This window comes from Paenibacillus sedimenti, from assembly GCF_014534655.1.
Taxonomy (GTDB): domain Bacteria; phylum Bacillota; class Bacilli; order Paenibacillales; family NBRC-103111; genus Paenibacillus_E; species Paenibacillus_E sedimenti.
The window spans coordinates 57672-115342 of sequence record NZ_JACVVD010000015.1 but is presented as its reverse complement, the minus strand read 5'-3'; the positions used below and the strand labels follow the sequence as shown (position 1 = coordinate 115342).

40 protein-coding genes and 2 pseudogenes (2 of these 42 cut by a window edge) are annotated in these 57671 nt (G+C 47.4%); 11 read left to right on the top strand and 31 right to left on the bottom strand.

The features are described from left to right. The 21 genes and pseudogenes from ICC18_RS28880 to ICC18_RS35015 form a co-directional block, all read right to left on the bottom strand. Positions 1–789, bottom strand: partial view of a family 43 glycosylhydrolase gene (locus ICC18_RS28880; protein WP_188177880.1) — the 5' portion only. The gene continues 144 nt to the left of window position 1, outside the view; only the first 789 of its 933 coding nucleotides appear in the window; the start codon lies at positions 787–789; its stop codon lies off the left edge, out of view. Between the two features lie 160 nt (positions 790–949). Further along, on the bottom strand, positions 950–2581 hold the full coding sequence (locus tag ICC18_RS28875) for an extracellular solute-binding protein (protein WP_188177879.1): 1632 nt from the start codon (positions 2579–2581) through the stop codon (positions 950–952). A 51-nt stretch (positions 2582–2632) separates the two neighbouring features. Further along, the gene (locus ICC18_RS28870; RefSeq protein ID WP_188177878.1) at positions 2633–3508 is read right to left on the bottom strand and encodes a carbohydrate ABC transporter permease; all 876 of its coding nucleotides are present in this window, start codon (positions 3506–3508) and stop codon (positions 2633–2635) included. Beyond that, positions 3509–4468, bottom strand: a complete 960-nt coding sequence (locus ICC18_RS28865; RefSeq protein WP_223192964.1) for an ABC transporter permease — start codon at positions 4466–4468, stop codon at positions 3509–3511. A gap of 207 nt (positions 4469–4675) precedes the next feature. After that, positions 4676–6100 carry a response regulator transcription factor gene (locus ICC18_RS28860; RefSeq protein WP_188177877.1) on the bottom strand — a complete coding sequence of 475 codons (1425 nt, stop codon included), beginning with the start codon at positions 6098–6100 and terminating at the stop codon, positions 4676–4678. After that, entirely contained in the window at positions 6093–7853 is a 1761-nt protein-coding gene (locus tag ICC18_RS28855) for a sensor histidine kinase (RefSeq protein ID WP_188177876.1), read from the bottom strand. Before ICC18_RS28855 ends, ICC18_RS28860 begins: the two co-directional genes overlap by 8 nt. A gap of 292 nt (positions 7854–8145) precedes the next feature. Then, positions 8146–8961 carry an AraC family transcriptional regulator gene (locus tag ICC18_RS28850; protein ID WP_188177875.1) on the bottom strand — a complete coding sequence of 272 codons (816 nt, stop codon included), beginning with the start codon at positions 8959–8961 and terminating at the stop codon, positions 8146–8148. 197 nt (positions 8962–9158) lie between these two features. Then, a complete protein-coding gene (locus ICC18_RS28845; protein WP_188177874.1) occupies positions 9159–15086 on the bottom strand; it encodes a LamG-like jellyroll fold domain-containing protein in 5928 nt (1975 codons plus the stop codon). Positions 15087–15381: 295 nt separating this feature from the next. Beyond that, the gene (locus ICC18_RS28840; protein ID WP_188177873.1) at positions 15382–15816 is read right to left on the bottom strand and encodes a glycoside hydrolase family protein; all 435 of its coding nucleotides are present in this window, start codon (positions 15814–15816) and stop codon (positions 15382–15384) included. Beyond that, the gene (locus ICC18_RS28835) at positions 15752–17515 is read right to left on the bottom strand and encodes a glycoside hydrolase family 35 protein (RefSeq protein ID WP_312029619.1); all 1764 of its coding nucleotides are present in this window, start codon (positions 17513–17515) and stop codon (positions 15752–15754) included. Before ICC18_RS28835 ends, ICC18_RS28840 begins: the two co-directional genes overlap by 65 nt. Positions 17516–17750: 235 nt before the next feature. Next, positions 17751–17942, bottom strand: a pseudogene (locus ICC18_RS34885) (family 43 glycosylhydrolase); the annotation flags it as partial. Between the two features lie 313 nt (positions 17943–18255). After that, complete coding sequence (locus ICC18_RS28825; RefSeq protein WP_188177871.1) at positions 18256–24705, bottom strand: LamG-like jellyroll fold domain-containing protein; 6450 nt, start codon at positions 24703–24705, stop codon at positions 18256–18258. A 199-nt stretch (positions 24706–24904) separates the two neighbouring features. Continuing rightward, the gene (locus ICC18_RS28820) at positions 24905–25051 is read right to left on the bottom strand and encodes a hypothetical protein (protein ID WP_188177870.1); all 147 of its coding nucleotides are present in this window, start codon (positions 25049–25051) and stop codon (positions 24905–24907) included. 117 nt (positions 25052–25168) lie between these two features. Further along, positions 25169–27049, bottom strand: coding sequence for a hypothetical protein (locus ICC18_RS28815; protein WP_188177869.1), 1881 nt, complete (start codon positions 27047–27049; stop codon positions 25169–25171). Between the two features lie 83 nt (positions 27050–27132). Further along, complete coding sequence (locus ICC18_RS28810) at positions 27133–28056, bottom strand: carbohydrate ABC transporter permease (RefSeq protein ID WP_188177868.1); 924 nt, start codon at positions 28054–28056, stop codon at positions 27133–27135. Positions 28057–28089: 33 nt separating this feature from the next. Further along, positions 28090–29073 carry an ABC transporter permease gene (locus ICC18_RS28805; protein WP_223192962.1) on the bottom strand — a complete coding sequence of 328 codons (984 nt, stop codon included), beginning with the start codon at positions 29071–29073 and terminating at the stop codon, positions 28090–28092. 87 nt (positions 29074–29160) lie between these two features. Then, on the bottom strand, positions 29161–30855 hold the full coding sequence (locus ICC18_RS28800) for a type 2 periplasmic-binding domain-containing protein (RefSeq protein WP_188177867.1): 1695 nt from the start codon (positions 30853–30855) through the stop codon (positions 29161–29163). Positions 30856–30971: 116 nt separating this feature from the next. After that, positions 30972–32426 (bottom strand): response regulator transcription factor, encoded by a 1455-nt coding sequence (locus ICC18_RS28795; protein WP_188177866.1) that lies wholly within the window; start codon positions 32424–32426, stop codon positions 30972–30974. A gap of 4 nt (positions 32427–32430) precedes the next feature. Next, entirely contained in the window at positions 32431–34173 is a 1743-nt protein-coding gene (locus ICC18_RS28790; RefSeq protein WP_188177865.1) for a sensor histidine kinase, read from the bottom strand. 184 nt (positions 34174–34357) lie between these two features. Next, the gene (locus tag ICC18_RS28785; protein WP_188177864.1) at positions 34358–34558 is read right to left on the bottom strand and encodes a hypothetical protein; all 201 of its coding nucleotides are present in this window, start codon (positions 34556–34558) and stop codon (positions 34358–34360) included. 654 nt (positions 34559–35212) lie between these two features. After that, positions 35213–35446, bottom strand: coding sequence for a hypothetical protein (locus tag ICC18_RS35015; RefSeq protein WP_312029623.1), 234 nt, complete (start codon positions 35444–35446; stop codon positions 35213–35215). Between ICC18_RS35015 and ICC18_RS28780 the strand changes: the two genes are divergently transcribed. From ICC18_RS28780 to ICC18_RS28760, 5 genes are all read left to right on the top strand, one after another. Next, on the top strand, positions 35334–35753 hold the full coding sequence (locus ICC18_RS28780; RefSeq protein ID WP_312029621.1) for an SDR family oxidoreductase: 420 nt from the start codon (positions 35334–35336) through the stop codon (positions 35751–35753). The genes ICC18_RS35015 and ICC18_RS28780 overlap by 113 nt on opposite strands. 33 nt (positions 35754–35786) lie before the next feature. Further along, positions 35787–36938, top strand: coding sequence for an alpha-hydroxy-acid oxidizing protein (locus ICC18_RS28775; RefSeq protein WP_188177863.1), 1152 nt, complete (start codon positions 35787–35789; stop codon positions 36936–36938). A gap of 44 nt (positions 36939–36982) precedes the next feature. Then, positions 36983–37204 (top strand): spore germination protein, encoded by a 222-nt coding sequence (locus ICC18_RS28770; RefSeq protein ID WP_188177862.1) that lies wholly within the window; start codon positions 36983–36985, stop codon positions 37202–37204. Between the two features lie 242 nt (positions 37205–37446). Continuing rightward, positions 37447–37806, top strand: coding sequence for a spore germination protein GerPC (gene gerPC, locus ICC18_RS28765; RefSeq protein WP_188177861.1), 360 nt, complete (start codon positions 37447–37449; stop codon positions 37804–37806). Between the two features lie 25 nt (positions 37807–37831). Beyond that, on the top strand, positions 37832–38047 hold the full coding sequence (locus ICC18_RS28760; RefSeq protein WP_188177860.1) for a hypothetical protein: 216 nt from the start codon (positions 37832–37834) through the stop codon (positions 38045–38047). Positions 38048–38288: 241 nt separating this feature from the next. Here the strand turns inward: ICC18_RS28760 and ICC18_RS28755 are convergent, their stop codons facing one another. The 3 genes from ICC18_RS28755 to ICC18_RS28745 are packed head-to-tail and all read right to left on the bottom strand — an operon-like array spanning position 38289 to position 42032. Then, entirely contained in the window at positions 38289–39410 is a 1122-nt protein-coding gene (locus ICC18_RS28755; protein ID WP_188177859.1) for a GerAB/ArcD/ProY family transporter, read from the bottom strand. A gap of 5 nt (positions 39411–39415) precedes the next feature. Further along, positions 39416–40573: a Ger(x)C family spore germination protein gene (locus ICC18_RS28750; protein WP_188177858.1), complete on the bottom strand. Its 1158-nt coding sequence runs from the start codon at positions 40571–40573 to the stop codon at positions 39416–39418. 1 nt (position 40574) lies between these two features. Continuing rightward, positions 40575–42032 carry a spore germination protein gene (locus ICC18_RS28745; RefSeq protein WP_188177857.1) on the bottom strand — a complete coding sequence of 486 codons (1458 nt, stop codon included), beginning with the start codon at positions 42030–42032 and terminating at the stop codon, positions 40575–40577. A 396-nt stretch (positions 42033–42428) separates the two neighbouring features. On the opposite strand from ICC18_RS28745, the gene ICC18_RS28740 reads away from it, so the two are divergent. Next, positions 42429–42644: a hypothetical protein gene (locus ICC18_RS28740; RefSeq protein WP_188177856.1), complete on the top strand. Its 216-nt coding sequence runs from the start codon at positions 42429–42431 to the stop codon at positions 42642–42644. A gap of 74 nt (positions 42645–42718) precedes the next feature. Next, positions 42719–42874 (top strand): annotated as a pseudogene (locus ICC18_RS34060) (transcriptional regulator); the annotation flags it as partial. Positions 42875–43316: 442 nt separating this feature from the next. Here the strand turns inward: ICC18_RS34060 and hpaB are convergent. Further along, positions 43317–44771 carry a 4-hydroxyphenylacetate 3-monooxygenase, oxygenase component gene (hpaB, locus tag ICC18_RS28735; protein WP_188177855.1) on the bottom strand — a complete coding sequence of 485 codons (1455 nt, stop codon included), beginning with the start codon at positions 44769–44771 and terminating at the stop codon, positions 43317–43319. A gap of 519 nt (positions 44772–45290) precedes the next feature. Here hpaB and ICC18_RS28730 point away from each other — a divergent pair. The 3 genes from ICC18_RS28730 (at position 45291) to ICC18_RS28720 (ending at position 49856) form a co-directional block, all read left to right on the top strand. Continuing rightward, positions 45291–46181: an SDR family oxidoreductase gene (locus ICC18_RS28730; protein WP_188177854.1), complete on the top strand. Its 891-nt coding sequence runs from the start codon at positions 45291–45293 to the stop codon at positions 46179–46181. Positions 46182–46469: 288 nt separating this feature from the next. Continuing rightward, positions 46470–48158 (top strand): GMC oxidoreductase, encoded by a 1689-nt coding sequence (locus ICC18_RS28725; RefSeq protein WP_188177853.1) that lies wholly within the window; start codon positions 46470–46472, stop codon positions 48156–48158. A gap of 75 nt (positions 48159–48233) precedes the next feature. Continuing rightward, complete coding sequence (locus ICC18_RS28720; protein ID WP_188177852.1) at positions 48234–49856, top strand: GMC oxidoreductase; 1623 nt, start codon at positions 48234–48236, stop codon at positions 49854–49856. Between the two features lie 249 nt (positions 49857–50105). On the opposite strand, the gene ICC18_RS28715 is transcribed toward ICC18_RS28720, so the two are convergent. From ICC18_RS28715 to ICC18_RS28695, 5 genes are all read right to left on the bottom strand, one after another. Next, positions 50106–50597 (bottom strand): hypothetical protein, encoded by a 492-nt coding sequence (locus ICC18_RS28715; protein ID WP_188177851.1) that lies wholly within the window; start codon positions 50595–50597, stop codon positions 50106–50108. A 60-nt stretch (positions 50598–50657) separates the two neighbouring features. Continuing rightward, on the bottom strand, positions 50658–51554 hold the full coding sequence (locus ICC18_RS28710; RefSeq protein ID WP_188177850.1) for a carbohydrate ABC transporter permease: 897 nt from the start codon (positions 51552–51554) through the stop codon (positions 50658–50660). Positions 51555–51557: 3 nt separating this feature from the next. Further along, complete coding sequence (locus ICC18_RS28705; protein WP_188177849.1) at positions 51558–52451, bottom strand: ABC transporter permease; 894 nt, start codon at positions 52449–52451, stop codon at positions 51558–51560. 232 nt (positions 52452–52683) lie between these two features. Continuing rightward, entirely contained in the window at positions 52684–53538 is an 855-nt protein-coding gene (locus ICC18_RS28700; protein ID WP_188177848.1) for an AraC family transcriptional regulator, read from the bottom strand. 162 nt (positions 53539–53700) lie between these two features. Further along, complete coding sequence (locus tag ICC18_RS28695; RefSeq protein WP_188177847.1) at positions 53701–53910, bottom strand: hypothetical protein; 210 nt, start codon at positions 53908–53910, stop codon at positions 53701–53703. 393 nt (positions 53911–54303) lie between these two features. On the opposite strand from ICC18_RS28695, the gene ICC18_RS28690 reads away from it, so the two are divergent. After that, a complete protein-coding gene (locus ICC18_RS28690) occupies positions 54304–55743 on the top strand; it encodes a glycosyl hydrolase family 28 protein (protein WP_188177846.1) in 1440 nt (479 codons plus the stop codon). Between the two features lie 834 nt (positions 55744–56577). Here the strand turns inward: ICC18_RS28690 and ICC18_RS28685 are convergent. After that, positions 56578–57671 carry the 3' portion of an RICIN domain-containing protein gene (locus ICC18_RS28685; RefSeq protein ID WP_188177845.1) on the bottom strand. It continues 1042 nt past the right edge of the window, so 1094 of the gene's 2136 nt are visible here — the last part of the coding sequence; its start codon lies beyond the right edge, outside the window — the gene reads right to left on this strand; its stop codon occupies positions 56578–56580.

Genomic DNA, 57671 nt, shown 5'->3' with positions numbered 1-57671 from the left:
GTGCTTCGGATGTGTAAAATAAAAGATATAAGCTTGCTCATCCTGAACGACAACATCCGCATGATATCCGAACGAATCATCGTCTTGCCTGCTGCCGGGCTGATCCAGAATCAGACCGTTACGCTCCCACGCCTCCAAATCGTCCGAACGGTATACTGCCTGCCCTTTCCATTCATCAATGATCATCCAATAGTAACCCTTGTACCGAAAAACATTGGGTCCTTCGTGCGCTTGATGAGTCAGGATCGGCCCGACGACCTTCCAATCCGACAGGTTCATACTATCTGCCGCATATGTCACGGAACCATTAGCTTCATCCTTATACCACATCCGGAAACGTCCGTCCGGCATCCTGTAGATGCATGCGTCTATGACCCGGTTAGAGCTGAGCTGTATGGGCGAACGGAAAGTCCATGTCAGCAGGTCCGGACTCGTATAATACATCATATGGCGCGGATTCCCCGCCCAACGGTCCGGTACGCCTTGAATGTAGCTGACATACATATGGTACAGGCCATCGTGCCAAATGATTTCCGGTGCCCAGAACGTATTCCGGCCCCATTCAATATCAAGCCCGGGCAATGTTCCCCGGTAAACCCAATTTTGACCGCCATCCTTCGAGGAAGCGACGCCAAGGTCACTTCCGTGCACCCAGGCAACATTCGAGCCTTCAGCGGTCGCACGTCGGCTCGTATAGATCATCCACCATTCCTTCAATTGTCTGTTCCATACAAGAACGGGATCCGTAGCTCCGTCATAGATCGGATCGCGGTACAGCGGTCCTTTCATCTCATCATTCCTCCTATTCAAAAAAGCAAGTTGAATAAATTTCAGCAGTAAAACATCCAATCTATGAACAACCGCTAGTTCACAAAGGAAACTAGCGGTCATCAGAATGAAAGTAATATGAGGCAGTGATCATTCTGCTAACGGTAAATATCTAGTAAAATTATTTAATACCCAACTCCTTAGCCTTCGCATTCACTTCGGCAATGGCCTCTTGCAGACCCTTGGCATCATAGCTTTTAATAGCTTCTTGCCACATCTTTACAGGATCGTCTTTCCCGAGAATGACTTTGATGAGATCGTCCTGAGCGCCTGAGTAAAATGCTCCGAGTTTGTCTTTCGCCGGTGTGGTCATTAACATAACATCGAAGTTGATTGGCGCTGGTTTGTTTTCTTTCTTCAATTTCACAAAAGTATCATGATCATAGGACTCCCAGGCAGCCACGTCCGGATTGGAATTGACGACCACTTTACCGGCTTTATAGAATCCGCCGCGCCATGATGCCAGCGCACCCATTGCGTCTGTGATCGGGTATTTCTTTTTGAGTGAATCGTCGGCATTTAGCAGTGATAAAGCTTTACCTCCCTCAATCTTGTAATCTACACCTTGAATACCGTTTCTCGTTAATGCGTCATACTCCTCGGAGGCCATATAATCAATCAATTGAAGCGCTCTGTCGAATTTGGCGTCATCCAGCTTGTTGCTGAAGAAAATCTCGGACCAGTATGGTGTTTCGACAAATGAATATCGGTTTCCGTCCGCTGCAGGCCAAATATTCATAAATCCAACCGCATCCGCAACCTTTACACCGGGATTCGCTTTTTTAAATGTATCGACGTTAGCGGCAGTGCCAAAAAACGATGAGCCAAAAGAGATGAAAGCTTGGCCGTTCATAAACTTCGTGAAGCCGTCCCCTTCCTTCTGGATCCCGAAATCCTTATCCAGCAGACCCTCTGAATAAAGCTGTCTTAACTGTTTGATTCCGTCCACTGTTTTGGATGAGGCATAGGAAGGCATCCATTTTCCGCCTTCATTCGTCCAAGACTTGCTATTTGACATTTCAGGGAAGCTTGAAAGAAAGATCGTATTCAAAAAAGACTTGTTTTGAAGCGCAATTCCAACAGTACCGGGATGCTGCTTCTGGACGGCCTTGATCATAGCGACAAATTCATCAAAGCTTTTCGGTTCGGATGTGAAACCTGCTTGCGCCGCCCAATCCTTACGATAAACAATTGCTCTGTCCATAACCCAATCGCTTGAATCGTTATATGTCATTCTTGGAACCATATAGAATTTGCCATCCACCTTCAGCGGCTGAACGGAAGGCAGCTTCATGATTTTGGCAATATTCGGATATTTGCTTAAATCGTCCGGAAGCGCTTTAATAACACCTTGTTTAGCCCACGAAGCATACAAGCTGGGATTTTCTACCGCAATAACGTTAGGGAAAATGTCAGGCAGTTGACTGGAAGCCGCCCACACCTTCGCCTTGTCCTGCCAGTCGTTCCAGGTGACCTGTACCGGATTAACCGTAATGTTGAATTTTTTTTGCAAATCATTGAATATGGCGTCATCCTTGGCGCCGGAAGCGTCGAATCCATCTTTAATCCCCATCCAAGAAACGTTGAGCGTAAGTTGCTTCGTGTTTGCTTTGGTCGCAGATTCGGAAGCGCTCGGCGTGGTTGAAGAGGAAGATGCCTGCTCTTTCTTTTCATTACTGCCGCAACCGGCGAAGACCATAGCCAGAGCAATAAATGTTACGGCCGACACAACCGTTTTTTTTCTTTTTTTCATACAAACTCTCCCTTTAATTTTTTTTTATAATAATAGCTTTTGCTAGTATTATTAACCTTTAATTGATCCGATCATGATTCCTTTGGCAAAATACTTCTGGATAAACGGATAAACCATTATAATGGGGACTGCGGAAATCACAATCATGGCGGATCTGACCGAATCTCCGTAAATATTCTGAGTTCCCTTTGCCAATTGAGCGCCCGCTGCGTTATTAATAATTGAGGTTATGTTCGTCAAGGCATTTCGCAATACTAATTGAAGCGGATACAATTTCGTGTCGTTAATAAAAAGCGTAGGCAACCACCATTCATTCCAACGGTCTACGGCATAAAACAATATCATCGTCGCAATGATCGGCATGGATACAGGTACTATAATCCGTACCAGAATCGTAATATCATGGGCGCCATCGATTTTGGCCGATTCTTCCAACGATGGCTCGATCGTATTGAAAAAATTTTTCATCAGAATAAGATAAAAGGTATTGACGGCAAGAGGCACGATCATCACAAGCAGACTATTTTGCAAATGAAGCTTTTGCAAGGTAAGAAAGTATGGGATCAACCCTCCGGAAAAGAACATCGTAAAAATAATGCAATTAAAGATAAGGTTTCTACCAGGCAATGACTTTTTGGACAAGGCATAGGCTCCGGCGGTAGTTACGATCAGACTGAAAACGGTTCCTGTTATGGTTACGATTACGGATATGAATAACCCTCGAGTGACCTTCCCATCAATAAATAAATACGTATAGGATGACAAATCAAACGTTGACGGATACAAGAACAATCTGCTCGAACCGACATCGGTTACGGTCGAGAACGACAACATCAACGTCTGATAAAATGGAAACAAAGCAAGAAGAGCAAAGATAGCCAGGAAAAGAGTAATGATAAGATTGGTTAGATTAATTCTGTTTTTCACTTACAAGCCCTCCTCCTTACCAATGGTTTTGACGAGGTAGTTGGCTCCGAATAACAAAGCAAAATTGATTATAGACTTCAAAAGGCCAACAGTCGTAGCAAAACCGAATCCGGTCGAATCCGTAAATGCGCTGCGATATACGTAAGTGTCCAGAATATCCGTATATTTATAGACAGCGGGGTTGTACATGTTAAAGATCTGATCGAAACCGCCGTTCATAGTTTGACCTACGGCCAATATCAAGAGAATAGCCGCGGCTGATCTCACGACCGGCCAAGTAATCGCCTTCATTTGTTGGAAACGATTGGCGCCATCGACGGCTGCCGCTTCGTACAGCTCCGGATTTATTCCTGCGATAGCTGCCAAATAAAGAATGCACGACCAACCTGCCTCTTTCCATATATTCGACAGGAACAAAACGGCGGTAAAACTGGGACCGTCCGTCAATACAGACTTTTTTTCAAGTCCAATAACCGTAAGGATTTGATTGTACATGCCTTGATCGCTAAATATCCCAACAATAATTCCACTTAGAACGACCCAGCTGATAAAATGTGGAAAGGTGAAAACGGTTTGAAAAATGCGGGTCATTCGGCCTTTCGAAATTTCATTCAGCAGCAAGGCCAGAAAGATCGGAATCGGAAACTCAATGATTAGTCTGCCCAAACTGATCAGAATCGTGTTGCGAAAGGCGACCACAAAATCCGGATTTCCGAAAACGTCTCTAAAGTTTTGAAAATGATTCCATGGACTTTCCAGTATTCCTTTGGAATAGTCGAATTCTTTGAAAGCGAGTACAATTCCGTACATGGGAATGTAGGAGAAAATAATGTAAAAAATAACGATCGGCGCTACAAGAACATAAAGGTACTTATGCTTTGCGATTTCTTTCCACAATTGTTTGATTGACGGCCGCAAGGTTATGCTGCTTTGTAGTTCAAGTGACTCCTGCTTCTCCAATCCGTTTCACCTCTGTCATTTTCTTTATAAGTCCATCATAAAGGTTTTTTGTCGACAGAAACATTCACGCATCTTAGTTAAAGTTGCATTATTTGAATCGGTTGTAAGCGATTTATCTTTGAAGATGCTAAAATCAATCCATGTACTTCTAAGCAGCGTCCATACATGAAAAAAAAATTCCGACCTGGTCCCGGCCGGAATTTCCTTTTATCGACCAGCCCGATAGGAGCTTGGCGTATTCCCCATCATTCTTTTAAAAATTCGACTAAAGTAAAAGTAATCATTATACCCCGCTTTTTCGGCTATCTCATTCATCGGAAGATCTGTGGTCGTCAGCAATTGGCAAGCGTAATCGATCCGTAACTTTGCCATATATTCTGTAAACGTCGTCCCGAGTTCCTTCTTAAACAACTGGCTTATATAATTAGCATTCACATTAAATCGTTTGGAAATGTCTGGAATTGATATGTCGTTGCAATAATTTTCATTGACATATTTATAAATGGCGTTGAATGTTCGATTTCTTACATGAAGCGGTTTCCATTCATTTTTCGTTTTGAGCTTTTCCGTTAACAGCCCTTTCAGGAACAGCAGCATGTCCTGAACGGTACTGAACAAGCTTGTCAGTTGGTCATAGGAATAAATGTAATCTTCGTATAGTTCTTCTTCGCTGTTATGGGCGAATGACAGGATTTGATTGTACGCAATCAGAGCATGTTTCATATGCAATTGCCCGTTTGCAAATAAAGCTCCCATCTCATCAAGCGAATCGTAAATGACAACCATATCGCTATTGCGGGTGGCTTCAACCAATTTTTTTATGGAATAATCTTTCTCCGGTAGGTCGGCTGCTTCGTCTGAAAGCCTGCATTCTTTACCTGTTGTAAAATAGCAATAAGCGTTTATCTCAGCCGCATGAATGGCTTCTTTGATCTGATCAACTTTATATATAACGCTGCTGGTCCCGATCCCCTTGGTACCGTTTGCTTCAGCTTCTCGCGTATTGAAGAACAAACTGTTCTCCGGGCTATTCTGAACAAGGTATGCATACTTGCCGAACCCTATTCTCAAGGCGATGCAGCCTCGTAATCCGTAAAGCTTCAGCTTATCTTTTCCAATCGAAACGACTGCCTTCATTCCATTCGCCGATTCCATATCGATTCCCGATAAGATCAGTGCCTTACGTAAACCTTCCCTTGCTTGTTCATTATTTTCCTCAATGAAATCCAAAATATCTGTTGCAATGGAAGTTTCGCGGTCTTCCAGAATCACCTTGGCTTTTTTTAAGTAACCAATAATCTCTGCATCGTCGAATGGCTTCAGACAGTAACCGAAAGCGCCGTAATTAATCGCTTTTTGTGCGAACGCAAATTCAGCGTAACCGCTCACAACGATGAACAGAGCACGACTGAACGTATCCTTTAAATTTTTAATGAGTTCAAGGCCGCTCATGCCGGGCATCCGGATATCCGTAAACACGATGTCCGGTTTGATGCTCGATATCGCTTCGAACGCTTCCGCACTACTCAAAGCATAACCGGCAACCTCAAACCCGTATTCATTCCAATTAACGCTTGCTTTTAAACTCTTAATAACCAATTCTTCATCATCAACAAGAAAAACTTTATACATCGCTGCCACTCCCAAACGGTATCATGATGACGACTTCTGTTCCCATACCTGTCTCACTTTTGAGCATAATGCCATACTCGTTCCCATAATTCAACTTTATCCGATTATTTACGTTTGCCAGACCAATGTTGACGGTCCGATCATGGATTTTGTCTGTTAGCCCCTGCCCAGCAGACAAACTTTCCTTAATCAAACAAAGTTTTTCAGCTTCTATGCCCGCTCCATTATCTTGAACGGATAGGAGAATTATATTCCCTGAAATCTCTCCTTTAAGCTGCAGAGAGCCTTCTCCGATTCTAGGTTCAATCCCGTGAAAAATCGCATTTTCCACGATCGGTTGCAGGATCATTTTCGGTACCTTGCACTCCAAAATCGCTTCGGGAAAATGATATTTCACTTCAAACCGGTTTCCAAACCGAATTTTTTGAATGTAAATAAAACTTTTGATAATCGTTAGTTCCTCACGAAGAGGGACCATATCCGTTCCTTTGATACTATAGCGGAAAACAAGGGCAAGAGCTTTTGTCATATCAAAAATCTTGTCAACCCCTTCTTCCGCTGCAATTCCTTTGATAGACTCCAGCGTGTTGTATAAAAAGTGCGGGTTGATTTGACTTTGCAAATACGCCATTTCGGACTGCTTTTTGACCAATTCTGCTTCGTACAGTCTTGTCTTGCTCTCCAACAGCCGATGAGTCAAGTCGTCAATTTCATCCAGCATCTCGTTGAACTCGTTTGCCATTACAATGATTTCCGCATATCCCTCCACACTGATTCGCTTTTGAAGGTTTTTCAGTTTTCCTAATTTGATTTCATTCATTAAACGTATCAGCTTCTTCAAAGGCTGGAGAATGTTATTGATCACTAGGAAAAAAGGAACGGCCAATAATAATAATGAGATAATGAAGATCATAAATGATTGCTTGCGTATATCTCCTATACCACTCAAAAGCTCGCTCTGCGGCAGTTTAAAAATGATTTCCCCCCCGATATCGGGAATCACGCCTTGCTGAACGATATATGACCCATCTTTTTCCAATGACAAAATGTCTGAATAGGCGCTTCCGGGCTTTACCGAGTCATCATTGGTAAAAAAAACATTGCCTTTACGATCCACCATGTATATCTTACCTCCGCTCGGACGCATCGGGCTGTTTGAGGAACCCAATAAAGCGTTTGCATCCAAAACAATCATGAGAGTGCCGATTTCTTTGGTGTTTTCAAAGTTCGTGATGGAATAGATTTGAGCTCCTGCAATAAATACATGTTTGTTTTCGTTATTGATGGGGAGGTTTTTCATTTCTGAAAAATAATGAAGCTGTTTTTTTGGTATTTCGTCCTTTAGCGGGAACAGGTTATTGATATCACCGTTGATGTTGAATTTCGTACCGTCGCTTCCGATCAGCGCGATATCTAAAATACCGTCTTTCATGCTGATCATGTCTGAAATATAGCTTTTCAGTTGCGTATATTTTGCATATTTAGCCATCGGGTCGGTTTCATTCAAATATTGTTGAACAATGGGTGAGTTATAAGAAATATTTTGAACGATCCGCTTCACAACATCGCTGTTGGATGAAATGGTTTGATTCATTTGAGCGATCAATTCCGTAAAATATTCGTTATTTTTCTTTTCCACCACTTTAGCCGCTTTGAAATAATTGGTAAATATAATAAAAATAACGATAACGATAATGAGAATAACCAATACGGATAACTGGATTCTTATTGGCAATTTTTTCAGGTATCCCATATTTTCACGACCTCTAAATAAATTTAACCCCTCAATTTACTATAACAGTAATCTTAAACGTTTCATATGTCTCTAAATGTCTCTAAGCAGTAGAAACTACAGAGTGAACATAAATTATAGCGCCTTCTCCTCCTACGAATGCGCTTTCTTTTTGGTTCCCTAAAGGGAACCTTTTTTTAATGCTAATAAAACCGTAGACATTAATGCCTACGGTTTACTTTCACTCTGAGAGCAAGCATCTTAAAAGATGGTCGCTGGACGCCAAAATACATTAAATAGTACTGTGCAGAATCTACATCGATTTTCTCATTGCCCTTCTGAATTGTCCGGGTGAAACCTTGTATCGCCTTTGGAACAACCGATAAAATGATCTAGACTCCATACCAATATTTTCTGCCACCTGCTCAACAGTCATTTCTTCGGTTTCAAGCAAACATGCCGCCTGTTCTAATTGAACTTTCAAAATATATTGATAAATGGAGTGACCCAGTTCGTTTTTAAATAATTTATTTAAGTGCTGCGATGTATAACCAAACATTCGAGAAATCTCGTCTACCTTAAGTTTGCTCGAGTAATGACCGCAGATAAAATTCACGACTTTCTGAATTGTTATATTAGGAGAACTTGTACTTAAGTGTAGTTCTATGGTTTGAAGTTTAGCTTCTACTAACAAAGAATAAATGATCTCAGAAGTCTTTAACGCTCTGTCTCTGTAATCTTCTGATATACATAGCGCATCTATCAACTCTAATATTCTATCTGAAGAATTCACAATTACTGGCCTGTTCATTTTTAATCGAAATTGCAAAAGGAGCATTAGGTTACAATCAAATCGTATTGTCGCAATCTCCCACTTTTCATCTAATGACTTATATTCAAAACTTGTACTAGGCGTAATAATGACCAACTGATTAGCTTGAATTACAAATTCAGGCTGGCTATTTATTCGAAATAGTCCCTTCCCCCTTACACAGAATATAATCTCACAATCACTACTCTCCTCTGTAAAACAACAAACTGGGTTGCGAACATAGCCTGCAGCGCTTAGTCGAAATGGAAGTGACAAATTTGTTTGAGCTATCTTTGAGAATAAATCTTGTGATATCAAATGGACCCCCCCCTTAATGAACTACACTCTATGCCATAACTCATTTGATAGATTTTTTTTAAAACAGAGAGTGGAATGATATTTACTTTTCTCCTTTTTTAGTTATTGATTCATGGAAAATCTTGCTATTTCCTCCCCATTTATTATAGGAGGAAGGCACCAAAGCCTTCCTCCCGAAACTGAATTCTACTTACTTATTAATTTCCGGATTGATCGTGAGGCACGGTGACAGTTGCAGTTACAACTGTTTTGTTGCCCGCTTTATCGGTTGCCGTATACGTGATGGTATAGATTCGGTCTTTTTCCGCACGCAAGCTGAATGAAGTGTCGGCTGTTCCGAAATCGGCGTTCTGAATGTCGCCTTGACCGCTATCCGGTTTATTGCTCGTGATAGACGTTAACACCACAGATTCAATACCCGATGTAGCATCACTCGGATTCAGCGTGGCATTGATCGTCACCATTTTATGTTCCGCCGGCCAAATCGACGTCTTATCCAGCTGCACGGATAGCGCTGGCGCTGTCTTGTCAACTTTAAACTCGACGGTTTTGAGATGCTCGACATTGCCTGCTTGATCCTTACTGCGGTAACCGAGCTTATAGGTTCCTTCACCGAAGGCAGGAATGGAACCGTTGTAAACAATCCACGAACCGTCATTCACCTGGTATTCTGTTGTTACGGCGCCTCCGTATACACTGGCGTATACGGACAAGCTTACGGTAACATCCATCGTGTACCAGCTGTTCTTGCCGTTAGGCGCAGCCGGATTCAAAATTGCGGTGGTGACAGGGGCAATCTTATAGATGTTGTTTACGGTCATGCTGGTTACGTTCGAGACGTTGCCTACGGCATCCGTTCCCCTTGCATACACGGTGTCATTGTCGGAAACAACGACCGGAGCGGTGTACGCTGTCCATTCGCCGCTTTCGCCTACTTTGTATTCCTTCGCCGCAGCGTCGTCCGGATAGCTGATCGCCACGGTGACGCCTTGGTTGGTTGGTGTTGTGGTATCAACAGCCAAAGTTGCATCGGCAGGCGCAATATGGTCGATATTGCTGACCGTGTAGCTCGTCTCATTCGATACGTTGCCCGCTGCATCCGTTGCTCTTGCATATACCGTGCCGTTTTCGGAAACAACCACAGGAGCGCCGTACGCTGTCCATGTACCGTTATCTCCTACTTTGTACTCTTTGATTGCCGCGTCGTCCGGATAGCTGATGGTTACTGTGACATCGCTGTTGGTTGGCGCTGTAATATCTGCCGACAACGCTGCGTCCGCCGGCGGCGTCTTGTCGAATTCTAACGCATCAAGCGCAGTCAGCAGCTGTTCGGCCGAAGCGTCGATGGCAGCTTGATCGGCATTCGATGCCAATGCTTTTGCGTTCTCGACGGCTGCCGCAACTGCTTGCCAGCTCGATTCGGCGTAAAGCTTGGCGTCAAGCGCTGCAGCTTTATCCAGCAAGTACGCCAGTAAGGAATTGTCCCCCTGCGGCGCCGTATTGTTTGCTAACTGAAGGATCTCATCAGCGCTTAATACATGATCATAAATACGGAATTCGTCCAGCATGCCGTTGAACAGCGGATCGGAGAACTGGCTTTTCCCGATATAATTTAGTTTCGGTTTGAAGTCGCTCGGTTTGATCGTGACGTTAGAGGATGCCTTTTCCTCGCCGTTCACATACAGCTTCGCCGTACCGTTCCCGAGTGTCAACGCCACATGAGCCCACCCATCCGCTGCAAGCTGAGAGGTTTGCACGATTTGCTCGCCGCCGCCGTTCTTGATCGCGAAACGCAGCGTGTTGTTGCCCGATCTCGGCGACAGGAACATGTACTGGTTAGTGCCGTTACCGAAGTCGAAGATTCGCTGCCATTGGTTTCCGCCCTTCCAGTACACCCAGGTTGACACGGTGATCTGATTGTAACTGGACAGAGGATGCGCAGAGGGCAGCGTGACATAGCTATTGGTGCCGTTCATTTCGATCGCTTTCCCGACGTTCCCGTCTTTGTACGCAGGAGTGCCGGAAACCGTCCCGTTGCCAGACCCGAATGCATTATCGGCGTTTCCTTCAAACGAATAGATGGATAACGGGTTGCGGGCAAGCAAGCTCTTCGCATCGTAAAGCTCCTTGGCAATTTTCATATCAGAATAACCCGGAGCATTCATTTCCGCTTTGATGCGTTCAACTTCTTGGTTGAACAGATAATAGCTCAGTCTTGAATAATTTCCCGCTTCAAGCTTTGCCGCATTATCCAATGCAATCTGAAGCGGGTCAATGACCGTTACCGACGTACCGTCCGTGGTACCGGTCACGACAGGCCCATTATCGTACAGGATCACAAATGAAATTTTGCCCGTTTGATAAGCAGTTCCAACCGTATACCGGGCTTTCCAATGAAGATTGTCGTCGGAAGCGGTCTCCATCAATTTATCGCCGAAATAAACCTTGACATTCTCAAGAGCTTTACCGGCAGCAAAATCTAAGGTGACCGTATTCCCCGTCACGGCTAAGGAAGAATCCTCCGGATTATCCGACTTTAGCGTTACCGTGTCCAGAAGGACCGGGCTTCCCGTATGGATGACGGTACCATAGAACTTGACTTCGGCAAGATTGCCGAACCATTGGGCCCCATTGAAAATCCGGATATAACGGTAGGCTTTCGGATTCTGGACCGTTAACGTTTGCCAATTCACCGTATTTGCAGCCGGGGCAGTCAACGTCACCCACGGCTCATAATCAATGTGGTTGGTTCCCTGGATGACAACACCTGCCGCCCGGGCGGGAAGGTCTTGTCTTGCAAGCAATTTTACTTGGGTTAATTGCACTTTATCCTGATCGCCGAGGTCAAATGCAACCCAAGAGCCCCAGCCTCCGCTAGTGGAGCGAAAATCGGAGGCGGTGGCTTCATTCCCGTCAAACAGATTGGACACGACCTGTTTTGTCGTATCGATGCTTCGACCCGGTGTTGAATCAATCAAAGAAAGATTCTTGAATGCATCGTTGATGAGCCCATCTTCATTAACGATAGTCACCGAGGTGCCGTCCATCGTACTTCTGACCGATTTCCCGAAATTCGCACCTTGATCGTAGTCGATGCGGAACTGGACTTTGCCGGGCTTATAGCTTTCTCCAAGCTTTTGCGTCACGGTAAAATGACGGGCATCTGTGGAAACGGTATCCATCTTCGTACTGCCGAAATAAACGGCAACACTATCGATCGGTTCGCTGGCGGTAAACGATAAGGTCACGGTATCTCCCGCCGTTGCGATGGAAGGATTGCCCGGATGATCGGACCCAATGGATACAGATTGCAGCAGATCGACAAACTCGAGATCGTTATTGTCAAAACTGAAGTAATCGACTTCCACTCTGCCATCGGCAGTTCCACCGGTTGCTTGCAGCCTGAGAAAAATCCCGCCTTCTCGCGCAGCATAACCCGATTTCGCCAAATCGTATGCGATCGTTACGAACTCTCCGTTCGTATTCGGAACAGCAAATTCAGCTACGGCATTGGCGGCTAAATTTCCATTGCCAAGATCAATGGCTTTCATGACAACAGGCTCGCTGCTCTTCACCCGCAAAACCATAAAGCGCCGGTCATTACCTTTGGACCCCATGTTGGCATTACGATATGCGACTGCGGAGCTGTCTCCTTTTAATACGACATTATCCCCAACTTTCTCGGCGTTGCCGTATATATCGGATAAATAGCTTCCACCCTCCGTCTTTGTCGACTGAACCGTTCCGGAAGATGATGGCGTTACGTATTTAAAGCTGTTAAAGGTCAGAGACCCGGTCCCTTTGTAGACAAAATAAAGATCGTTATTGCCTCCGTTATTGCCGTAAATCATCTCATCATTCTGATGGTCGAACGCGGCGGTCACCTTGCTGCCTGCTGTATCCTCAATCGAGTACGTCTTGACGAGCTGGCCCTGCGGGCCTCCCAGCCTCATTTCGAGCATCCCGCTTCCTTCGGCTAAGTGATTCAACTGCATCTGTACGGTTCCGCTGTCAAAATTCATATTGCGATACCCGATATAACCGCCGTCTGTAAGGGTAACATTATTCGCCGACTCGTTTTTCACATAACCTGATCTGCTCGTATAAGGGGCTTCAATCGCCTTGTTATCGGTTTTGGCAAATCCGCCCGAAAATTGAAACCAGAACGATTCGGCGGCAAAATTATAAACGTTGCCGGAACCCGTAATTTTGAAATACAGATTTTTCTTGCCTTTCAGTGTATCGCCGATGTTATCGAATTTTTGAACATAGGTGTTCTGTACGGACCACCATCCTGTATTGGGGACCTGAAAGACGGCTGTCGGCGTTGTTTGGGCCATGGTCTCGTCGGTCAGCTTCACGTCAGGCTCGGTAACGTACATGCTGATGGTCGACCCTTCCGACGAGTTCACGGAATAGTTGTACGCGAGCGTATCTGCGGGAACCGAACCGAAATCGAAGTTTTCGTAGCCGATCCAGTTGCCGTTCATCGTCCCTTCGGCTTTGTATTGGACAAAACCGTTTTCGTCCAGATAACTGGCGATTCCGGGTTTTACAAAGCCGTTCTTAAACCAAACTGCGTTGTTGGACGAAAAAGGTACAGCCGGGTACCGGTTATATAGACCATATAAATTTCCCTTTTCCTGCAAAGGCTGCGGCGGGCCCTTCGGCTCCGTGGCCAAGGCACCGTTCACAGGGGTAAAGAGCAGCTGACCAAAGCCCGGCATATCGATGGACTGGCCTTCAAGATTGTACATCATGAGCTCGGGATATTTGTACAATTCGTCGTAAATACCGCCGGAATATCCTTTCTCATATTTATAATGATTGTAGATGGAAGCGATATCCGTTCCGCTTCCCCGTCCCGCCGGACTGACGGCGGACCATTCGGTCTTTTGCCCCAAGCCGTTGACATTGGGAATATAGTCCACATCGTACCCAGCATTGTATTTCGAATAATAGGATAAGGCCTTTAGCAGCTTTTGGTTCTGGAACTCGTAGGGGCCTACCCCGCCCTCGGCAACCGGCACCCCGGTTACAGGATCAAGCTTCGTCCCCTGGACATGGATGGTTCGGGCCGCTGCGCCGAGCGCCGCAACGTCACCGCCCGAATGAGGTTGGTCGCGTCCCATCTCGACGATCTGTCCATGATCCAATACCATCGCGGCAACCGAGAAATTGATGCTGTTTGCTCCGGTTTTATTTGCCTCGTCTACGGCTTTTTTATTGTAGGCAAAACGCTCCACCGCTTCGTTATAACCGTTAATATCGTCCAGGAAGATGGAAATGGACATGTACCCCATGTTCCCTACGGCCGCTTGATTGAAAAATCCGTACCACTTGTTCGTTTCCTGCCAGATGAGTCTGAAGAAATTATCGTAGACCTTCTTTGTTTCATAATCGATATTGCCTTGGGCGTCCCGGCACCACCCGGAGCTTGGCGTATAGAGAAGAATTTCTGCCGCGGCAGCCATCTTCTGACCTGCTACACCGGAGCTGAGAACGCTGGATGCCCCCCACACCTGTGCGACAGTATCCCAATTGGCCGGCTCCGTCGTATTGAAAAATTGCTTGAGACCATTGCCCCACGCGTCCAATACCTTTTTGGCATTGTTCAGGTAAGCCTGATCCCCCGTGATGTACCACATGAGCGCTTGTTGATAGGCTGTCGTGGCATCCTGGCGCAATTGCTTGTCCCCGTTGCTGTCGGAGATTTGGGAATAAACGAATTCCTTTTGCGTTCCTCCGTTCCCATAGATCGCTACATTTTTCGAAGATTCGGGAGTCCTTCTGAATGTATCGAATGCAGACGCCCAAGGCTCTTTCCCGAGCCAAACCATATCCCTCATGGTGTTCAGATCCGCTCGCGATTGCAGAATACCCGGGTGGACGAGTCCTGTCGGACCTTTGACCACATAGTTGTCATAGCTTCGGTCATAGTTCGGATTGATGATTGCGCTATTTTGCGGCGTCGGCACAGTGGAATCATAAGAGGCATAGGGTGCAATGGCTGAAGCTTCGGCAGCCTGTACGGTTACATTGCTAACCGGTATGGCGCCGCCTAAAATTAGCAGAGATAATACGATAGAAAGAGAGCGTTTACATTTTGGCAGAAACCCTTTCATTTAAAGACCTCCTTTCAAGATTGAGCCCATTGCGGGCAAAACGACCTGTTTGAATTTCGTTTTCTTTTCTATTCCCTCCCTAATTTAGTCGTAAATCTATACTAAACCGCCGAAGCGAGTTCAGCCTATCTGGGATCAGCCTTTCACTGCGCCGATCAACGTAGCTGCTGTCCTGTCCTTACTACGAATATGCCTATCCACACGAAAATTGCAAAGCCTAACTAAAGGCACATTGGATAAAAATGTCGAAAACTACGTAACAGCGAGCATCACGGTAATCCTTGCCGTTCTCCCATTACATCCACATGACATATTTGCCGGTAAGCGCATCGTGCAGCACCTTGGGTCTTTCGATTACAGCCCCGCTGCCGTAGCCTTTATCAATGGTATGGTAGGGGTCCATGTCGGAAGATGTCCTGTGATAAACCGGTTTGAATGCGGAATCCGTGCGCAGTACATCGTTCCGGAATTCCCAATGCAACAGATCCCGGGAACGATAGCACGATACTTTCTTTCCTCCTTGCCTGTTCTCGCCGAACCAATAGTAATAATCCCCTTCCTGCAGGAAGCCCCCGCCATGCGCATGAATAAAGTTGCCGTCGACATCATGCCAAATCTGCCTGTTATCAATATTAGCAGCATATACGGAGAAACCGGCCGAGCCGTTAATTACCCAACCCGGATGTATCCATAAAGGCGATCGACTCTCCCGCCTTCCCTTCCGTTTCAAACAAAATGACTTCGTTCATCCCCTGCTTGAGCAGAGGAGCAGGCACGTACAATCTCGTCTGCGGGCCAATTTCCCAGAAGCGCCCTAGATTAAAGCCGTTCACGAACGCCACTCCCTTGCCCCATCCCGTAAAATCGAGAAAGGTGTCGCCGGTCTCCTCAATCTCCAGTTCAAATCGGTAAAAGGCGGGAGTTCCGGTGCGGAAAGGCTTGGAAAAGTCCAGCTTGTCCAAATTATCGAGGGAAAGGCTATATTGGCTCCAGCCGCTTTGGAAAGCGCCATTCACGATTACGCCGCCCTTTATCCCTTTGTGCTGGCTGTTCATTTTGACCGAATAATTGACCCTTCCCATATTTTCTACCAGAATCGAAAGCTCATTTTCCGGCTCCGTCAATTCAAAGGTCTCTTTGCCCTCCATCTCCAGATCGTCTTTCGTAAACAGATGATTACCGTTCACGTACACATGCGCACGATCCGTGCATTGAATGAGCCGGAAGTCCTCGATGAGCCTGTTTTTGCCCAAATTCGTCTTGTACAGCACATAACCGAATGGCTGATTCAGAGCTTCCATCGTAAGCGGATACGGAGACTCGACCGGCTGCGCCAGCCGATTCTCCACAGAGAACAGGGATACCTTCTCTTTAACCTCCACCTCGCCGTATGCTTTTTTTCGAATATCGGTGGACAATTGCACCTCCGGCAGCTCGGTATAACGGGCGATCACTTGCTGAAACGCCTGATATTTGGGCGTAATATCACCGCTCTCGGTCAGCAGCGCATCGTAATCGTAAGAGGTCGTGTCCGGCGCCAGCTTCTCGTAGTAGTTGGCTCCGCTTGTAAAGCCGAAGTTGGTCCCTCCATGGAACATGTAAATATTGACGCTGCCTTCTTCCAGAATATCGGCCAATTCCTGCGCTGCGCTGTCCGCATCCCTCGTGTGGTGCTTCCCGCCTCCCCAGGCATCGAACCAGCCGATCCAGAATTCCATCACCATGAGAGGCCGGTCTTGTCCATGGAAGCGCTTAAGACGCGCAAAATGTTCCTTAATATTGGAGCCGCAATTGATCGTCGGCAAAGCTGCCTCCTGAATGGATCCATTGTCCAGCAAATCGTGCCAGGGGCCGTCCGAAGTAACCAACGGCACATTAGCGCCATGCTTCGTCATCAGCTCGGCCAGCGCGTACAGATACACCTTGTCGTTGGCATACCCGCCATATTCGTTCTCCACTTGCATCAGAATAATCGGGCCGCCGTCGGCAATTTGCATATCCCTGAACTCCGCGAACAGCCGTTCATAATAGCGGTCAATTTTATCCAGATAAGGTTGGTAGCTGAAGCGCAGCTTCATGTCCCCGTCCCGCAGAAGCCAGAACGGCAGTCCACCAAATTCCCATTCGGCGCAAATGTACGGGGACGGCCGCAGAATGACATACAGCCCAAGCTTGCCGGCCGTTTGAATAAAGGCGCGAATGTCATACATTCCTGCAAAATGGTATTCGCCTTCCCTCGGCTCGTGCATATTCCACGGAACATAGGTTTCCACCGTATTGCAGCCAAGAGCTTTCAGCTTCTCCAGTCGATCCTGCCAATATTCGGGCACGACGCGATAGTAATGAATGGCGCCTGAAATAATTTTGAACGGTTTGTCATGCAGATAAAATTGATCTCCGATTGTGAATGCTTGATTATGATCTTGCACACACATACCTCCAAAACTTATTATTCTTTTATTTTCTGTTGCCATGCTATTTAAGATACAGCTTATCATTAGCCATTATTATAAGGGGTGCACTGATAAAGGCTTGATCTCCTTGGACGACACGTCTGCGTGATTGGCGATCGTTCCGTCTTCCTCTCGGGCGTGAAAAAATACACCCAATACTTATCCTTGTGGAATCGGATCGCGCCCGCCCAGACTCCTCTGCCATACCGGTTCATCTGATTGTAGTTATACTCAGGCCTATGCTTGTCAAATCGTCCACAACATGCCCGATCATTCTCCAATTCACAAGATCTTTGGAATGCAGTACCGCCATACCCGGAGAGCAATGCAATGTAGAGGAGATGCCGTAATAATCATCTCCGACCCGAATGACATCCGGATCGCTATAATCCCCAGGCAAGACAGGATTGACATAGGTGCCGTCCCCCTGATCTCCCTAAGCTCCCTTCTTCGATAACAGATTGTAGTTATCTTCCATAACAGAGTCATCCTTTCCATTCTAAATTTGGCCTTATAACAAGCACGTTGCTCCACCGCCGAACCAATGACGGAAAGTTCGGAACACGACGTGCGTGTTCCGGACTTCCGTTGGTTCATTCACTGCCGCTGTAATCTACTCGTTCATCACAGCCGATACTTCCTGAGCGGTTAAAGCTTGCCGGTCATATCGATACGCGGCTTGATTCGTCAGTTCAAGGCAGCCGGCCAATACTCTCTTAGTGTTTGGATAACAAATACCGGGCATCCCTGAGCAAGCAGCCTGCGGCTTGCTCAGAGATATGCTTGCCGCTTTGCGCCTGAACTTCGCTCATGAAATCGGCCAGACTGTTTGCAGTGAGCTTGCTCTGCAAGCTGTTCGCAATGCCTGCATTATCGATCCAACCCATATTCTTAAAGCGTGTGACCAGAGCCTGCATGGATTGGATACTTGCAGTCGTCTGGAACGCGATCGTCTGGCTGCTCGTATTCCCTGCCAGATCGCTTGACGTCACGATCAGCATGTGCAAACCGAGAGGCAGCGTATAGAGCGGAATCGTCGCTCCTTGCTGTACGCCATACGTATCCACTGTGACCGTTGTCTTGCTGCTATCCACCCCGGACATGTTATCGCTGAGCGTCAAGACTGGCGTTAAATCCATGGAATCGTTGTATGTGCCGTATACTAGGCCGGATACCGAAATCGTCGGAGCGGCCTGATCCAGATTGAAGCTGATCGTTTTCGTTGCTTCTGCATTGCCGGCGATATCGGTCGAGCGGTAGCTCAACGTATATTTGCTGTCCTGACTCAAGGTTACCGGAGCATTATAGGTTAACCATGTGCCGCCGTTCAGGCTGTACTCGGTTTTGGCCGCGCCCGAGAGGTTGTCGTACGCGCTCAAGGTGACCGTAACGGGATGTACATACCAACCGTTGCTGCCGTCTGGCACTTCAGGATTGACAGATGCGGCTGTAACAGGCGGCGTCCTGTCAATATTCACTGCAACCGTATGTGACTGTTCCTCATTGCCTGCGTTATCCACGCTCCAATAGACGAGGGAACGAGTGCCTTCCCCGACAACGTTCACCGTCGTTCCAGTCTGTTGAACTCCGTCATCTATCGTGTAATACGTCGCTGCGACACCAGACCCGCTGTCTGTAGCCGTCAAATGCACAGCGACATCATGATTCACCCAATTGCTCGGCGCATCATCGGTCGTTACCGGCGGGATCGTATCAACGACCTGGATTCCGACCATCATAGAAGCCGTCGCGCCTCTAGCATCGTATACATTAAACATTACGCCATAATTGCCCGGCACTTTCGGCGACCAAGCAAATTGACCGGATTGCGGATCGAATGTTGCTCCGTCCGGTAGCGAGCTTGCGCTGTAAGTCAGCGCATCACCGTCCGGGTCAGTCGCATAGACGGCAAATGTAACGCTGGTACCCGCTTCCACCGTCATTGGAGACTCCGGCGCGAAAACCGGGGCCGCATTCAATCCCTCAAGCGCGCCGAGCAGCTCAGCGGCTGCAGCGTCGATGGCATCCTGGGTTGCGTCGGTGGCCAAAGCTTCGGCGTTCGCGACCGCTTCCGCAAGAGCCTGCCAGCTCGCTTCGGTGTAATGCGTTGCGTCAAGCACTTCGGCCTTGCCCATTAATAGCGTGACCAAGCTGTTATCCGTCCACTTCGCTGTGTTATTGTATACGGCTTTAATCTCGTCATCGGTTAAGATGTGATTGTAGACTTGGAATTCGTCAATCATTCCGTTAAACAGCGGATCAGAAAATTGGCTTTTGCCGATGTAATTTTTGCTTGGTTTAAAATCGCTCGGCTTGATCGTGAAGCCGCTTTTGGTCGCCTTCAGTTCGCCGTTCACGTACAGCTTCGCCGTGCCGCCGCCGAGCGTCACCGCCACATGCGCCCATTGCCCCGTTGCAAGCTGCGACGTTTCCACGATTTGCTCGCCGCCGCCGTTCTTGATCGCAAAACGCAGCGTATTACCGCCCGATCTCGGCGTAAGGAACATGTACTGATTGGTGTTGTTTCCGAAATCGAAGATGCGCTGCCACTGATTGCCGCCCTTCCAATACACCGAGGTTGTCAACGTGATCTCGTCGTAGGTGGATAGTGGATGCGCCGCGGGCAGTGCAACATAGCTGTCCGTACCGTTCAAGCTGATCGCCTGCCCGACGCTTCCTGCCGCGTAAGCAGCGTTTCCGGCAAGAGTAGCGGTTGTCGACCCGAATGAATTTTGTGCATTGCCTTCAAACGAATAAAGCGACAGAGGGACGCGAACAAGCAAGCCTTCGGCCTGGATCAGTTCAGCGACAAGCACATCCTTATCGGCACCCGGCAAAGCGATCGCCGCCAGGATTCGCTCCGCTTCCTTATGGTACAGATAATAACTGCCCTTGGTATAATCATCCGGCGGCAGGATACCGAAATTGACCTTTAAATCAACCGTTTGGCTGACCGTAAACAAGCCGTTGCTCACTATAAAAGTGACAATGTTGTCGCCGTAATTCGCATGAGTCGGAGTCCATGTGAACACGCCCGTGACCGGATCGAGCGCCGCGCCCGAAGGCAGCTTAGCAGCGCTGTAAGTCAACGCCATCCCCATCGGATCCGTTGCTTTCACCTGATACGTAAACGGTTGTCTAGAACTAAGCTCCACAGTTTCATTGGGGGCGATGACCGGTTGACCTTTGACGGTAAGCTTAACGGTGCGGGAAGTTGCCCCTCCGTTTGCTTCAGCGGTTATGGTTACGGTATAGACGCCTCCCTGCGTTTTGTTCGCCGTCCAGACGAAGGTACGCTTATCCGAATCGAAGCTAGCCCCTTGCGGCAAGCCGCTGACACTGAATACGGTGCCGGCAACGGAGTTCAACTGATGAAGCTTGAAGGCTAGCTGATTTCCTGCGATAACGGTTTTGTCCATGACAGGAGCGATCGCCGGTACGCCCGGTTGGTAAACCAGACCATCGTAAGCAGCCCGCAAGCTGTCAGCTGCGGCGTCAACCTGAGCCTGGCTTGCACCGGTGTTGGAGGCGACAGCTTGAGCCGCAGGGATAGCCTCCTGCAAAGCTTGCACGCTGTCAGCCGTATAGATGCCGGCATTGCCTGCTGCAGCAGCTTGATCCAGCAAGAACGTGAGCAAGCTCTTGTCAGCCCCATATCCTGTCTGGTTATATACGGCCCCAATCTCGGCATCGCTCAAGACGCGATTGTATACGCGGAATTCGTCGATCATGCCGTTAAACAGCGGATCGGTGGCAAACTGGCTCTTTCCTATGTAGTTCGAGCCAGGCTGGAAATCGCTAGGCTTGATCGTGACACCGCTCGACGTTGCCTTCAGCGTGCCGTTCACATACAGCTTCGCCGTGCCGTTACCCAGCGTTATCGCCACATGCACCCATTGATTGGCCGGCAATTGCGCCGTTTCCGCACCTTGCGCGCTGCCGCCGTTCTTGATCTCGAAACGCAGCTTATTACTGCCCGTTCTCGGCGAAAGGAACATGTATTGATTGCTATTGTTGCCAAAGTCGAAGATCCGCTGCCACTGGCTGCTTCCATTCCAATTCACCCAGGTTGCGAGGGTGATCTCGTTGTAAGCGGACAAAGGCTGCGTCGCCGGCAGCATCATGTAGCTATCCGTGCCGTTTAAGCTGATCGCTTGCCCGACCTTTCCTGCTGCGTAAGCTGCGGTTCCAAACACGGCTCCATCGGTGGACGAAGAAGAACCAAACGTATTCTTTGCGTTTCCTTCGAACGAATACAGCGACGTCGTGTACGGTACCAACAAATTACGGGCGTCATAAAGTTCGTTAATCAGCTCTTGCTCGGTATAATCGGAGTTGCCGACGGCGCTCTTCACATATTCCAATTCTTTCTGGAACAGGTAATAGCTTTGTTTCGTATAATCTTCGGCAGGCAGCTTCGCCGCTTCCGCCAGCGCCTCGGCAATCGTTCCCGGAATTTGGGTTACCATATCGTGGCGCTCTCCATGGATTCTGAATTCGGCCACTTCGAGCATTGGTATGTTTGAAATCGGGGTGGGCCCCGGCTCAATGATTTGTATTTTCAGGAAGCGGAATTGCTGATTTTTGAGATCGTCCTGCACCTCAAGTCTTTGCATATCTTCCGTATACGTTGTCAGGCCGGGGGTTAATCGGGTCCAATTCAATTTATCGTTGGATCCGAAGATGGCCGCACCGCCTATACGATCAGGAAAACTGACTCTTACCTGCAGCTCAAAGGCATTTGCCGAAATTTTATAATTCGGACCGAAATCCATGTAATGAGTCAAATTCTGAGCTACGCAAAAACATACAAAACTATCACTATTGTTATCCGAAAGGGTGGCGACTGCTGTTCCAAAGGTGGAACTTGCAAACATATCCTGGTAATTCATGCTTCCATCTTGTAATAATGGATTCAGTTCTTTCAGACTCTGAACCGCACTATTCAAGTCAATCAATAGCTGATAGAAAGCATCATCGGATGCGCTTGAGATTTGATTCATTACATCTGCATACACGATTTTAAAGTAATCAAAAGTTGACAAAATATAACTTGTATTTGGATTATATGGACTAACTACTGCGGCTACTGCGGATTTCCGGTCATTCGTTACGACAATCTTAACGTCCTTCATTGCAACCGTGGTTCCGTCCGACGCACTCACAACAAACGAATAGGTTCCAGCTTGTGTCGGCTTCCAGGTAAATGCGCCGGTGCTCTCATTCAAGACAGCGCCCTCAGGTTTATTATCGATCTGATAGGATACGACATCCGCTGGATTCGCGTCTACTGCCGAAAAATCGAATTTGACCGGTGCCTCAGAACCGACATAGACAAATAAATTTAATGCCGCGATTCCTGCATGGAACACCGGCGGCGTCAGCTGTGTTCCTGCGCTTACATTGATGTGGTCAATGTCGACCGTAGTGCCGGCTCCTTTTACTTTGAAATAAACAAGGTCCCCAAAAAACTGTAAATTATTCATCTTATAGGTCACATATCGCCACTGCCCCTTCGTGTCCGGCAGCGTCAACGTATCGTTAATTCCACCAATCACTTCCAGCTTGGCTGTCCCATTGGTCCGAATCTTAAACCCAATGGTTTTCTCACCGGTGCTCGAAGCCACAAGCGCAATTTTGCTTCCCTCTTCCGTTGCCGTCATCCTGACGAAAGAAGTATCTCCCTCTTGCATTGTCGTGGAATTACTGTCAAATTTGGTGTATCGATCTTCAATTTCCCGCAAATTCGAATCTGTTACAGGTTTCGGTAGAGTTTGCGTACCCTCGGCTTCAGCTTCTTTAGGGATATAAAGCCAATAATCCGCTCCTCCGTCCGGAGACTCCCAATAAAAATAATGTCTTTTGTTGAACATTTCGGTAAAATATGGAGCCTTTTCCTCCATATTTACGCCTGCCGTATATTTATAGTAATAATAAAGGTCATAAACGTTACCGCCAATTCTTCCCCGATATCCTTCTTTCAGTTGTTTGTAAATAACGGTCGGATTTCCATTGGCATCCGTATGCGCCGCGACAGGTATCCATGGCGTATCATAACCCAACATGAAACGGCCAAAAAAGTCGGCAGCCTTCAAGATGCGGTTATCCAGAAATTCGTAAGGTCCTACAGCATTCGGCGCTGTCGAAGCGGTTCCGTCTACCGGATCCACTTTGGTTCCCTGGGCAAGCAATAAACGCGCTAATATTTCCACATTGGTTATATCACCGGCGCCATGCGCCTGATCCCGTCCCATTTCAACATGCTGAACGACCGGAGGATCCACTTTCTCTCCTGTCAAAGCATTTGTATCCACCAATCTGAACAAGGGTTTAATGGCGCCGTTTTGACCCTGGTCTACAGCGGTCTTGTTGACGGTAAACCACTCTACCCCCTCATTATACCGGTCTCTGTTGCCGGTAAAGATATAACCCGACATGGCCCCCAGCAGCGGATAAAGATGCTGGTTCATGAATTTGTCATTAAAATGCATAAACGTTTTAATCATCGGATTAATCAGGTTATTCGTAAAATCAGCAGTATCCTTATCCGTCCATTGCAGAGCATCGTTTTGTGTGCTGGAATACCGCAATATTTCTGCCGCAGTCACCATCCGGTTAAGAGGGATACCCATATGAATGTGAGAATCCGTGAAATACGTATATTGATTGGGGTCCATTTGCTCCCAAAGTCGGATAATTCTCATGGCATTGGCCCGGTAGACTTCGTCTCCGGTAATAATATACATAAGTGCCTGCGTATACGCGAGCAACCCATCCGTCACAAAAGCGCCTTTACTATTCACCGCAACACTTTTCGGCTTGGTTGGATCCGCACCCTGAATGCTTGATCCGACGTTCTTCGCAGCGGTTGGAGATAATAGCATTCGATTAAAATATGAATTCCAAGGTTCTTTTTGCGCCCGTACCTGTGTCCTCACATTTTCAAGAAAATCCTTGGTAAGTCCGACGCCGGGATGTTTAAATCCGCTTGCATCGATGACCTCTTGAATCGTTGGTTGATAATCCGTCATCAACGATTGAGCCGTTGTTTCCGCTGCAGCTACTCCCGCCGCTACAGGCAGGATCGTTGCCATTAAACAAATGGAAACAAATATAGACAACATACGCTTAAGACTATTTCCAAATCTAAGCCCTTTCTGAACCATTATGCATTCCTCCATTTAATTATAATATCAACGGGAAACTGAAATTCTTAAACTCCTTTTTTAAGGGTAAAAAAATCCCCCCTTCATGCAATAGGAAAGTTTATTCCGTACTGTCTGCACAAGAAGGGGGCTGAACAATAAAAGGCATTAAACTAAACAGTTAGATACGTCAGTCTGGGAGGCGGACAAGTGCCCTCTCTTACTGTTTGGACAACATATACTGGGCATCCCGGAGCAAGAAGCCTGCGGCTTGTGCAGAGATATGCTTACCGCTTCGCGCCTGCACTTCGCCGGCGCAAACGCCTTTCATTCGGGGCTTCGGCGAGTTCGGGAAAACCATCGGCAAATCGCGGTACGCATGGCTATGTGCCTTCCCCGTAAATTTAGCTCTGGATAGACGATCGGTTCCCGATCGTTTACCCGTCCTCGCGTAAGTCCTGGGGGACCCGGAATGGCAGTAACGCTACTCCCTTAATGCTCCCATGCCGACCCGACGCAACACTTCAAGCCGGAAGGCTGTCGGCCACGCCACCAGCCATTCCGAAACATCGAACGGCTCCGCCCAGCGGGTGTGAAAGAAGCCTTCGCTTTGGCTGCCCTCCGGACGCAGTTTGCCCTTGACCGCCAAGCTGCCGTCCGAAATGCCGATCGTCGCATTCGCCCATGCGGCAAGGGCTCTATCGCGCCACATCTTGTTACCGATGAGCGCGGCCAGCTCAAGCCATTCCTCGACAAAAGAGAGCGCGAACGGATCAATATGATGGTGCTGAGTGGATACCGCCGTCCCGCCGAACGTATCGTAGCCGATGTCTCCCAGTCCGGTCCCTGCGTCATACCCGACAGTATGATGCCACTGCCATGTTGCCAGATACCAGGCGGCATGCTCCGCCCATTCGAGATACGTCTTCTTGCCGGTGACTCGGAACAGTGCAAGACCCGCCTTGAGCAAAGGAATGGCAGACTCTTTATCTACGCAATATGTATCCAGCGCCCCCGCTGTCGTGTAGCCGTTGTCGAGCAGCTCCCTCATATAAAAGCGGTAGCCTAGCTCTGCCCCATGAAGATAGGCTTCATTACCTGTAAGCTCGTATGCCTTGACCAGAGGCGGGACGAGGAAGCAGCCGACCGTTCCCTCCGGATCATCCGGAGTCCCGTCGTTCTTCCACGACTTCCCGATCCGGCCTTCCGGCGATTGCACGGATAAGACGAAATCGCATATGCCAAGCGCGGTTTCGCGGTAGATCGGCCGCTCCACTCCGCATCTCCGGGCCAATTCTTCCGCCTCGAACAGGTTTAACGCAGCCGTGCCGAGGTTGCAGGCGTCCTGCACTTCCCGCTCTGCCGGCTTGAATTGCAGGACGTAGTCGTACTCGCAATGAATCATCCCGTTCGGCAGCCTTCCGCCGGCTGTCCAGCCGTCCAGCACGGCGAGGCCTCTACGAAGCGAATCCTCATTGCCGGAATTCAAATAATCGGCAAGCATCGAATTGGCCAGCGAGGCGTTCTGCCCGCACCAGCCGATTGCGTAATTACGAGCTTGTCGCCACTTCTCTCCGTCCCATTTTCTGCCGAGCGAGAATCCCCGAAAATCCCCGTCTTCGGCCCATAGGCTATTCTTGGCATACGCCATGCCCAGTTCCCAGATGCGCTCTGGTTCATACCTTGCCCGAACCGGACGTTGTTGCAGCCGCCAGGCCTCTTCGAGCATCATTCTCCACGACGTACGCGGCTCTGTATAAGCATGAAGCGTCAGAAATGCACGGGCCATAAACGTCTCGCCCGACACAAAGGTCCTTTCCGCTTCGTATGCCCCACCGTAACGGTCGCGGCCATCGTAGGTCGCGGGCATCTCAGCCTCCGGCCAGATCAGCCGATGGATGACGCGTCCTGCAGCCGGCACGAGCGAGCAGGAAAAGCCTTGCATATCCCGGGGCGGCTCACCGAACAAGGCCACGGCGATCCCGCTTCCCTCGGAGTAGGTTGCGCCGGCCACTGCCGTCCGATGCCACGCAAACACCCAAGGTTGCCCATCGCGCTCCAGCCCTTTCGGCTCCAAGCCGCTGCCCCAACTGTTGCCGTTGTAGGTGACGGAAGGAATCATATAATACTCAGGCTCGTAGTCGGCAGCGAAATCCATCGAAAGCTTGCATGCCGCGGGCGATTCGCCTCGATAGGTGAACTTCCTCGTCCACTGCACCAGTCCTTCCCTTAACGGTTCGAACGTATCGGTTACTGCGAAGCGTTCGTCCTCGAACGCCAAGACGTCGCCGATGGTCCTTTCGCCCAGGAGGAACCTATACCCGTTATCATTATCAAGTGGTTTCCAGCTGATCTCCGTCGTCATCGCTATTTTCCTCCATTACTGGGTTGTCGCTTCTTTGGAGAAGCCCACCCTGCCCAAATCCCCGGCTCACTAAATAAATTCAACTACCCCTTTAAAGAACCAAGCAGCACGCCTTTAAGAAAAAACTTTTGCGCAAACGGGTACATCATAATCATCGGAATCGACGAGATGACCATCGCCGCCAGTTGAAGAGTTTTGGCCGTAACTTCTCCCTGGCCTTGCGCTCTGGAGTAAAGCTCTGCGACAGCAGGATTGTTGGCGCCTGCGATGTTAGCCATCTGTTCAATCGCATCAGTCGACTGAATCAGCTTTAAGATCAAATATTGCAGCGTCTGCAAGTGAGGGGATTGAGTAAAATACAGCGTCGTTCCATAATCGTTCCATACGCCGACAGCCGTGAAAACCGAAAGAGCGGCCAAAACCGGCTTCGATAACGGGACGACGATTCGGAAGAACATGGTGAACTCATTCGCTCCATCCATCTTGGCCGATTCAAACAGCGCATCGGGAATCGCCTTGAAATTTGCATTGAAAATAATGACGTTCCAAAATCCGAGAAAAAGTCCCGGGAGGATGTAAACCCAGTAGGAATCATACAACCCGAGCCAATTCATCAGCATAAAGGAAGGAATCAACCCGCCGCTAAAGTACATGCTCGTAAAGCCGATTGCCGCATACCATACTTTCCCTTTTAAATAAGGACGGGAAAAGGCGTACGTAAACATCGCCGTATACATGATAGAGACAACCGTTACAATCACCGTCCGCGACCCGCTGATCCATGCAGCCTCAAGCATTCCCGGGTCCGCCATCACCGACTGCCAGCTCGCCCATGTAAATTCCCTTGGCCACATAAAGATAGGTCCGCGCACAAGATCGTCGCCTGTATTCAAAGAGTTCACGATTGAAAACCAAAACGGATACAACGTCAAGAGCATCACAATGACCATGATGATGACATTCGATGCCGAAAAAATACGGTCTCCCCAGCTCCTGCCCCCGACCATACCGGATACCTCCTATAAGTAATTCGTATATGTCTAAAACAAACCTGATTTTGTCAGCTTCTTGGATAAGTAGTTAGCTCCAAGCAACAGCAACAGCGCAAACACCGCTTTCATCAACCCGATCGCCGTGGCGGAAGCAAACTGGAACTGTTTAAGCCCCTGTTGATACACGAAAGTATCGATAACTTGACTCGACGGTATGTTCAATGAATTTTGGAAGACATAAATTTGCGTAAAGTTATTGTTCAGCATGCCGCTTACGGCGAAAATGATCAGAATCATCAAAGTAGGCAAAATGCCTGGCAGCGTAATATGCCACATCCGTTTGAACCGGCCCGCGCCGTCGATGGCGGCAGCTTCATATAAAGACTGGTCGATGCCGGCCATGGCAGCCAAATACAAGATGGCGCCCCAGCCGATTTCCTTCAATAAATTCGTCCCGATGGCGATACCCCAGAAATAATTGGGTTCGCCCAAAAACAGAATGGGCTCATCGATCAAGCCAAGCTTCAGAAGCAAATAATTGACAATGCCGCCATCCGGATTGAGCAGCGTAATAAACAATCCGCCAAAAATAACCCAGGACAGGAAATGCGGCATATACGTGACGGTCTGTATCAACGATTTAAACTTGGCATTCCTGATCTCGTTTAACAGCAGTGCGAAGATCAGTGTTGCCGGGATCCCGATCAGCGACCCCAAGAGATTGATTCCGAGCGTATTCTTCACCACAGGCCAAAACTCAAAGTGGTAGAAAACCGCCGTAAAGTTCTCGAAATTGTTCCATTGGCTCGTAAAAATACCTTTGATTCCGGTGATGGGGTCGTAAGCCTTGAATGCCATCAACAGCCCGTACATCGGGACAAAGTCAAATATCGTAATCAGAATAATCGCAGGCCAAAGCATCGTCTTGAGCTCCAACTGGGTTCGAAGATCGTGTCCAAGCCTAAAGGATTTTCTGCTTTTTTTCGTTCTTTCTGATGGGATGTGTCCTTCATAGACGCTCCTCGCCATCATTACTCCCTCCCCCGACAATGATAATGCCAAAGTGCAGCATGGAAAGGCACATGCACTTTGGCACTATTCATCGTTCAAATCATGTGATTATGAATTAACGCCTTTCACCGTGACGCCAATTTCTTTCGATTTCTTCTGTAATTCTGCGTCCTGCGCCGCATCCAGCTTATCGACCTTCAATTGTTTCATCTTGGCGACAAACTCGTCGTAGAGCGCGTTGAACGCTGCCTCATCCTTCGCCAACACCATCTTGGCAACCTGAGCTTCATAATATTGCTGGATTTGATTTCGGATCGTCGCATTCTCGCTTCCGGGTGCAAAGAAATCGCCAGGCAAATTCAGTACGGAAGCATCATATCTAACAACTTCCGGCGATCTCGCGTAAGCAGTCTTCGCCTCCATTTCAATCAAACCGCCGGCGCCTTCCCTCTTTGTAGGAGCAGGCTGCACGTTTTCAAAGAATGCTATATTTTCGAATTGCCAGAAGATACCCACTGCCGTTTTGGTGCTGTCCTTCTGAGCTTGAATTCCTTTATCCGTTCTTGTAATGAGACCTTTGCCGTCTTTCGTGTAATGAACGCCTTCGATACCAAAGTGATTAAGCGTCATCCCCTCGGCACTGGTCACATAGCTAAGCCATTTCGCCAACTTTTCCGGTTCTTTCGTCGACTTGGAAATCATCGTTTGCATCCAGCCGCGTCCCGGTTCAGAGTAGAACGGGAAAACCGGCTTTGTGCCTTCACTCGACAAGATCGCACCAGGCGAAACCCAGAAATCAAGCTGATCAAATTTACCTATTTTGGGCGTCCCTCCGATGAACATGAACACACGTTTGGACAAGACGTTCGCTTCGATCGCCGCCTCATCCGTCGTCATCTGGCCGGCATCGAAGTACCCGCCTTGGGCCGCCTTAAACAGGAATTGAATGGCATGCTTGTTTTCCGGAGACATGTAAATATGTCTATGCTTCCCGTCTTTATTAATAGGCATCGCGCCAAAAGATCTATGCAGGTATTGGAGCGTTTCGCCATGGTAGTTTTTGCCTTGAATCTGAAGCGGAATGACAGGCTGGCCGTCAACCGTCAGCTTCATGTCCTTTACCTTCTTAAGAGCAGCGAGCACGCCGTCCTCGGTTTTCAGATCGGAAAGCTTAATGCCGGCCTCTTTCATAATATTCGCGTTGACCAAAACTCCTTTATTATCAGCATACTTCGCCACATCCGCAAAATAATCGCTTGACGGCGGATATACCTTTCTCGCATCAACGCTGGTCATGTGGCTTCCGATCGCGTACCAGCCGCCATAATGTTTGATCATTTGCTTCTTTACATCTTCAGGAAAACCTTTGAGCAAATGAGATTCCGGATCATATTTCGTAAGGAATTCTTTCAATTCCCAAACTTTGCCGGCTTCAACCAGCTTCTTTCCCATATCCTGGCCTATCGTAGTAATGACATCCGGGAATGCGTCCGACGATGAAACCATCATCAGATTCAATTTCGTATCGCCGTCCTGTGCCGGAATGTTGTAAGTAAAGGTGAGCCCCGTCTTTTTCGTCTGTTCCCCCATTACGGTGCCAGGCTCCGTGGTCCATTGCGGCGGGTTCCAGCCCCCTACTGTAGCGAACCAAGTAAGATCTACCGGCGCCGCAGGCGTCTCGGTCTTCACCGCTTTCGTCGGTTCGGCGCTGCTTCCGCTTCCCGATTTGTTGGCGCTGCAGCCCGATATCGCGACGGCCCCGGCCAATGCCAGCACTGTAAACACTTTCAAATTCAATTTCATAATAGTCGATCACCCCTATGTCATATATGTTGGTTGATGCATCTTCATCATAGCCTGCTATCACGTTCTATCATATGTTTGTATTTTTTTATTTTGGTGTTGATTTCAGATAGCGTTTACATTTTGCGATATTTGCTTGGCGTGATACCGTAATGCTTTTTGAACAATTTGTTGAAATGAAAATAATCCTTATACCCCACGCGCTCTACGATTTCTTGAATGGAGAGCGAAGAATCGCTCAATAATTCTTTGGCCAGCTGCAATCTCTTGCCGACTACATAATCCGTGTAGGTTGTTCCCGTTTCCTTCTTGATCAGGGCACTTAAATAACCGAGACTGAGATTGAATTTCTTGGATAAGGAGCCGAGTAAAATGTCCTCTGTAAAGCTCGAATCGATATCATCGATAATCTTCTTCACCGTCTCGTTGGAAATCTGCAACTCGTCTCCGACTTGCTGCTCGAAGATGGCCTTGATCCTTTCGAACAGCGGCTCGATGGAGCCGTAATGGCGAACGATTTGATAGTAGCTCAAATATTCGATTTCGTTGTTTGCATAGCGATTGCCGTAATATTTATAAATGAGCGAGACGATTTGATTGTAAACCGTGGAAATCTGGTCGATCAGCATGTGGCGGGACTTGCACGCCTCGCAAAGCTCGTCCAGTCCTTTGAAGAGTTGCTCTTGCTTCTGCTCTTTAATGGACAATTCGACCTGAAGGATCGTTCTGGTCAGCGCAGCGGCATGGTCAGCCGCTTTATATTCAATCATCTTCCGGCCTTGTTGAAAGAGAGCGCTGAACAGGGCAACATCCGATTCCTGGTAGAGCTTCGCAATGGGATCGGAGTAAATTCCGGTGCTGCTGATGCCGATACACTGGGCATTGGAAAGGTTGTCCGAGATAAAATCCAACAATCCGACCGGATTTTTGAATTCGTCGTAATTCACCAGAATGGAGATTTTACTTTGCCCTGTACGAAACCGCAAATACCGCATTCCGGTTTCCGTTTCGACGCCCTCTCCGGAATCAGAAACTGTTGAATGCGGGAATAAGCAGCTGATGAAACGGTAATGCGGAAATTCAAATTCAATTCCCTTATTGGCCAGAAAATTGTTAATTTTTATTTTGTTATCGGGCTCGAATAAATCGAACAGATCGTCCAGGAACAGGTCCAGTCCTTTGTGAGCATTCTGCTTTTCCGCGAGCACGCTTTTTAACCGCAGTAATGTATCGGTCAGCTTGTCCTTGTCGACCTGTTTGAGCAAATAATCGAAGGCTCCGAGCCGTACCGCTTTTTGTGCATATTCAAACTCCGCATAGCCGCTGATCAGGATGACTTTGGTTTCCAGCTGCTTCTCATGGATGCATTCCAGCAGCTCAATTCCGTTTAAACCCGGCATTCGAATATCCGATATGACGACCTCAGGTTTTTTTTCCAAAATCGTCTCCAACGCCGTTAACCCGTTATACGCCTCCCCGATCACGGCATAGCCCAAGCTCTCCCAATCAATCAATGCTTTAATCCCGTATGCAACCCATGGCTCATCATCGACAATCAATACAGTGTTCATGGCGCTAGTCCTCCGTTTGTTCCGAATGGTCATGCAGAGGGAATGTGACAGTAATGGTTGTACCCTCGTGTAATGTACTCTCGATGGTTAGCTCTGATTTATCTCCGTAAAACAACTTGATTCTTCGGTAAATATTGGATAGCCCAATTCCTTGTTTAGCTTCTTTCTCTGTATGGCTAGATGTGTCAAATTGCCGCAGGCGATTTAGAAGCTCCTCAAGCTGCTTATCTTCCATCCCGTATCCGTTATCCCGGATTACGTATTGAACTTGGTTCTGCGCAATCTTTTGCACCGTAATCTGAACGATGCCGTTGTCGATTTTTTTCTCCAATCCGTGAAAAACTGCATTTTCCACAATCGGTTGAAGCAGCATTTTAAGCGTTTTCACTTCTAGCAACTCCTCATCCGCCTCAATTGCCACTTGCATTCTTCCCATAAAGCGAAACTCGATGATTTTCGCATATTCTTTCACATGCGAGATTTCATCCCGGATAGTTACGAAATCGTTCCCTTTTACCGCGTATCTGAACATATTGGACAGGGATGTCGAAATATCTGCAATGTCCTGGACTTTGTAATAGAATGCTATGGCGCGTATGCATTCCAGCGTGTTGTACAGAAAGTGAGGATTAATCTGATTACGAAATGCGGATATTTCCATCTGCTTTTTGGCGATTTCGATTTCGTACTTTTGTTTTTGCGTAAGCTGGATTTCTTTACTGAGGGTATCGATTTCGTCCAGCATTTTATTCAAATTAACGGCGAGCACGCCGATTTCATTATGGTATACAACGTTAAAGCGGCTGTTTTTCCCCATCTTCGGATAGGACTTCATAAAGTCCATTATGGCTTTAACTGGCTTTAAAATGCGGGTGGAAAAGATAACAAAGAATAAACAGAGCATACAGAACACGATCACATACGTCGCGATATTCAATCTTTTGATGATATCCAATTCCTGGAGCAGCTCGTTCTTCGGTATGACGCTGATCAGCCTCCATCCGGTCTGAGGCAGCGTGATCGTCTGCACGATATATCGGTTATCGTTCTTCCATTCCTCCAAACGGAAGGTATCGAAATTGGGTGAATTTCCTTCGTTCGCCATGATTTGGTTGTTCTGATCGAGCAGCAAAAGGCGGGAATGTTTTGTTATTTTCCCTCCTTCCAATATTTTGTTGAAATTTTTAACATCCATAACAAAAACACTGGTCCCCCTGTAATCTTTGATAAGAGTACTTTTAAGATTATAAATAGGCACGGTTATGGAATAGAAGGTGCTTGTGTCGTTTGTATCCGGATCTTTCAATAACCCGGAATACTTGGTCGATTCGACCGGAAGTTGAACGGGTTCGCCGGTTCCTGCTCCGATATTGGCGACCATCGTCCCCTCCTTGTCGAAAAGCTGGATGCCTCTAATATTTTCTTTCAATGTAATGGTGTTGCTGAACACCGAAATGATTTCACTGTTCATCAGGATCATCGTTAAGGGGTCATTCGAGCTCATGTAAGTTTGAACCGTCGGACTATAAAGAAGAGAGGTCGAGATGCCCTCCATATCCGAATAAAAGCTCCCTATCTTTTCTTCAACCTGAAGAAATATTTTGCTGACGGAGTCCGTGACCTTCCTTTCGATTGTGCGCTCGGCAATCGTGTTCGAAATGACGAATGAAATCAGAAGAATGCTTAGCATCATCATGATCAAAAAAAGGATTTGCCCGGTAAGGCTAAGTTTTCCAAATCGGCCCATGATACTCTTTCCTCGCTTCTTATTCGGTTTGAATATCAATTATTTCTATTGATAGTATAAATCACTTTGCTATAAATAGCTTACTGATATTAGAAGGTTTGGGAAAATCGTATTGAAAACTGGGTTGCTCTCTTCTACGGTGATTTCTGCCTTACCGGCTCTTCTTCGATTTTTTCCCAGGCTGTTAATTGGGTAAGCCGTTCATCAACGACTGGTTCCATTGCGACGGGAATGAAATCTTGGAATTTCTCATCGGCCAGACGACATTCCAATCCGACAGGTTCATGCTATCGGCCGCATAAGTTACGGAACTATTGGCTTCATCCTTATACCACTCATAATTACTCCTCGATTTTATGGAAGCCGACTCATCGGGCATATTCATTGAGAACAAAGTTCCTCAAAGATAAAAAAAACCGCCAGTTTCTCCTAGGAAACTGACGATTCTCACTCGTCATTCTGCATAAGATCCTTCACTCCGCCACAAAACGCTCCTCCCCAAAAGGCATAACTGCTCAAATAACCCGCCCTTCTACGGTGATCGTCCTGCCTCTATCCTTCGCCCTTTGTTTCCAAGTTAATGTTTCCTGCAAATCTCCTTTCTCTCCATTGCACGGAGTTATGCCTTGCTTGGCTAGAAACGCTAGACAAGCTCCAACTACTTCTTAGATTATCCCAAATCCGAAGCAAACAGAATAGCTTAAAAAACGCGAAATTCTTGAAAAATGCGGATTTTTGCTTGTTTAAAAACAAACAATTGATTAAAAAACGGATAAATGCCACCTTTTGAGTAATAGACACGGTATTTATAGATTCCATCCAAAAGCCTTATATTCTCCATTGCAATAACCTCTTCTTCAAAGGAAGTATAATCTGATGTTTTTTGAGGCCAGGGCAGGACTAATGGCTTCACCTTAAGTCAAATTGCTTGGGCACAATGTTAAGTTTTTGATTGAGTTTGTCAGCTTGTTGATGAAGTTCAACAGGCTTTTTTTGTTCACATACTTTCGAGAAATAATGATGACCTTATTGGGCTATTTTACATATGATAGGTTGAATGCTCAGCAACCCTCCGCCAATCTTTGATTATATCGGCTACGCAGGAAGCGGCAAGCTGAAGGGGATGGTGGCGCTCATAACCGGCGGTGACAGCGGAATTGCTGCCCGGAGACCTTCGAGATCCTGCTGCCTCTCTGGCTGCAATAGCCAGCACTATGAATTGCTTCGGACGGCTGGATGTACTGGTAAATAATGCTTCCATACAATATTGCACAAAGAGTATCCTGGATGTTTCAGACGAACAACTCGAGAATACTTTCCGTACAAACGTCTTTCCATTGTTTTATATGACGAAAGGTGTTCGTGTGAATGCGGTGGCGCCCGGACCGACAAGGACTTCCTTGACTGCAAGCTCATGCCCCGCGGAACAAGTTCCTTCACTCGGTACTAACGTACCTATGGGGCGGGCTGGACAACCGTTCGAAATTGCTCCGGCATTTGTTTACCTGGCAGCCAAAGATTCCGTTTACGTGACCGGCCAGGTTATCCACGTGAATGGCGGCAAGAGTCTTTATTCATAAGCATCACTTTGATTGTTGAGAGGAAAATGCAAAATGAATGCACAATTTGCTTCGATTCAAAGACAATATTCCCCAGCAGCACAGCCGCTTCCCGTTTCATATTACGAGTGGGAATATAGGGCGCGGCAAGCTTTACCGAACGGACCGTTTGGTTATATAGCAGGCGGTGCGGGCTCGGAGGATACCATGCGTGCGAACAGCGATGCTTTTCTCCGATGGCGTATTCAGCCCCGGCTGCTTAACGATGTATCTAAACGGGATTTAACGGTAACCTTATTCGGTCAGACGTTCCCGGTCCCCTTTCTCCTCGCCCCGATCGGGCTGCAGGAGATTGCTCATCCCGACGCCGAATCCGGGTCGGCAAGGGCGGCTGCCGAGTTGGGAGTTCCGTTCATTCTCAGTACGCCTGCCTCGCGTTCGATAGAAAAAGTCGCAGAAGTTATGGGAAATGCCCCCCGCTGGTTTCAGTTATATTGGGGAAAAGACTTTGATGTCGTTGCAAGTATGGTGCAGAGGGCGGAAAAGTCAGGTTATACGGCTATCGTTGTAACGATTGATCTTCCGGTGCGAGGATGGCGGGAGAGAGATATACGAAACCATTATTATCCTGCCCGCGCCGGTGTGGGAACCGCCAATTTTATGACTGACCCTGTTTTTCGCTCCAAGCTTAAGCAACCTCCCGAGAAGGATATGGACGCTGCCATTGCTCTTTTCTTAAGCATCTATTTTAATCCGGCCTTAACCTGGAACGACCTTCCTTTGCTGCGCCAATACACGAAGCTCCCCATTCTGTTAAAGGGACTTTTTGCTCCCCAAGATGCCGAAATGGCGCTGCAATACGGGATGGATGGCCTGATTGTATCCAATCATGGCGGCAGGCAGTTGGATGGAGAATTAGCCGCTCTTGATGCCCTGCCAAAAATAAGCGAGGTTGTTCAGGGACGCATCCCTGTACTAATGGACAGCGGGATCCGCGGCGGCGACGATGTGATCAAAGCGCTTGCGCTTGGAGCCTCGGCGGTTTTGTTGGGGCGTCCCTACATTTACGGGCTGGCAGTTGCCGGGGAGCAGGGGGTCAAACAGGTATTATCGAATCTTATTACCGATATTGATCTATCGTTGGCTAACACAGGAAGAAAATCAATTTCCGAAATCAATCGATCCTTGCTTGTAAAAGCGCAATGATTTATTCGGACTTCTCTGAAAAAAAAAGGCTGGGGGATGAGAGGGTGGGACAATTGCCATTAGGTTTCAACATATTCAACATCAAAATTAACAACGTCTCAAGCGGCGCTTCAGCTAACTTTGGCAATAACTTTTTATATAATAATAACGTTAAAAACCAAACAGTCGGCACCAATACCATAAACGGCGATGCCAGTCTGCAGGTGACAGCGAACAGAAACTTGCAAAACGATAGTGATCTTTTGGATCAGCCGTCCATCATTTAAGCCATTTAAGAAATGAGGAAACAACGGAATGAATATTACCATTACCAACATTAAAATATATTCCATATCGACGGTTGGATCCTTGAATATTGGAAAAACCATCCTGTGCAACAATCGCGCGGAAACGATAACTGCGCCAGCTCCCCAAGCGGAACCGGTTCCCGAATTGGTTCAGCCTTCACCCCCATAAATAATGGGAACCACAGCTCGAACACTTTGGCGAGAAAGGAGGCTTACAATCCATGTATGATCCATACAAACAATATCAATATTTGTTGCAAATCGAGCAAAGAATGCGGCAGTTGGAGACCTCCAACCAGCTGTTGGAGCAGGAAATTCGAAGACTAAAAGAAAATTCGGAGCTGGATAGCATGAAGTTGAAGGAGCAGTTGGAACAGATCAAGCCGATTCATATTGAAAATATCAATTATAAAATTCAGGAACTCGCTGTCAAAGACCTGAAAGGCACATTAAATATCGGCTTGACTGCTTTAACGGACGAAGAGCAGCTGAAGAAAATAATTGACGATGTGGAACAAGGAAAGGACATTCAGTTTGAGGACTTGAACTCGTCTCCAGGCGAATCCGATCCTAACGTCTAGCTCGTTGAAGGTGGAGGGAACAAGCATGATACAGGGATATCCGCGGTTGTATTACGATCCTGCAAGAGAACTATACCAGACCCGATTAGAATTGGCGCAAATACGGCAGATCATGCAGCAACACTTGATGGTCGCCAATGAAATGCAAGTAATGGTTCGGCGGAATCATGAAATATTGACGATGATCTATCAAAGGAACTATGGCGCTTATCCCCCCGATTATCCTGCTTTCAATAAATGAAAGATGGAATGCTCACTTTTTCTTAATTAAATTCACGAGCGGCTTGTATAGATCCTCAAGAAACTTAGTGTGGGAGATGGGCTGCAGATCAAATACGATTGTAACAATAGGCCAGAAGGCAACAATCTGTATTCCCCACAAAACGAGCCATACCCTCTTCCGTGCATGAGCCGGAAGATTGTTGATTTTCGTTCGTTCATACAAGAGAACAACAATAACCAACAAAATCCATAGCAGTAATTTATACCACACTGCTGTCACCCCCGACGATACGTTTCTTACTCCTATTCCGTATCCAAGCAATGATCAACAACAAAAGGGGCAGCGGCATTTCGAATGTCATCAGCGAAAATAAAGGCCACACGCTTCCCAGATACTCGCTTAAATCTGCTGCATTGGTTGCAGAAAGCATAGCCATTCCGCCCGACAATATGGCCAGCGGAATGACCAATGGCCGATAGTCATGCAACTCAAACACTTGCGAAAGTCCGACAACGGTTATATAAAACCAGAATGCCATTTTTATAAAAACACCTGCTATCCACATCACCACGATCATAACGTCAAGTCTTCTCCATAAAATATCGAGATCAATTAATTTTGCGACGTCATAAACAGGAAACGGAAAATTTTCGGTTTGTAATCCTAGGACAGCCAACGTTACTACTGTAATTAAGGTTTGCATGATTCCGGTAAAAATCACACCGGTAGCGATGATTTTCAACGCATGTTCCTTGTGCTGTAAATAAGGGAGAACCATACCTACCATGATCACCTGGGATAGCCAACTGCCAGGCGCAATCGAACCGGTAAGAATTGGCTTCAGTCCTTCTCCGGCAATCGGCAATAAAGGGATGTCCATGTTCTCCAATGACGCGATAAGAATGATGAAGATCGAAACGATTAATAAAGTAAGCAACATAAGATTAGTCCGTGCAACCACTTCCATCCCCATTTTAGCAATATAAATCACAAGCGCCATGTAGCATGCAATAATAACGATGAGCGGTGTCTCCGGCAAAAACACGGTAGTGATCAGTGCCCCTCCTTGACGGATCACCGTACTGTTTGAGATCAGAAAAAAGATGCAATAACCAAACCCGACCACTTTGCCTAACCAGCGCCCCAAAATGTTCTCAGGTATCTGAACGAGTGTCGCATTCGGATATAATCGAAACAGTAGAACGATCAACCATCCTGAAAAAAGTCCATAACCTATAGCAATGATGGAAGATATCCATGCATCTACGCCTGCTAAGCCTACAACCGTGCCCGGAATTACAAGAAAGCTGGTTCCTAAAATTTGTGATACAATTAACCCGAATGCTTGAACGGAAGTAATATGGTTATTGGATACTGCCATTTCGCTCACTCTCCAATTTTTTCGGAAAAAATCAACCCTGAACCGATAACTTTTACATCTACTTCGATCTCTTTTTCTGCATTGGAAAAGAGCTCGTTCCAGTCGGGTTTTATTGTTTTCCAGCTTTTTGGATATTGTTGATAATAGACGGAACCGAATCCGAAAACGTCCGTTTTTATCGTTTTTTGCGCATAATCAAACATATGTTCTATTATTTTTCCAACTTTATCTGACGTTAATTTTCCTAATCTGAGAAATTCCTCCTCTTTCTTTAAATCACTTTTGCAACCATTTTCCCCAACATTGGATTGTGCTTTTACCTTCACTTTTAATGTCAGTCTTCTGTTTTCTCTGATAACTTCTAACTTACTGGTTGCTCTAATAATTTCGATGCTAAGGTTTGCAGCGGCTGTTTTCTTTTGTTTGTCGCAGGGTAAAGTGATAATTGTGCTTTTAATATCACCTGTTAACCAGTGCCATCCGGATACATCTTTTTCTTTAAACGTACCTACCATACGATCTTTTTGGAAGAACGAGACTCCATCTATACGAAACTTCTTCGATTTTTCATCCACCGTCACATGGGTTATCGCAGCATAGGGTGATTTTGAATAAAGCATTTTTGCCACTTCATGCAATGTACTGAACACCGGAATCCCCGCAAACTTCGATCCTCCTTTCATCGAATCTTTCAGTTCGCGGGCAAGCACCATTTCTATATTGGGTACGGATCTTAACAATTGTTCCGGCTTGTCGGTAATTATTAAAACCATATCCTGGCGCATTTCGTGATCGCGCCTAAATAAATCGAGGTATGGCAAAATGCCTTCTTTGGCAATCTCTTCACTTAATACGATAGCGTACGCATGCGACCAAAACCCTTTTCTTGACACTCTTAAATTCAGCAAACGTAACGCTTCGAATATGGTTTCTCCTTGTGTTGTCAGCGTGATAGCGGAAGATTCTTTTTTCTGTTGCTCTTTTTCTTTCGGACGTAAGAACTGGATTGTCAGCCTCACTTTGTTTTCCTTTTTTTCAATTCCCCCTGCCGAAACGAAAAAAATCTGGTTTACCTCTTTTCTATTCCAGCACCCTGCAAGCAATGGCATAGACAAAACCAAGCACAAGAACAAGCAAAACTGCGCCTTTTTCCCTAACATCATGTCACTTCCTTTTATAGCGAGTATTGTCACCTTTGCTGTACGGAGATGGACGAGTTTTTAGGAAGCGATGAGGGAAACGGGCGATGAAATCTTTGAAGCTGTCCGGACGCGGCGCTGAAAGCACATTCAGATAAGGTACTCCGAACGAACGGATTGAATTCATATGGATGATAACTGCAAGGATACCAATCATTAGCCCAAACAAGCCAAGCGCCGAGGAAATAATCATCATCAAAAATCGAAGCAATCGCAGAGAAATCGCGATATTAAATGAGGGTATCGCAAACGAAGCTATACCCGTCAACGCGACCACAATAACCATGGCCGGGGAGGCAATGCCTGAAATGATCGCTGCATCGCCAATAACCAGCACGCCAACAATGCTTACTGACGCTCCAATTGCTTTGGGCAGACGCACCCCGGCTTCCCTCATGATTTCTAAAAATAATTCCATAATCATCGCTTCAAAAAAAGCGGAAAAGGGAACCCCCTCTCTTTGTTCGGCAATGGAAATGGCGAATTCGGTAGGCAGCATCTCCATATGAAAAGTGGTTACCGCGATATAAAATGCAGGAAGCAGAAGCGCTATTAATAAACACAGTATGCGAATCAATCGCAAAGCTGTAGCAATGTAAAAGCGTTCGTAATGGTCCTCTGCAGCATGCAGAAACATAAAAAACTCGGTAGGCACGATTAATTGATACGGTGTTCCGTCACCCATAACCCCGATTCTCCCCTCTAACAAGGCAGCGGCCAGCGTATCGGGACGTTCCGTATTTTTCATTTGCGGAAAAAGCGAGAAAGGATGATCTTCAATTAATTCTTCCAAGTAACCCGAACCCAAAATGGCGTCGATTTGGATGCGGGAAAGTCGTTCCCGAACTTGTTGCAAGGCTGTATCATTAACTACATCATCTATATAGACAATGGCAATTTTCGTGTGCGAATACTTACCGATTTGCATCATTTCCACTTTAAAAGAAGGATGGGGAAGAATGTATCTCATTAGCGAAAGGTTTGTGTGTAAAGTTTCCACAAACGCATGGTTAGGTCCACGTATGTTTGATTCGTTGGAAGGCTTTTCTACTTTGCGAAAAGTCACATTAGCCAGGTCGATCAACAATGCCTTTGACTGATTATTAATCAACAGTGCAAGAGAACCGTTAAGGATTCGGTCAATCATCTCGTCTGCGTCTTCCGATAGCACCAAGGAGGAAGTCGGTGAAATACTATCTTTCAAAGAAGTAAAATCTTCGATTGATGTAACATCGTTACGCTCCAAATTCTCGTATAAGGGTTGAAATACTTGCTGATGCAATTGTTGAACGTCGATCAAATTTTTGCAATATATAAGATATAAACTGGCCGACCATTCAATAAATTCTATATCCCCACAGCGATCCAGTTGGCTGCGAAGGTACTGAATATTCTCTGCCAAATTCGTTGTGAGTTTGTGCACGTCCCGTCCTCCTTGCAAGTTCTGGATGTACATATTATTTTCTTGGAATATTATTCTTATTCCTTTTCGACGAGCCGACGTCAATGAGTCAAGGAGGAAACGCCGTGTTTAGGAGTAAGCGCTTCCGAAATAATTGGGTATTAATTCTGATCATCTCCAGCATTCTCGGGCGCTCGCTAGCCCCCGTTCGGGACTTTCAACCTAAAGATGACGCCCATCCTGCCTGCACGGAAGTCTGTCCGGAGAGCAGCAGGCTTCATGTTTTGAACATCCGGGCTGGTATACCGGAAGCATTTTTTGCCGGATCCAGAGCTTGTACAGCTTGGCCTGATAGCGGATCTTTATTATTGTACTTTCTAATTCCACCCTCGTTCCGAAGTGGCCGTAGATCGAATCATGAGAGTTAAACGGCGCCGGGAATTTAGCGAATTCGGATTCCGGGTCCCCGATGGTTGCAGCGCCGAGAACCTTCTTGCCATCCGCCGACAAGGCCACGCTGAACGGAATTCCGCCAGTGAACGAATCTTGAACGATAGCAGTGAAGCGAATGTCTTTACGCCCATTCTCCTGCGGTATACCAACGCGGAAAAAACCACGACCTCCAATAGTTAAAGGACATAGTCCGGATGCTTCGCTTGTACGGCATCCAGGTATCTCTTATAATCATCCATGGATTTTACCGGCGGGTATTAAGAAGAAGGAAATCTGAGGACAATCGTATAATACTTGTTTGCTTAACCAATCATGGGCGAGAACAGATCGAGTCTTCCCTAGAAGTAAAAGAGCATTTTATGAAGGAAGTGCTCGCCAATGTCAGCGCAGAAGAACGCCTAGTTCTTTAGAATGTGCTGTCGCAGATGCAGAAAAACTTAGAACATATTAAAGCATAAAGGAGTTTATACACAAAAGATCAAAATGTCTTAGCGTACGTTTTTCGCGTTTTGTTGGCGGGACCCCTGAAAGGAGGAAGGCAACGCCTTCTCTCTTACCGCTGATCGCGCTGTTTACACCACATCTTGCCTGCCCCAGCGAATGTAAACTCTTCGTTAATATCCTGGTTTTTCATGAATAAATTGAGCCTTTGTTTTGCAAGAATCATTCCGAGCAAGTTACTTTCAATACTGTTTTCATAAGAGATGTGGTGTTTCAGAATTAATAAAAAACGGAGCCCGCGTGGCTCCGTTTTTTTATTTCATAAATAATTGAAAATGGCCTTTTGATACATCCAAACTACCCTACAGTTTCATAATTATTGCATGAGGATTTCGTCGACACTAGCCTCTATTAAGTTGAGCTTAAAAATTTTTTAACTTTATCGATATTACGGTCTCTTTTGGAGTAGCCGTTATACAGTCGGCCGGCAACCCGGGCAGCATCGCCGAAGAAAAACCTTTCATACAAAGCTTGCCGTCCTCCAAACGAATTTGCGCTCATTTCCCATGCGAGTCTGAATAAAGCGCCTTTATTCTTAGCATCCATATCTGACGCTCTTAAATATTTGTTGATGTCTTCGGATATTTCCGCATAAAAATCTTTCTCGCTCGGGAGCATGATCAATCCACTGGCCCCGATCAGCTGCAATATTTCAATGATGCGAGGATACACTCTGGGATATATGAAGTTGGCTGTGAACATGATGTCCGGGTCGGGAATTACTGTACCCCGCGAGTCCGTAACAGCCTTGTCTTCTGCTGCCAATAGGAGCGATTTCATCGTCTCCAGCACGGCGATGACTTCCGAAACCTTCTCGATGATATGAGCGTAGGTGTTCAATCTGAGTACTTTAACAATATACTCAATAGTCCCGAGCAGAAACTCTGTTTTGGCTATCGTTCTACATAGGATCTGGTGAGTGACTTGGGTATGAAAGCAGCTTTCTTCCAAAAATTGGTTAACCATGTGATCGTCGCCATACAAGAACACGCGGTTATGCGGAATCAGGACCCGATCAAAAATGACTAGGGTGTCCATTTCTTCAAATTGGGAGCTGAGCGGGTAATTGTAACGGGAAGATCCGATAACGAAATTTTCCCTGCAAATAAACTTGATGCCCGGAAGGTTATTCGGGACTGCGAAAATAAAGGCATATGGGTTCTCCTCTTCCGATAACGAAGGCAGAGGCGGCGGAAAAACCAATATTTCTTCTGCGGTTACACCTTGGGTGGCAAGCAGAAAAGCGCCGCTTACCACAATTCCGTCCTCACTCTTTTCAATCACCCTGGCTGCAACTGGTTCCTCTAATGTTTGCATAAATGTAGAGAATCGGCCAATATGCGGCTGGACAAAAGCATGAGAGAGGGTGATGTCGTTTTCGCGGCAGTAAATATAATAGTTCCTCATATTTTCAGCGTAACGTGGATCTTGTTCGGACAAAAATTCTGAAGCCGAGCTAAAGGCCATCAGCGCGGTGTTCATATAATCCGGCGCCCTGCCCAAAAATCCGTGATGCGTCTCGGCCCATAAAGACATCATGATTCTTCGTCGGATCAATTCTTCTTTGGACCGCGGCTGTAAAAAGGATAACCCGACCGGATCGCCGCTGGTTGGCGAGACGTAGGTCATCTGCTCGCAGTATTCTCCCTTCCACTGCATATCGTACATCGCGGCTTGTGTGGAGATCAGTCCCTTGAAGGCGATGTGGTCCGATATTTTTCCATTTACTTTCTCACCGTTGATCCAGACTGACGGACGGGCCCGATCCAAATTGTCAACGTACTGCTTTCCCGTTTTTATCGGCATGCCATAACCACCTTATGCTTGAGACCTGATAACATCAGCATATGCGTTGCACCATCCTAGGTCATGGACACATGTACTTCCATGATACATAAACAGGCAATGTCAATTGGTATTTTTATCCATGGTTTTCATGCCGAAAAAACAATATGTGTGTTGTCAGAATTGGAGAGAAAAGTTGTGTCCAAGACCTTAATTTTATAGGCCCTATTTTCACAATTCCTGAGAACGCAGCAGTCTGCCGCGGCTTCCATTTTGCCATATTTTCATAATTAGAGCAAAATTTCCCCCTAATCGAAACATATTATGCAAGTTTGTTTATGGGGGTAAATGTAAAAAAACAAAAAAACCTCCTGTTATGTTGATCAAGCAAAATGAAAGTCACCAATATTTGCTTGCTGTGTTCGGAAACCGAGAAGATTCAGCTCAGCGAAGTACCTAATGGATCCGTCGAAAGTAGCATCACCAATCCACAATGGGCATAAGTTATGATATCTCAGCTTTCAAGAAGGACGGGATATCATGAAGCCCATTTACGGAAGTTATACCGAGTGTAAAAAGATTCCGATTTATTATCCGCCGCAGTATCAGCCACAGCAGCCAGGGATCGAATCCATCATGATTCCAAGACCCGTTTCCGAAAACCCCGCATATGCAGGAAGCGGAAAGCTGCGCGATAAAGTTGCGATTATAACGGGCGGAGACAGCGGGATTGGAAGGGCTGTGGCATACGCGTTCGCCAAAGAAGGAGCGGACATCGTCGTCGTCTATTACAATGAACACGGGGATGCCCAGGAGACGTTGGCAAGGATCAATCAGTTGGGCCGAAGGTGCCTCACGCTCGCCGGAGATATCGGAGATGAATCGTTTTGCGGGCATATAGCGGAAATGACGATCCGCACTTTCGGACGAATCGACTGCCTGGTCAACAACGCAGCGGTGCAGTTTTATCAGGAGAGCATCGAAAGCATTACGCGCGAACAGCTGGAACGGACCTTTCGGACGAATATTTTTGCGATGTTCTATCTCACCAAAGCGGCCCTCCCTTACTTGAAACCGGGAAGTACGATCATCAACACCTCTTCCGAAACTGCAAATATCGGATTTAAAGGGTTGATCGACTATTCGGCGACCAAAGGCGCGATTAACACGTTTACGCGTTCCTTGAGCATGTCGATGATCGACCGCGGAATCCGTGTAAATGCAGTTGCTCCGGGTAGAACGTGGACGCCTCTACAACCGGCATCGCTGCCTCCGGAGCTTTATATGTCGGCCGGTTTTGATAATCCCATGGGACGGGACGCCCAGCCTTGGGAGATTGCGCCCGCATACGTTTACCTAGCATCTGACGATTCCACTTATGTGATGGGACAGTTGATCCATGTAAACGGGGGGGCGACTTTCGGTCAATAACCGTATCAAGGATCCCGCCAATATTATAACGTTAAAATGTTGGCGGGATCCCTGAATCTAAATGATGGTTGAAGCCTTTTTGATTGTCCGCTCACGCCATGCACTTCAAAACGACAGTAGCTATCCTTTGGTAAAGAAAATCATAAACCAACATTCAACATCATAGGTATACATAGATATTTTTCAGGATGGATGCAACACATTTATGAACTAGACCGCGTGTCGATATTTAGAACAACTGCAAAATGAAAATTGCGTTGTATCTTGTATCGTTTTTGAAAGGATCTGGTGGTATTGAAGATCTGCATTGCGAGTGATGGCGATACGCTCTTCAAAATTGCAAAAAAATATGATATCGAATTGGAACAACTCGTCTCCCTCAATCCACATATTAGAGCTCCTTATCGAGATATCACCGGCTTACAAATAAAACTTCCTTCCTGGGCACCCTTCAGCAAACCCTCGGCCCCACTTCACATTTGTCCAGTGGAACCGCTACCTGAGTATCTGGATCATTGGATTCCCCTTACCTCCCTGGAACAGATGGCCCGGACGCATTATGATGTGGTCATTGTCGGCACAGGCGCCGGGGGCGGAGCGGTCCTTTGGCGATTATGCGAAAAATGGGGGAAAAGCGGGAAACGAATAGGAGTTATAGAAGCCGGTGATCTATTGCTGCCGACAAATGCCCAAAACATTGCGACTTTAGATGCCGAACGATATGTTAAATATTGGAGTAATCCCAAGTTTTGGAAAAAAATTGGGGAATCGCAGCCTGCATGTCCGATTCCTGATTTTATTGAAGCATCGTTTCCCTTGGCTTTTCAACAGTTTTTAGCTTTAGGCGGAAGAACGCTGATTTGGAACGCGGTATCTCCCCGTATGCACCCTACTGAAATAATGAAGTGGCCTATTCCTTTAAAAGAAATGGATTACTACTATCGCATGGCCGAAAAAGTGATGAGCGTGACTCGAAACTACTCCCAGGGGTCATTGTTAACGCAAAAGCTTCTCGAACGTCTTCAGACGCAGGGATTTCCTGAAGCCGAAGACATGCCGGTAGCTGTCGATCTTGGACAGACCAAGTATGGAGAAATTCATTCGAATGTATTTTTTAGTTCGATGTTATTTCTTGCACGAGCCTTGAATCAGCGGCCGTTCGATTTAACGGTGAGGGCCTGCGCAGTTCAGGTGCTGACGGAAAAAGGGAGAGCGGCCGGCGTCAGGGTCATGTCTCCGGATAAAAAATCTTATGATATCTCAGCAGAAACTGTAGTTCTTTCCGCGAGTACACTGGAAACTCCACGCATTTTACTGAACTCGGGGATCCAAGGCGAAGCGGTCGGCCATTACCTGACCAATCATTCGAGAGTAGTTGGCAACGCAATCATAAGCCGTCTTGAATTTCCGGAAGTCTTAGGCACACTTAACATATTAATACCCCAAACGGATGAACGCCCCTATCAAATACAGATGTACGGACCAGGTCAATACTACTGGTATCATTATAAAACAGAACCTCTGCAGCAGGAGTGGGGAGTCAATTTTCAAGCATCAGGAAAGGTCGAATCGCGATATGAAAATTACGTTTCTTTAGATCCCGAGACAAGGGATGAATACGGCATGCCAGAGCTGCAGGTTTGCTTCTCCTATAATAATCGTGATCTTGAAGTTATCCGTAAAATGGCTGAAGGCGTTAAACAGGCGAGTCATGCCATGAATGCGACCTTACTTACAAACGGCGGATCGGAAGTCTGTCTCAGACTGCCGGGTGAAGAAATACATGAGATGGGCACCTGCCGTATGGGAGATGATTCACGCCATGCAGCAGTAAATCGGTATGGCGAAGTTTTCGGCGTATCAGGTCTTTTTGTGGCTGACAACAGCGTCATTCCCGCCAGCGGTGCGGCCAATCCAACGCTCACTACCGTAGCTTTGGCCATTCGTACAGCAGATTATATCCAACAAACTTCTTAGGGAAAGATGAAGTGCCAATAACATAAAACCCACGCTAAGAGATGTGGCGGCGAGAACGATAAGGATGTGAAATCCATGCGGATATATGTGGCAGACAAAAGAGATACGCTCAGAAAAATTGCTCAAAAGTTTCACATCAACCTATCAGAACTGATAACTTTAAACTTCCGAATTCCCGATCCAGATCATCCTCTTACCGGAATTCCCGTTTATCTTCCCCTCGCTTCTTCCGAGGGGCGGGCCTATTCGGAGCCTAGCTTTATCCACGTTACTCCCGCCCCGGTTTCCGAGGGATCTTGGATAACGATAAGCTCCTTGGAGAAAATGAGTCAAACCGAGTATGATGTACTAATCGTAGGCACCGGGCCAGGCGGAGGAGCGGTACTCTGGCGATTATGCGAACAATGGAGAAACAATGGCAAGAAAATCGGTGTCGTCGAAGCGGGAAATCTGCTTCTGCCAACTCATGCACGAAATATCGAAACCATGAGCTTTCAGCGTTGGATCGACTTGGCGTATCACAGTCCGCGTTTCAAAATTCCTGTCTCCGGCACAAATTTCCGCCAGCTCATCGCTGTCGGAGGCAGGTCCTTGGTCTGGTCGGGGGTCAGTCCGCGCATGTACCTTGATCCCCAGCAATGGCCTGTACCCCAATGGGAGATGGACATGTACTATCGTATCGCCGAGCAAGTCATGAACGTTTCAAATCGATATACCGAAGGATCCCCGATTAACCAAATTTTCCTCCATCAGCTACGGAACGGCCCGTATCCCGCAGCGGTGAACGGGCCGCTGGCTGTTGATTTGGAACCGACCAAGTACGGCGAGATTCACTCTAACGTCTTTTTCAGCTCGATCTCGTTTCTCGCCAAAGCGCTGTATCGAAAGACGTACGATTTGGCGGTTCTGGCCCGCGCCGTGCAGGTGGTGACCGATAAAAAGGGTGTCGCAGGCGTTCATGTGATGACACCCGATAAACGATCCTGTGTCCTGAAAGCGAAAACCGTCGTCTTGAGCGCAAGTACTTTTGGAACTCCGCGCATCCTTCTGCATTCAGGGATCCGAGGAAACGCGATCGGCCATTATCTGATCAATCACTCGGCAGTCAGAGGAACAGCCAAATTCAATCGCAAAGATTATCCGTATGTATTAGGTCCGATAGGCATATTGATTCCCGAAACCGAGAAGCTTCCTTACCAAGTGGTGGTGGAAGGACCGATCGGTTATCAGTTTTATCATGACAAACAAATCCCGTTCCAAGAAGAAATGGATGTGTTTGTTGCCGGCTTCGGGACGGTCCAACCGCGGTACGAAAACAAAATTAATCTCGACCCGTTCAGACGTGACGAATACGGCGTACCTGAACTGCAAATTCACCTTGATTATAATGAAGCGGACAAAGCCATTCTTCAACAGGCAACGGACGAAGTAAAACGGGTTACGTCCGCGATTGGAACCCCGCTCGTCTCTTTGGTCCCCGATGAGCCGGTCGCCGGCGACCACGAAGCCGGGACCTGCAGGATGGGCGACGATCCAGACACCTCGGCAACCGACCGGTACGGGCAAATTCATGGTGTACCCGGTCTCTACGTAGCGGATAACAGCATTTTTCCGGTTATGGGCGCAGCAAATCCAACGCTCACGATGGTGGCTCTAGCCATACGCACGGCGGATCATATCATCCGGCAGAGCAAATAAGACCCAACAAACCGGGTATGATTGGTCCAAAATGGCGGAAAATATAACGACCTAACCCTTTACCATATGCACCTCATTCCAAGATACGAAGATGATGTACAAACATCCAATAGTAACTCAGATAATTATTCCCACCCCAATTTTCCGAAAGTAATTTTACATCTTCTGACTACATCTTAATACCTCATACGCTACAAATCTCACCAGCCCATTGCACCAAAAACCCGTCAATAACAGGTTTTGGCTAAACTAATTGATGGATGCTTTTGACCAGATTGTAAGAAGATAATGACTTGATGCCAGACTCGGATACTTCTCAGGCATGTTAAAGTACTTCTCGAGCGGCTGAATCAGGTTGGAACGCTTCATGGCATCGTTGACAACCTGACTCCTACCGAAGATCGCAGCGTCATCGAAACCGCCGGTATTCATCTTGAGGTTTAGTGCTGTGAGGGCGTCCCCCTGTGTAGCTTCCACCTGAACATCGATACCCGGCTTCTCCGTTTTCCAAGATTGTTGAACCCAGCTGTCGTTGTTGATCGTTGCCGACCAGCCTAGCCAAAGCTTGAAGCGATTGGAGCCCGCAGCATCCGCCGTTTTTTTCGGGCTATCCGAACTCGATTTGGTGTCCCCCGTTCCTGCATTGCCGTTGCTGTTGCTTGAGCAGCCGGCCGCTAGGACTAGCAGGACTGCAGAGGTTAGTGCAATTGTACTTTTCCTTACACCAGATTTGAACTTCATGTTCTACCTCCCCTTTAATCTGAAAGAATTGGTATATGAAAGATGCCTAATACCCTAATGTTAACCCTTGACCGAACCGATCATTATTCCTTTGACAAAATATTTCTGCAGGAAAGGGTAAACAGCAAGAATCGGAAGCGCGCTGATCATCACGGTGGCCATTTTGACCGACAACAACGTGATATTATTCAACGTTGAGCCTCGAGCGAGTGCCTCCTGATTTTGATTGGAGCTCAGAACGGCTGATAGGTCTTGTGCAGACAGCAGCTGTTGCAGGAACGTCTGGACTGGGATCAAATTCTGGTTGGTGACAAAAAATGCTCCAGAGAACCAGTCGTTCCAATGACCCACGGCCGTAAAGAGTCCAAGCGCGGCAAGCATAGGTTTCGACAGTGGTACGATGATTTGAACCAGAATCCTAACCGGTCCCGCACCGTCCAGTTCGGCGGATTCGATCATCGCTTCGGGAATGCCTTGAATGAATTTCAGCATAACGAACATATTCCAAGCCGAGAATAGACCAGGGATGATATAAACCCAGAAGGTATTGGTTAGTCCCAACTTAAACAACTGGATGTAGAAGGGGACCAATCCTCCATTGAACAGCATGGTGATAAGGATATAGGTCAGAATGCCGTTTCGAAACGGAAGCCACTTATACGATAACCCGTATGCGGCCGCAAGCGTGACGGCAAGCCCGCCGATCGTGCCGGCAACCGTTCTTCCAATCGTGACCAGATAGGCATGGCGAATGACCTCGTTACCCAGAACGATTTGGTAATTGATCCAAGTGAACGAACGCGGCCAGAGGTAGACGCCGCCTCTTGCGGCATCCGACCCGGTATTGAGCGAGATCGCCAGCATATACAGAAATGGGTAAAGAATCGAAATGCACATAAGTAGCAGCAGGAACATGATAAGACTCTGTCCTGCCCGTTCAAGCGCAGTCACTTTCATCCGTCACCACAGCCCCTCTTCGTTGATTTTCTTGGAGATCGAGTTCGTCGTCACAACAAGAAGGAGACTAATGACCGAGGACACTAAACCGATGGCGGTAGCCATGCCGAAATAGCCTTGCTGAAGCCCGTTGCGAAGTACGTAGGTATCGAGAACATCCGCAACCTCCTGATTCGCCGAATTCATCATGGGATAGATCTGATCCATTCCCACACTGATTAGGCCCGGAATGCTTAGAATCAGAACAATCGATATGGTTGGCAGGATGCCCGGCAGCGTAATATGGCGTATCTGTGCGAATTTGCCTGCACCTTCGACTTTCGCGGCTTCATAAAGCTGCGGATCGATCGTAGAGATCGCCGCCAGGTAGAGGATGGTGTTCCAACCCACCTCTTTCCATAAGCCGCTCGAAATGATCATGGGACGGAACCATTCCGTGGTGCCCAGGAAGAATATGGGTTTTCCTCCCAAGCGTCCGATGATATCGTTCACAAATCCGCCGTCCAGGGTCAGAAAGGATTGCAGGATATAGGCCACCACGATCCAGGAAAAGAAGTGCGGTAAATAGCTGACCGACTGTACGAACCGCTTAAAGACCGGATGGGTAATCTCATTGATCATTAATGCGAGAAGAATCGGCGCCGGAAATCCGAAAACGAACTTCAGAACCGAAATATACAGTGTGTTCTGAACAATTTTCCAAAATTGCGAATCATGAACGAAAGAGAAATTGTCCAGACCGACCCAATGACTTTCCCAAATAGACGACCCGATCGCAAAATCCTTGAACGCGATTTGGATGCCCGCCATCGGGACATAATTGAACAGAAAAAGCAACACAGCTGCCGGCAAAATCATGAGGTACTGCGTGCGATATTTATATACCTTTGCAATCATGTTCCCCCTCCTTGTCTGTATCTTCATTCTACCTATGGATCGGAGGAAGGAACACCTAACAACGATTAGATTTATATCGATTTGATACGATGTTTTCGTAATAATGGTTATTACTTTCTTAGTCGCGCAAATAAAAAAACGCGCAACGCGCGAATCTAATAGACCTATGTGTTCTTGTCCTCATATTTGAGCAGACCTCGAGTCTTTGGGGCACAACGAGCGCGGCGGCCGGTTAATCCGGCTGCCGTTCCGACGTTATTCCTCCGCCATACAGCCTCCGGTACGTATCCGGCGTCATGCCTTCCTTTTGGCGGAATGTGGCGATAAAATGGCTGGCGTCGCGAAAGCCAACGGCCTCTCCGATGCGGCGTACGGTCCAATCCGGACGGGAGGGGAGCCATTCCTTCGCTTTGCGGAGCCTGAGCTGAATCAAATAGGCGTACGCCGTTTGGCCGAACAGCTCATGAAACTTCTCGTTCAGCTGCCGTTCGCCGATGCCGAGCCGCTCAGCCATTTCCGCCAGTCCAATCCCCGGGTCGGAGAATCCGGCTTCAAGCCAATCAAGCAGATCTTGAACACGCGATAATCGCTTCGACATGGATGGCCTGTTGTCCGTACGGGCATCGGTCCGAAGCAGCGTCAGAAAACGGTACAGCTCAGCCGAGATTTGCCACCCCGACGGATCCCCCCCGGATTCGGCGAGCCCGAGCATGCATTCCAGCTGCTGCGATATCCGGTCATGGCCGGACTCCCACTGAAACCGTTCGGCTTCTTTCCACCCCATCGCTTGAACGAGATTTGCCGCCATGCTTCCATGAAATGTAAGATATCCGCTGCGCCAGTTTCCGCATTTGGGCTCATACCGGTGGGACGTTCCGGGGGTCAGCAGCACCCCCGAGCGTGCCGTCATTTTCCAAGTGTGGCCGCCCGCCGATAGCTCTCCCTCTCCTTCAATCGTTTGAAGCCAATGGAAGCACGGATATCCTTTCGTTCTTTCAATTTTCTCTTCTTCGGTATGCATTCCGATCGTTTCCAGCTGCAGGGGAAGCCGCTCCGCCGGAGAAATTGGAACTACTCGGCGCTTCATGATTATCCTCCCTATAACGGTTTTATATAGACAGCTGCTCCTCCAGAGCTTATCAGCTGAAGTATGGAACCTTTGACAACCACAGCAGATCTGATCCCGAACTTTGTTCGTGTATCCAGTTCCGGGACATCTTCGTAAATCCGGGCAGCATATTAGATCCCGTCATCCAGAAAATGCAGCGGAATTTCCACAGTACGGGCTTTCTCCGATCTCACCTGATATTCCGATAGACTCGTACCTTACGACCTGTTCGCCTTTCCAATCAGATGGCTTGTCATACCAGAACATCATCTGCATGAGGCTGTACACAATAACGCCCATAGCCAGCATATGCGCATACGTCACTTTCGATCGTTTGTCAAAATAGCACAACGTATAGTCTCCTGCACCTGCCTGAAACCGCACAAAGGGCAATGTTTGAAGCTTCCACCATCATTCATACTCACCCCATAATATTATTTTCCCAACCATGCTTTCCATGTCTGTTGCTTCTTCATGTCATTGATTATGGCAGAAATAGCTGTTTAAATCCATAAATAAATACACGCTTCCCACATCTGTATTTTGATATAAGTTATCATTTGAAAGCTTTAGATACAGCTCTTCCTTTTCATACGAATCTCCATATTCTTATATCTAATTGCTGTTTTTTTATATAGGATACTGCGACCATAGGCCATACAATATGATTATCCAACGGTCTGGGACGAGAATTTGCTTATGTATCGGATCGTAAGGCTATTTAATTATGTTGGAGGTACTAAGATGCAAAAGCAAACAAAACTGATTACATATCCGGGACCATCAGGGGTAGCGGAAAATCACGATTTTACGGTCAGGGTAAGACCGGCGGGCGGCGAATGGGTGCAGCTCTTCGTCTATGATGTCAAAGTCGATATGCATCAGGTCCGGCATGCCTCCATGGCGATGTTCGATTGCTCGGGCCCGATTGAAATTGAGGTTACAAAGAACGATGGAACGGTAAACGACTGCGTGATTCGTCCGTTGTCGCGCGGCGTCTCTTTCGCGCTTAACGACAATACTATTACTTTTACCATTGACGGTCCGCAAAAGCTGTCGGTAGAAGTGAACGGCGACAGGTTCCATAATCTACATCTGTTCGCCAATCCGCTCGAGCAGGATGCGCCGTCCCCGGACGAGCCGGGCGTCGCTTACGTCAAGCCGGGCATCCACCGGACCGAGGACCTTCTTGCGCTGCTGACGGCAGCGGGAACTTACGGCAGCGAGACGCATACGCTCTATTTCGGGCCGGGCATGCATCATTTGGAGGAAGTGATTTTGCGCATCCCGTCAGGGAAAACGATTTACATAGCCGGCGGAGCGGCTGTCGCGGGGTCGATGGTTTGCGATTCCGTCAGCGATGTCACGGTGCGCGGCAGAGGCGTTCTTTACTTGACCGAATTCGGGCGTTTTTCCGCTTTCCGCGGGGTGCGCATCATCTACTCCAAGCGGATTCGCGTCGAGGGAATTACTCTTATTGATCCGCCGCATTACAGCATCTATATTGGCAAGTCCGAACAGATCCGGATTTCGAATTTCAAAGCGTTCAGCACGAAAGGCTGGTCGGACGGGATCGATATGATGGCCAGCTCGGGTATCGAGATCGAGGACGTATTCATGCGCAATTCCGACGATTGCATCGCGGTTTACGCCAGCCGGTGGGATTATCAGGGGGACACCCGGAATGTTGCCGTCCGTAACTCCGTCTTATGGGCAGACGTGGCGCACCCGATGAATCTCGGCGGGCATGGCAATCACCATAAAGGGGATGTCATCGAGAACGTCCTGTTCGAAAATATCGATGTGCTCGAGCACCATGAGCCGCAGCCCGATTATCAGGGCTGTATGTCGATCAACTGCGGCGATAACAATACGGTTAGGAATGTGACCTACCGGAATATACGGGTTGAACCGTTCGAGCTCGGACGTCTGTTCGATATTCGCGTGCTCTTCAACCCGAAGTACAATCCGGTGCCGGGCAAACGGATCGAACAGATTCGCTACGAGAATATTTCTTGCGTCGGGGACTGCGGCAATCCGTCGCAGATCGGCGGATACGATGCGGACAGGACGGTCGAGCATATCGTATTCAAGAATGTCACGATCAACGGGAAGCCGGTAACGGACGCCGAATCGGGCAACATCCGGGTACTTCCGCATGCCGGCAACATCCGTTTTGAATAACGCTACTTTCTTTGACGAAAGGTGGTCAATATGATTTATGTTGGAACCAACTAAGCATAAAACGGCCGTCCATTCCAGCAAAAAAGACAGCAGACTGAAGCAGACGAGATAGAGCACTCTTTTCCAGCCGGCGGGCTTCCATTTATCATAAAAGTATACATACAAATACAAGCGGGATAGTTGAAATAGTAAAGGACGACATCCATGAACTCAAATTTGGCGCTGTCGCTAACGTCATAAAAATCAAAGGGTTTCACGGCGATTATCGAATCCACGGTCAGGGACAGGAAGGCGGTAAAAACCGCCAATGACGTTATCACGATCGTCAACCCGACAATTTGATTACCCGCAGATACTCGAACAGGTAAAAGATCGACGTGAAGCTGGCGAACCATCCCCCCACTAGCCATACTTTGGTGTTAAACCCAATTGCGCGGTGCTTCCGTTTTAGGGAACCTGATCATTTTAAAATTGTCGATGATCGCCGAATGAATCTGTTCAATCGAGGTGACGACGACCATGTAATTGACACAGATTTCGATCGTTCGAAAAAACTTGTGTATTGTGCGAAGAGAATACAAGCCCCGGCACAAATCAGAATCATAATCCCATTGATAAGAAGCACAAGTAAAAACCTCATCTACAAGAAGATTTTTCTATTGTTCTTCTCCGAAGCGGAGGACTTATGCATCTATGTAATTCCGACTTTATCGCATGTCACATAATGACAGAGATCGAATGGTTCTGCGTAGCTGCCAGTTAGAGTGTACTGCCACACAAAGCCGCTCACCCCAAGACGGGAATGAGCGGCAATAGTTCAACCGGTCAATCTGGCTAGTTTATAATCTGCCATCTTTGGTTAGCGCTGCTCCCTCCTCCGTATTGGCCCAGGTCCGCCCCGTTGGTTGTGCGGCTCATCCCGTCCAGATATAACCCCGTTGCGCGGTTTTGGATCCGTACATTGTTGCCGTCTATCGAGACCGACCATTGCTGATTGGTGCTGGCGCTGAAGCTCCATTGTCCTGCAGCGGAACCGTTGGTTGTACGGCCCATGCCATCCAGATAGAGTCCGGTTGCGACATTCTTAAATTGCACATAGCTCCCGTCCGTTTCCTCCATCCACCGCTGATTATTGCTGGTATTGGATCCCCATTGTCCGGCAGCGGAACCATCGGACGTTCGGCCCATCCCATCGATCAACAAGCCGGTACCGGCGTTACTGAATCTAATCGATGCTGTCACCGAAGCTCCTCCTGTAGCAGCAGACACGGCAGCGGATTTCGATCCTCCGGCTACTTCTACCTGATAATAGTAGGTTGTATCAGGGGTCAAGTTTGTATCGCGATATAATGTCGCTGCAGTGGGGGCGCTGCTAATCTTGGTAAAAGTGCCATTCGGATCTGTTGATCGGTAGATGTTATACCCCAGCGCGCCCGGCACACCCGTCCATCTTACGTAGATCGTATTCGCACCGGCCGCCGTTGCCGTCAATCCCGTTATCGAGCCTAACGTGATCTTGTTGCTCAAACCAACCGTCTTTGCCGCATCAGGCGTGTATAGCAGCATGAAAAGCGGATAATCCTTTCCCGCAACCTCAGGCATTTTCGTTTCGTAGGCATAGGCCAAATATTTGTACTTCTCTTGGGTCATATCTCTATTTTCGATATATTTGTAATAGTTATATAACACACTGTAGAACGCATCGATTCTGCCTCTGCCGTCTACGTTGATCGTATCAAAATATTGAATCGTACTGCTTTGGTTTGCCCACGCAGGCGTCCATAACACATCGTAACCCAGATGATACTTGAGCAGATAAGTCGTTCCTGCCAACAGCCGGTCGTCCAGGAAGTTGAACACATTCACCGCATTGGAGGCTGCAGACCTCGCTCCGGTTACAGGGTCAACCTTCGTGCCTTGGGCATAGA

What these genes read in the sequence shown, in the direction of transcription:
- ICC18_RS28715 (WP_188177851.1), bottom strand. Translation starts at nt 50,597, where the DNA reads ATGAAGTTCAAATCTGGTGTAAGGAAAAGTACAATTGCACTAACCTCT.
- hpaB (WP_188177855.1), bottom strand. Translation starts at nt 44,771, where the DNA reads ATGCCGATAAAAACGGGAAAGCAGTACGTTGACAATTTGGATCGGGCC.
- ICC18_RS28805 (WP_223192962.1), bottom strand. Translation starts at nt 29,073, where the DNA reads ATGATGGCGAGGAGCGTCTATGAAGGACACATCCCATCAGAAAGAACG.
- ICC18_RS28710 (WP_188177850.1), bottom strand. Translation starts at nt 51,554, where the DNA reads ATGAAAGTGACTGCGCTTGAACGGGCAGGACAGAGTCTTATCATGTTC.
- ICC18_RS28795 (WP_188177866.1), bottom strand. Translation starts at nt 32,426, where the DNA reads ATGAACACTGTATTGATTGTCGATGATGAGCCATGGGTTGCATACGGG.
- ICC18_RS28730 (WP_188177854.1), top strand. Translation starts at nt 45,291, where the DNA reads ATGAAGCCCATTTACGGAAGTTATACCGAGTGTAAAAAGATTCCGATT.
- ICC18_RS28860 (WP_188177877.1), bottom strand. Translation starts at nt 6,100, where the DNA reads ATGTATAAAGTTTTTCTTGTTGATGATGAAGAATTGGTTATTAAGAGT.
- ICC18_RS28750 (WP_188177858.1), bottom strand. Translation starts at nt 40,573, where the DNA reads ATGATGTTAGGGAAAAAGGCGCAGTTTTGCTTGTTCTTGTGCTTGGTT.
- ICC18_RS28705 (WP_188177849.1), bottom strand. Translation starts at nt 52,451, where the DNA reads ATGATTGCAAAGGTATATAAATATCGCACGCAGTACCTCATGATTTTG.
- ICC18_RS28790 (WP_188177865.1), bottom strand. Translation starts at nt 34,173, where the DNA reads ATGGGCCGATTTGGAAAACTTAGCCTTACCGGGCAAATCCTTTTTTTG.
- ICC18_RS28785 (WP_188177864.1), bottom strand. Translation starts at nt 34,558, where the DNA reads ATGAATATGCCCGATGAGTCGGCTTCCATAAAATCGAGGAGTAATTAT.
- ICC18_RS28825 (WP_188177871.1), bottom strand. Translation starts at nt 24,705, where the DNA reads ATGGTTCAGAAAGGGCTTAGATTTGGAAATAGTCTTAAGCGTATGTTG.
- ICC18_RS28855 (WP_188177876.1), bottom strand. Translation starts at nt 7,853, where the DNA reads ATGGGATACCTGAAAAAATTGCCAATAAGAATCCAGTTATCCGTATTG.
- ICC18_RS28755 (WP_188177859.1), bottom strand. Translation starts at nt 39,410, where the DNA reads ATGGCAGTATCCAATAACCATATTACTTCCGTTCAAGCATTCGGGTTA.
- ICC18_RS28815 (WP_188177869.1), bottom strand. Translation starts at nt 27,049, where the DNA reads ATGACGACGGAGATCAGCTGGAAACCACTTGATAATGATAACGGGTAT.
- ICC18_RS28690 (WP_188177846.1), top strand. Translation starts at nt 54,304, where the DNA reads ATGCAAAAGCAAACAAAACTGATTACATATCCGGGACCATCAGGGGTA.
- ICC18_RS28760 (WP_188177860.1), top strand. Translation starts at nt 37,832, where the DNA reads ATGATACAGGGATATCCGCGGTTGTATTACGATCCTGCAAGAGAACTA.
- ICC18_RS28700 (WP_188177848.1), bottom strand. Translation starts at nt 53,538, where the DNA reads ATGAAGCGCCGAGTAGTTCCAATTTCTCCGGCGGAGCGGCTTCCCCTG.
- ICC18_RS28875 (WP_188177879.1), bottom strand. Translation starts at nt 2,581, where the DNA reads ATGAAAAAAAGAAAAAAAACGGTTGTGTCGGCCGTAACATTTATTGCT.
- ICC18_RS28800 (WP_188177867.1), bottom strand. Translation starts at nt 30,855, where the DNA reads ATGAAATTGAATTTGAAAGTGTTTACAGTGCTGGCATTGGCCGGGGCC.
- ICC18_RS28720 (WP_188177852.1), top strand. Translation starts at nt 48,234, where the DNA reads ATGCGGATATATGTGGCAGACAAAAGAGATACGCTCAGAAAAATTGCT.
- gerPC (WP_188177861.1), top strand. Translation starts at nt 37,447, where the DNA reads ATGTATGATCCATACAAACAATATCAATATTTGTTGCAAATCGAGCAA.
- ICC18_RS28810 (WP_188177868.1), bottom strand. Translation starts at nt 28,056, where the DNA reads ATGGTCGGGGGCAGGAGCTGGGGAGACCGTATTTTTTCGGCATCGAAT.
- ICC18_RS28740 (WP_188177856.1), top strand. Translation starts at nt 42,429, where the DNA reads ATGAGAGTTAAACGGCGCCGGGAATTTAGCGAATTCGGATTCCGGGTC.
- ICC18_RS28845 (WP_188177874.1), bottom strand. Translation starts at nt 15,086, where the DNA reads ATGAAAGGGTTTCTGCCAAAATGTAAACGCTCTCTTTCTATCGTATTA.
- ICC18_RS28775 (WP_188177863.1), top strand. Translation starts at nt 35,787, where the DNA reads ATGAATGCACAATTTGCTTCGATTCAAAGACAATATTCCCCAGCAGCA.